Annotated in this window: 54 protein-coding genes, 1 other RNA gene and 1 pseudogene (1 of these 56 cut by a window edge); 28 read left to right on the top strand and 28 right to left on the bottom strand. The window is 57.4% G+C overall.

What is annotated here, in order from left to right; all coding sequences use genetic code 11:
* Positions 1 to 127 precede the first annotated feature (127 nt).
* The 3 genes and pseudogenes from QLG03_RS13305 to QLG03_RS13295 form a co-directional block, all read right to left on the bottom strand.
* Positions 128 to 307: pseudogene (locus QLG03_RS13305) on the bottom strand (methyltransferase); the annotation flags it as partial.
* A 53-nt stretch (positions 308 to 360) separates the two neighbouring features.
* Positions 361 to 1491 (bottom strand): 23S rRNA (guanine(1835)-N(2))-methyltransferase RlmG, encoded by a 1131-nt coding sequence (rlmG, locus tag QLG03_RS13300; RefSeq protein WP_180266145.1) that lies wholly within the window; start codon positions 1489 to 1491, stop codon positions 361 to 363.
* Positions 1492 to 1591: 100 nt separating this feature from the next.
* On the bottom strand, positions 1592 to 2284 hold the full coding sequence (locus QLG03_RS13295; protein ID WP_255988851.1) for a B3/4 domain-containing protein: 693 nt from the start codon (positions 2282 to 2284) through the stop codon (positions 1592 to 1594).
* Positions 2285 to 2327: 43 nt separating this feature from the next.
* Here QLG03_RS13295 and QLG03_RS13290 point away from each other — a divergent pair, with 43 nt between their 5' ends.
* The 5 genes from QLG03_RS13290 to sstT all read left to right on the top strand — a co-directional run bounded on the left by QLG03_RS13290 (position 2328) and on the right by sstT (position 7272).
* Entirely contained in the window at positions 2328 to 2930 is a 603-nt protein-coding gene (locus QLG03_RS13290; protein WP_180263581.1) for an XRE family transcriptional regulator, read from the top strand.
* 19 nt (positions 2931 to 2949) lie between these two features.
* Positions 2950 to 3450: a M48 family metallopeptidase gene (locus tag QLG03_RS13285; protein WP_032454156.1), complete on the top strand. Its 501-nt coding sequence runs from the start codon at positions 2950 to 2952 to the stop codon at positions 3448 to 3450.
* Between the two features lie 73 nt (positions 3451 to 3523).
* Entirely contained in the window at positions 3524 to 4513 is a 990-nt protein-coding gene (locus QLG03_RS13280; RefSeq protein WP_255988852.1) for a Gfo/Idh/MocA family oxidoreductase, read from the top strand.
* 272 nt (positions 4514 to 4785) lie between these two features.
* Positions 4786 to 5757: a TerC family protein gene (locus tag QLG03_RS13275; RefSeq protein WP_060656502.1), complete on the top strand. Its 972-nt coding sequence runs from the start codon at positions 4786 to 4788 to the stop codon at positions 5755 to 5757.
* A 267-nt stretch (positions 5758 to 6024) separates the two neighbouring features.
* Positions 6025 to 7272 (top strand): serine/threonine transporter SstT, encoded by a 1248-nt coding sequence (gene sstT, locus QLG03_RS13270; protein ID WP_023291085.1) that lies wholly within the window; start codon positions 6025 to 6027, stop codon positions 7270 to 7272.
* Between the two features lie 15 nt (positions 7273 to 7287).
* Here the strand turns inward: sstT and QLG03_RS13265 are convergent, their stop codons facing one another.
* The 3 genes from QLG03_RS13265 to uxaC all read right to left on the bottom strand — a co-directional run bounded on the left by QLG03_RS13265 (position 7288) and on the right by uxaC (position 10891).
* A complete protein-coding gene (locus QLG03_RS13265) occupies positions 7288 to 7842 on the bottom strand; it encodes a YgjV family protein (protein ID WP_044524823.1) in 555 nt (184 codons plus the stop codon).
* Positions 7843 to 7972: 130 nt separating this feature from the next.
* Positions 7973 to 9460, bottom strand: a complete 1488-nt coding sequence (locus QLG03_RS13260; RefSeq protein WP_048335389.1) for an altronate dehydratase family protein — start codon at positions 9458 to 9460, stop codon at positions 7973 to 7975.
* An 18-nt stretch (positions 9461 to 9478) separates the two neighbouring features.
* Positions 9479 to 10891: a glucuronate isomerase gene (uxaC, locus tag QLG03_RS13255; protein WP_117136393.1), complete on the bottom strand. Its 1413-nt coding sequence runs from the start codon at positions 10889 to 10891 to the stop codon at positions 9479 to 9481.
* A 480-nt stretch (positions 10892 to 11371) separates the two neighbouring features.
* Between uxaC and QLG03_RS13250 the strand changes: the two genes are divergently transcribed.
* The 11 genes from QLG03_RS13250 (at position 11372) to QLG03_RS13200 (ending at position 18847) form a co-directional block, all read left to right on the top strand.
* Positions 11372 to 12673, top strand: a complete 1302-nt coding sequence (locus tag QLG03_RS13250; RefSeq protein WP_023291089.1) for an MFS transporter — start codon at positions 11372 to 11374, stop codon at positions 12671 to 12673.
* A 130-nt stretch (positions 12674 to 12803) separates the two neighbouring features.
* Positions 12804 to 13580: a transcriptional regulator ExuR gene (gene exuR, locus QLG03_RS13245; protein ID WP_004206120.1), complete on the top strand. Its 777-nt coding sequence runs from the start codon at positions 12804 to 12806 to the stop codon at positions 13578 to 13580.
* 341 nt (positions 13581 to 13921) lie between these two features.
* Positions 13922 to 14584, top strand: coding sequence for a DedA family general envelope maintenance protein YqjA (gene yqjA, locus QLG03_RS13240; RefSeq protein ID WP_023291090.1), 663 nt, complete (start codon positions 13922 to 13924; stop codon positions 14582 to 14584).
* 8 nt (positions 14585 to 14592) lie between these two features.
* On the top strand, positions 14593 to 14970 hold the full coding sequence (mzrA, locus tag QLG03_RS13235; protein WP_072096611.1) for an EnvZ/OmpR regulon moderator MzrA: 378 nt from the start codon (positions 14593 to 14595) through the stop codon (positions 14968 to 14970).
* A 149-nt stretch (positions 14971 to 15119) separates the two neighbouring features.
* Positions 15120 to 15488 (top strand): DUF1090 domain-containing protein, encoded by a 369-nt coding sequence (locus QLG03_RS13230; RefSeq protein WP_004206124.1) that lies wholly within the window; start codon positions 15120 to 15122, stop codon positions 15486 to 15488.
* Between the two features lie 45 nt (positions 15489 to 15533).
* Positions 15534 to 15839, top strand: coding sequence for a YqjD family protein (locus QLG03_RS13225; protein WP_002917916.1), 306 nt, complete (start codon positions 15534 to 15536; stop codon positions 15837 to 15839).
* A gap of 2 nt (positions 15840 to 15841) precedes the next feature.
* A complete protein-coding gene (locus QLG03_RS13220) occupies positions 15842 to 16240 on the top strand; it encodes a phage holin family protein (protein WP_023291093.1) in 399 nt (132 codons plus the stop codon).
* Positions 16237 to 16533 carry a YqjK-like family protein gene (locus QLG03_RS13215; protein ID WP_023291094.1) on the top strand — a complete coding sequence of 99 codons (297 nt, stop codon included), beginning with the start codon at positions 16237 to 16239 and terminating at the stop codon, positions 16531 to 16533. Before QLG03_RS13220 ends, QLG03_RS13215 begins: the two co-directional genes overlap by 4 nt.
* Positions 16534 to 16893: 360 nt before the next feature.
* On the top strand, positions 16894 to 17286 hold the full coding sequence (locus QLG03_RS13210; protein WP_002917920.1) for a DoxX family protein: 393 nt from the start codon (positions 16894 to 16896) through the stop codon (positions 17284 to 17286).
* A 79-nt stretch (positions 17287 to 17365) separates the two neighbouring features.
* A complete protein-coding gene (locus QLG03_RS13205) occupies positions 17366 to 18352 on the top strand; it encodes a glutathione S-transferase family protein (protein ID WP_023291095.1) in 987 nt (328 codons plus the stop codon).
* A 126-nt stretch (positions 18353 to 18478) separates the two neighbouring features.
* Entirely contained in the window at positions 18479 to 18847 is a 369-nt protein-coding gene (locus QLG03_RS13200; protein WP_017900662.1) for a DUF805 domain-containing protein, read from the top strand.
* Positions 18848 to 18886: 39 nt separating this feature from the next.
* Here QLG03_RS13200 and QLG03_RS13195 read toward each other — a convergent pair whose 3' ends face one another.
* The gene (locus QLG03_RS13195) at positions 18887 to 19783 is read right to left on the bottom strand and encodes a LysR family transcriptional regulator (RefSeq protein WP_004144865.1); all 897 of its coding nucleotides are present in this window, start codon (positions 19781 to 19783) and stop codon (positions 18887 to 18889) included.
* A gap of 104 nt (positions 19784 to 19887) precedes the next feature.
* Between QLG03_RS13195 and QLG03_RS13190 the strand changes: the two genes are divergently transcribed.
* Positions 19888 to 20589 (top strand): pirin family protein, encoded by a 702-nt coding sequence (locus tag QLG03_RS13190; protein ID WP_023291096.1) that lies wholly within the window; start codon positions 19888 to 19890, stop codon positions 20587 to 20589.
* Between the two features lie 24 nt (positions 20590 to 20613).
* Positions 20614 to 20781, top strand: coding sequence for a hypothetical protein (locus QLG03_RS13185; protein WP_004206134.1), 168 nt, complete (start codon positions 20614 to 20616; stop codon positions 20779 to 20781).
* Between the two features lie 73 nt (positions 20782 to 20854).
* On the opposite strand, the gene QLG03_RS13180 is transcribed toward QLG03_RS13185, so the two are convergent.
* The 5 genes from QLG03_RS13180 to garL all read right to left on the bottom strand — a co-directional run bounded on the left by QLG03_RS13180 (position 20855) and on the right by garL (position 25179).
* Entirely contained in the window at positions 20855 to 21262 is a 408-nt protein-coding gene (locus QLG03_RS13180; RefSeq protein ID WP_023291097.1) for a Spy/CpxP family protein refolding chaperone, read from the bottom strand.
* A 132-nt stretch (positions 21263 to 21394) separates the two neighbouring features.
* A complete protein-coding gene (locus QLG03_RS13175; protein ID WP_117129065.1) occupies positions 21395 to 22273 on the bottom strand; it encodes a mechanosensitive ion channel domain-containing protein in 879 nt (292 codons plus the stop codon).
* A 588-nt stretch (positions 22274 to 22861) separates the two neighbouring features.
* An RNA gene (rnpB, locus tag QLG03_RS13170) (RNase P RNA component class A) lies at positions 22862 to 23244 on the bottom strand.
* A 247-nt stretch (positions 23245 to 23491) separates the two neighbouring features.
* A complete protein-coding gene (garR, locus tag QLG03_RS13165; protein WP_032454164.1) occupies positions 23492 to 24382 on the bottom strand; it encodes a 2-hydroxy-3-oxopropionate reductase in 891 nt (296 codons plus the stop codon).
* A gap of 26 nt (positions 24383 to 24408) precedes the next feature.
* Positions 24409 to 25179, bottom strand: a complete 771-nt coding sequence (gene garL, locus QLG03_RS13160) for a 2-dehydro-3-deoxyglucarate aldolase (protein ID WP_049014794.1) — start codon at positions 25177 to 25179, stop codon at positions 24409 to 24411.
* A gap of 564 nt (positions 25180 to 25743) precedes the next feature.
* Between garL and garD the strand changes: the two genes are divergently transcribed.
* Positions 25744 to 27315, top strand: a complete 1572-nt coding sequence (gene garD, locus QLG03_RS13155) for a galactarate dehydratase (RefSeq protein WP_282473644.1) — start codon at positions 25744 to 25746, stop codon at positions 27313 to 27315.
* Positions 27316 to 27502: 187 nt separating this feature from the next.
* Here garD and rsmI read toward each other — a convergent pair whose 3' ends face one another.
* Positions 27503 to 28366, bottom strand: coding sequence for a 16S rRNA (cytidine(1402)-2'-O)-methyltransferase (rsmI, locus tag QLG03_RS13150; RefSeq protein WP_064157964.1), 864 nt, complete (start codon positions 28364 to 28366; stop codon positions 27503 to 27505).
* 63 nt (positions 28367 to 28429) lie between these two features.
* Between rsmI and QLG03_RS13145 the strand changes: the two genes are divergently transcribed.
* Genes QLG03_RS13145 through dolP form a run of 4 tightly spaced genes read left to right on the top strand, consistent with a single transcriptional unit; the run spans position 28430 to position 32083 of the window.
* Positions 28430 to 30538, top strand: a complete 2109-nt coding sequence (locus QLG03_RS13145; RefSeq protein WP_255988862.1) for a penicillin-binding protein activator — start codon at positions 28430 to 28432, stop codon at positions 30536 to 30538.
* The gene (locus tag QLG03_RS13140) at positions 30496 to 30882 is read left to right on the top strand and encodes a YraN family protein (protein WP_023291104.1); all 387 of its coding nucleotides are present in this window, start codon (positions 30496 to 30498) and stop codon (positions 30880 to 30882) included. Before QLG03_RS13145 ends, QLG03_RS13140 begins: the two co-directional genes overlap by 43 nt.
* A gap of 25 nt (positions 30883 to 30907) precedes the next feature.
* Positions 30908 to 31498: a DnaA initiator-associating protein DiaA gene (gene diaA / locus QLG03_RS13135; RefSeq protein WP_002918211.1), complete on the top strand. Its 591-nt coding sequence runs from the start codon at positions 30908 to 30910 to the stop codon at positions 31496 to 31498.
* Between the two features lie 9 nt (positions 31499 to 31507).
* Positions 31508 to 32083, top strand: coding sequence for a division/outer membrane stress-associated lipid-binding lipoprotein (gene dolP, locus QLG03_RS13130; protein ID WP_023291105.1), 576 nt, complete (start codon positions 31508 to 31510; stop codon positions 32081 to 32083).
* A 120-nt stretch (positions 32084 to 32203) separates the two neighbouring features.
* On the opposite strand, the gene QLG03_RS13125 is transcribed toward dolP, so the two are convergent.
* The gene (locus tag QLG03_RS13125; protein ID WP_023291106.1) at positions 32204 to 33244 is read right to left on the bottom strand and encodes a permease; all 1041 of its coding nucleotides are present in this window, start codon (positions 33242 to 33244) and stop codon (positions 32204 to 32206) included.
* A 75-nt stretch (positions 33245 to 33319) separates the two neighbouring features.
* The gene (locus QLG03_RS13120; RefSeq protein ID WP_032454169.1) at positions 33320 to 33967 is read right to left on the bottom strand and encodes an NAD(P)H-binding protein; all 648 of its coding nucleotides are present in this window, start codon (positions 33965 to 33967) and stop codon (positions 33320 to 33322) included.
* A 128-nt stretch (positions 33968 to 34095) separates the two neighbouring features.
* Here QLG03_RS13120 and QLG03_RS13115 point away from each other — a divergent pair, with 128 nt between their 5' ends.
* Positions 34096 to 34632, top strand: coding sequence for a type 1 glutamine amidotransferase domain-containing protein (locus QLG03_RS13115; RefSeq protein WP_004206160.1), 537 nt, complete (start codon positions 34096 to 34098; stop codon positions 34630 to 34632).
* Here QLG03_RS13115 and QLG03_RS13110 read toward each other — a convergent pair.
* The gene (locus tag QLG03_RS13110) at positions 34594 to 35037 is read right to left on the bottom strand and encodes a YhbP family protein (protein ID WP_023291108.1); all 444 of its coding nucleotides are present in this window, start codon (positions 35035 to 35037) and stop codon (positions 34594 to 34596) included. The genes QLG03_RS13115 and QLG03_RS13110 overlap by 39 nt on opposite strands.
* A 49-nt stretch (positions 35038 to 35086) precedes the next feature.
* On the opposite strand from QLG03_RS13110, the gene QLG03_RS13105 reads away from it, so the two are divergent.
* The gene (locus QLG03_RS13105) at positions 35087 to 35377 is read left to right on the top strand and encodes a GIY-YIG nuclease family protein (protein ID WP_032429219.1); all 291 of its coding nucleotides are present in this window, start codon (positions 35087 to 35089) and stop codon (positions 35375 to 35377) included.
* Here the strand turns inward: QLG03_RS13105 and QLG03_RS13100 are convergent.
* Positions 35364 to 35867, bottom strand: coding sequence for an N-acetyltransferase (locus QLG03_RS13100; protein ID WP_023291110.1), 504 nt, complete (start codon positions 35865 to 35867; stop codon positions 35364 to 35366). The two genes, QLG03_RS13105 and QLG03_RS13100, sit on opposite strands and share 14 nt — an antisense overlap.
* A complete protein-coding gene (locus tag QLG03_RS13095; RefSeq protein ID WP_002918231.1) occupies positions 35861 to 36385 on the bottom strand; it encodes an SCP2 domain-containing protein in 525 nt (174 codons plus the stop codon). The genes QLG03_RS13100 and QLG03_RS13095 overlap by 7 nt, the downstream gene beginning before the upstream one ends.
* A gap of 221 nt (positions 36386 to 36606) precedes the next feature.
* Here QLG03_RS13095 and QLG03_RS13090 point away from each other — a divergent pair, with 221 nt between their 5' ends.
* The 3 genes from QLG03_RS13090 to QLG03_RS13080 all read left to right on the top strand — a co-directional run bounded on the left by QLG03_RS13090 (position 36607) and on the right by QLG03_RS13080 (position 39637).
* Entirely contained in the window at positions 36607 to 37602 is a 996-nt protein-coding gene (locus QLG03_RS13090; protein WP_064157962.1) for a peptidase U32 family protein, read from the top strand.
* 5 nt (positions 37603 to 37607) lie between these two features.
* A complete protein-coding gene (locus QLG03_RS13085) occupies positions 37608 to 38486 on the top strand; it encodes a U32 family peptidase (protein WP_023291112.1) in 879 nt (292 codons plus the stop codon).
* Between the two features lie 143 nt (positions 38487 to 38629).
* Entirely contained in the window at positions 38630 to 39637 is a 1008-nt protein-coding gene (locus QLG03_RS13080) for an LLM class flavin-dependent oxidoreductase (protein WP_017899898.1), read from the top strand.
* A 44-nt stretch (positions 39638 to 39681) separates the two neighbouring features.
* On the opposite strand, the gene mtr is transcribed toward QLG03_RS13080, so the two are convergent.
* The 10 genes from mtr to nusA form a co-directional block, all read right to left on the bottom strand.
* Positions 39682 to 40926: a tryptophan permease gene (gene mtr, locus QLG03_RS13075; protein ID WP_255988867.1), complete on the bottom strand. Its 1245-nt coding sequence runs from the start codon at positions 40924 to 40926 to the stop codon at positions 39682 to 39684.
* Positions 40927 to 41069: 143 nt separating this feature from the next.
* Positions 41070 to 43001: an ATP-dependent RNA helicase DeaD gene (deaD, locus tag QLG03_RS13070; RefSeq protein WP_023291114.1), complete on the bottom strand. Its 1932-nt coding sequence runs from the start codon at positions 42999 to 43001 to the stop codon at positions 41070 to 41072.
* Positions 42994 to 43074 (bottom strand): protein YrbN, encoded by an 81-nt coding sequence (gene yrbN, locus QLG03_RS13065; protein WP_085903200.1) that lies wholly within the window; start codon positions 43072 to 43074, stop codon positions 42994 to 42996. Before yrbN ends, deaD begins: the two co-directional genes overlap by 8 nt.
* A gap of 104 nt (positions 43075 to 43178) precedes the next feature.
* Entirely contained in the window at positions 43179 to 44063 is an 885-nt protein-coding gene (gene nlpI, locus QLG03_RS13060) for a lipoprotein NlpI (RefSeq protein ID WP_004206169.1), read from the bottom strand.
* A 108-nt stretch (positions 44064 to 44171) separates the two neighbouring features.
* Positions 44172 to 46307 (bottom strand): polyribonucleotide nucleotidyltransferase, encoded by a 2136-nt coding sequence (gene pnp / locus QLG03_RS13055; protein WP_023291115.1) that lies wholly within the window; start codon positions 46305 to 46307, stop codon positions 44172 to 44174.
* Positions 46308 to 46549: 242 nt separating this feature from the next.
* On the bottom strand, positions 46550 to 46819 hold the full coding sequence (gene rpsO / locus QLG03_RS13050; protein WP_002918244.1) for a 30S ribosomal protein S15: 270 nt from the start codon (positions 46817 to 46819) through the stop codon (positions 46550 to 46552).
* Between the two features lie 147 nt (positions 46820 to 46966).
* Positions 46967 to 47911: a tRNA pseudouridine(55) synthase TruB gene (gene truB / locus QLG03_RS13045; protein WP_023291116.1), complete on the bottom strand. Its 945-nt coding sequence runs from the start codon at positions 47909 to 47911 to the stop codon at positions 46967 to 46969.
* Positions 47911 to 48312, bottom strand: a complete 402-nt coding sequence (rbfA, locus tag QLG03_RS13040; RefSeq protein ID WP_002918248.1) for a 30S ribosome-binding factor RbfA — start codon at positions 48310 to 48312, stop codon at positions 47911 to 47913. The genes truB and rbfA overlap by 1 nt, the downstream gene beginning before the upstream one ends.
* Positions 48313 to 48414: 102 nt before the next feature.
* Positions 48415 to 51105, bottom strand: a complete 2691-nt coding sequence (gene infB / locus QLG03_RS13035) for a translation initiation factor IF-2 (RefSeq protein ID WP_023291117.1) — start codon at positions 51103 to 51105, stop codon at positions 48415 to 48417.
* Positions 51106 to 51129: 24 nt separating this feature from the next.
* Positions 51130 to 51183: the 3' end of a transcription termination factor NusA gene (gene nusA, locus QLG03_RS13030; RefSeq protein ID WP_255988870.1), read on the bottom strand. 1434 nt of this gene lie beyond the right edge of the window; 54 of the gene's 1488 nt are visible here — the last part of the coding sequence; its start codon lies off the right edge, out of view; the stop codon is at positions 51130 to 51132.

Raw genomic sequence — 51183 nt, 5'->3', positions numbered from 1 at the left:
CAGTCGGTAGCCCGGCTAAGGCGACAGTCGGTAGCCCGGCTAAGGCGACAGTCGGTAGCCCGGCTAAGGCGACAGTCGGTAGCCCGGCTAAGGCGACAGCCGCAAGCCGGGGAAATAGCCACACGGATCAGCGCTGTTTACGCACCTTCGTTGCTTTCAAAATGACAAACTTATTGTTCGTCGCAATCGTCGTGCAGTTACCAAAAGCGCGCTTCAGCTTACGGAAGTAGTCGAGATGACGGTTGCCGACGACGTACAGCTCGCCGCCGTATTTCAGGCTGCGGCGGGCGTCGTTAAACATCTGCCAGTCGGTAGCCCGGCTAAGGCGACAGCCGCAAGCCGGGGAAATAGCCACACGGATCAGCGCTGTTTACGCACCTTCGTTGCTTTCAAAATGACAAACTTATTGTTCGTCGCAATCGTCGTGCAGTTACCAAAAGCGCGCTTCAGCTTACGGAAGTAGTCGAGATGACGGTTGCCGACGACGTACAGCTCGCCGCCGTATTTCAGGCTGCGGCGAGCGTCGTTAAACATCTGCCAGGCGATATGGTCGGTAATGGCGTGCTGCTGGTGGAACGGCGGATTGCACAGGATCGCCGTAAAGCGGTCCGGCTCAATGCCGGAGAGCGAGTTGTTGACCATAAATTCACAACGGTCAATAGCGTCCGGCAGGTTGTGCTCAACGTTCAACCGGCTGGAAGCCACCGCCATGTGCGACTCATCGGTGAACATCACGCGGGCATGGGGGTTCTGCGCCAGCGCCTGCAGGCCTATCACCCCGTTGCCGCAGCCGAGATCGGCGATCTCGCCTTCTAAATCAGACGGTAAATGCTGCAGGAAGAAGCGCGCGCCGATATCCAGACCGCTGCGGGCAAAGACGTTGGCATGGTTGTGGATGGTCCACGGCGTGCCGTCCAGCTTCCAGCTGTAGGTTTGCGGCGCATCGGCAAGCTCAGGGGCGGTGAAAACGCAGTGGATCAGACGCGCTTTTTTCCACGCCAGCGAGGTGGTGGTGGTGCCGAGGATCTTTTCAAACAGCGCCAGCGTCGAGTTATGCACATCGCGCGCTTTCGCCGCGGCGATAATGCGGGTTTCCGGCGTCACCACTGCGCGCAGGGCGCGCAGCTGCTGTTCCAGCAGCGCCAGCTGCTTTGGCACCTTAATCAGCACCAGCGCCGGCGCGGCCGGCAGCGGGCTCAGGCTATCCTGAAAACGCACACTCTCTTCATCAATGCCGTTCATCCGCAGGTTGTGGCGGGTCGCCAGCTCGGAGATAAAGGAGTCGTTGATGCTCACCGGGTTGCGTTCCGCCAGCGCGCAGGCGAGCGCGCCGAAGCCGTCGTTGAAGATGAGCGTCAGGCCGTCGACGTCATTCACCTGTTGCAGCAGATATTCATCCGCCGCTTCCCACGCCTGAAGCGCTTCTTCTTCAGCGTTAGGTGGGAACCGCTCTAATGTGAATAACTCACCGTTTAACTCTGCCTGGCTCATCGCCTCTCCGCCTCCGGAATAGTAAAACCCGCGAGTTTATACGCAAATCCTGTCCAGTTGAAGAGAGATCGCTGATCATCGCCGCTCAGCGTAGATCGCTCTAGTCATCGGCTCGCAGCAGCGTTATCGAGGCGCGGGCGCCGGGCATCAGCTGCTGCAGATAGCCTACCAGCCGCTCTCCCGCCTCATGCAGGGCCGACAACGGCATCGCCGGCAGGCTTTCGAGAATAAACCACATCGTCTGCGCGCCGCTGTCCAGCCGGGTGCGTACGCCCTGCCGCCAGTTCCAGCGTCGGCAGGTTACGCCTATATCATCCCGCCAGATGACTTCGCCCGGCTCCGGATATTCCACCACCGGCTCTGCCGATTTTAGCGTATCGAATGGCTCATCGCCGCGGGCAATGGCCAGCCGCGGTTCGCCACGGTAGGCGGCCAGATTTTCCCCACCGACCGGGATGGCATAGCGAATGCTGATCGCGTTGTAGATATCCACCACCGGATCGATGGCCGGCAGGCTCCCCTCCTTCAGCACCCGCTTGCGCAGCGCCTGCGCCGAACAGGGGGTACGTTTCGCCTTCGCGCCGAAGGCGCTGAACGCTTCATCCCATGCCGCCAGGTGCGCTTGCGCCCAGGGCACATCATCCTGCTGCACCGCCAGGCAGGCCTCGGCCAGCGCCTGTTCCGCGACGGCGGGATTGGCCACCGGCGCGCTCTCCACCACAATACTTAATGCCCGAAAGCCCGGCGCCAGGCGGCTGACCGCAGATTCGATTGACGGCGTTACGCTACGCATTCGATAATCCTGTAATGACCAATTTGTTACATCATAGTGACCAATGAACGTAAAAGTCAATATAACGACCGATTCAGGATCTGATGTCGACCAGGTAAGTCGCGCCGTCGCCACGCGGCTGAAGGCCTACCGTAAAGCGAAAAAAATGTCGCTGGACGAGCTGTCGCGCCGGGCCAGCATCAGCAAAGGCATGCTGGTCGAGATGGAAAAAGAGGCCGCCAACCCCAGCATTGCGATCCTCTGCAAACTCGCCGCCGCGCTGGGCGTCTCGGTGGCGGATATTGTCAATGTGGCTAGCGAACCCGCGTTGCATATTATTCCCGCCGAACAGATCCCCACCCTCTGGCAAGGCCCGCTGGGGGGCAGCGCCAGGCTCCTCGCCGGCACCGCCGGGCCGAATATGATTGAGCTGTGGCGCTGGGAGATGCAGCCCGGCGAAGCCTTTACCTCGCCCGGCCATCCGGCGACGACCTTCGAGCTGCTGCACGTGGAAGCCGGCGCGCTGACGCTGACGCTTGGCGAGACCTGCCGCACGGTGGCGGCCGGGGAATCCGCGGTGGCCCGTACCGAAACAGAGCACGGGTACCGGAATGCGGGGCCCGCGTCGCTGGTCTTTACCATGACCGTGGCTGAACTGCCCTCCTGACAGACATAATGATAAGACGATGACAAAACTCATTTATTTACAGGGCTATCCTGAATCGCTGCTGGCGCAGGTGACCACGTTAATCGAGCAAAACCGCCTTGGAGAGGTGCTGCAAAAGCGCTATCCGCATGGGCACGACGTTAACAGCGATAAAGCGCTATATCAGTACACCCAGGATTTGAAAAACCGCTTTCTGCGCGGCGCGGCGCCGATCAACAAAGTGATGTATGACAGTAAGATCCACGTGCTGAACAATGCGCTCGGCCTGCATACCGCCATTTCCCGCGTTCAGGGCGGCAAGCTGAAAGCCAAAGCGGAGATCCGCGTGGCGACGGTATTTCGCGACGCGCCGGAGGACTTTTTGCGGATGATCGTGGTCCATGAACTGGCGCATCTGAAAGAGAAGGAGCACAACAAAGCCTTCTACCAGCTGTGCTGCCATATGGAGCCGCAGTACCATCAGCTGGAGTTCGACACCCGCCTGTGGCTGACGCACCTTTCGTTAAATCGTTCTGCGTAGTCACGCACTGGTTTTGTCATGGGGGCATGATAGAGTGACGACAGGTTCCCTTTAATGGAGTTCGTCACCGTTTATGATACGTTTCGCAGTTGTTGGCACAAACTGGATCACTAAGCAGTTTGTCGATGCCGCCCATGAAACCGGCAAATATAAACTTACCGCCATCTACTCCCGCAGCCTCGAACAGGCACAAGCCTTCGCCAATGACTATCCGGTCGAGCATCTGTTTACCTCGCTGGAGTCGCTGGCGCAAAGCGACGCCATTGACGCGGTATATATCGCCAGCCCGAACTCCCTGCACTTCCCGCAGACGCGGCTGTTCCTGAGCCACAAAAAGCACGTCATTTGCGAAAAACCGCTGGCGTCGAATCTGCAGGAGGTCGAGGCGGCCATCGCGGTGGCGAAAGCCAACAACGTGGTGCTGTTTGAAGCCTTCAAAACCGCCAGCCTGCCCAACTTTCTGCTGCTGAAGGAAACCCTCAGTAAAGTGGGTAAACTGCGTAAAGCCTTCATTAACTACTGCCAGTACTCTTCGCGCTACCAGCGCTATCTCGACGGCGAAAACCCCAACACCTTTAATCCGGCGTTCTCCAACGGTTCGATTATGGATATCGGCTTCTATTGCCTGGCGTCCGCTGTGGCGCTGTGGGGCGAACCGCGGGCCGTTCATGCCACCGCCAGCCTGCTGGACAGCGGCGTGGACGCCCAGGGCACCGTGGTGCTGAGCTACGGCGACTTCGACGTGACGCTGCATCATTCCAAGGTGAGCGACTCGGCGATCCCCAGTGAAATTCAGGGCGAAGACGGCGTATTAGTGATCGAAAAAATCTCCGAGTGCCAGAAGCTGGCGTTTGTGCCGCGCGGCGGCAAAGCCCAGGACCTGACGCAGCCGCAGCATATCAATACTATGCTGTACGAGGCGGAGACCTTCGCGCGGCTGGTGGAAACAGAGGATGTCGACCATCCGGGCCTGGCAGTGAGCCGTATCACGGCGAAACTGTCGAGCGAAATTCGTCGCCAGACCGGGGTGATGTTCCCGGCCGATACGCAGCCGCTGGCGTAAAAGAGTGTAAAGGCCCGTCTGGCCGCCATTGACGAAAACCGCCCCGTGACATATTTTGTTACGAGCAAAGGGGAGTAACTTCCTTGCCGGCCGATCGTCATTACGATGCGTGTAACACCGCATCCGGTCGCCGGGCAATTACCAAAGCCCATCGCGATGAACTTTGGTTGTTGTAAGTGAGACCTTGCCGGAAGGCGAGGTCTATGCATAAAAGCGCAGCGGCTGCCGTCTTCCGACGTCAGCCGTTTTTGTTTTTATGTAAGGAATATCAAATGAATACTGTCGGCACGCCGTTGCTATGGGGTGGATTCGCTGTCGTCGTCGCGATCATGTTGGCGATCGACCTGCTGCTTCAGGGACGACGCGGTTCGCATAGCATGACCATAAAGCAGGCCGCTGGCTGGTCTATCCTCTGGGTCACACTTTCTCTGTTGTTTAACGCCGCGTTCTGGTGGTATCTGGTGCAAACCCAGGGCCGCGCCGTCGCCGATCCGCAGGCCCTGGCCTTCCTCACCGGCTATCTGATTGAAAAAGCGCTGGCGGTCGATAACGTCTTCGTCTGGCTGATGCTGTTCAGCTACTTCGCCGTGCCGCCTGCACTGCAGCGCCGGGTGCTGGTGTATGGCGTCCTCGGGGCGATTGTTCTGCGCACCATTATGATCTTCGCCGGCAGCTGGCTTATCTCCCAGTTCGACTGGCTGCTGTACGTCTTCGGCGCCTTCCTGCTGTTTACCGGCGTGAAGATGGCGCTGGCGAAAGAGGACGATTCCGGCATCGGCGACAAACCGCTGGTGCGCTGGATCCGCAGCCATCTGCGAATGACCGATAAAATCGAGAGCGAGCGCTTCTTCACCCGTAAAAACGGGGTGCTGTTCGCCACGCCGCTGCTGCTGGTGTTGATTCTGGTCGAGCTGAGCGATGTGATATTCGCCGTCGACAGTATCCCGGCGATCTTCGCGGTCACCACCGACCCGTTTATCGTGCTGACCTCGAACCTGTTTGCCATTCTTGGCCTGCGCGCCATGTACTTCCTGCTGGCGGGGGTCGCTGAGCGCTTCTCGATGCTCAAATATGGCCTGTCGGTGATCCTGGTGTTTATTGGCGTGAAGATGCTGATCGTCGATTTCTACCATATCCCGGTCGCCATCTCGCTGGGGGTCGTGGGTGGTATCCTGACCGTCACGCTGTTGATTAACGCCTGGGTCAACAAGCAGCACGACAAGCAGCGCAAACTGCCTGAGTAACCTGCCTGGCGCGCCGTCGGCCCCCGCTGGCGGCGCGGTAATCGGCTATAGCAGATCTTCTCGTAACGATAATGCCTGCTCATGTCACAATTATGTTGCTATATAGTTAAAAAATAAGATCCAGATTAAAATCACAGTATTTTGCGCTTCCCGCCCGTCATTCTTTCCGTATACTCGACTATGCAAACATATACTTACATCCTGACATAAACGTAACAAATAATACGTGGCTGGGATGGCTTGCTACATCACTGGAAGGAATGAATTATGACCACACGCACTCCCTCATCAGGGTGGCTTTCCCGCCTGGCACAAGGCAGCCTGGTGAAACAAATTTTAGTCGGCCTGGTACTTGGCGTGCTGCTGGCGCTGGTCTCTAAGCCTGCGGCCATCGCCGTCGGCCTGCTGGGGACCCTGTTCGTCGGCGCGTTAAAGGCGGTAGCGCCGGTGCTGGTATTGATGCTCGTCATGGCCTCGATCGCCAACCATCAGCACGGACAAAAAACCAGTATCCGCCCCATTCTGTTTCTCTATCTGCTGGGCACCTTCAGCGCGGCGCTGACCGCGGTGTTGTTCAGTTTTGTCTTTCCCTCGACCCTGCACTTAACCACCGCCGCCGACAGCATCACGCCGCCGTCGGGGATTGTTGAGGTGCTGCGCGGCCTGCTAATGAGCATGGTGTCCAACCCGATCGACGCCCTGCTGAACGCCAACTATATCGGTATTCTGGTGTGGGCGGTGGGCCTTGGCTTCGCCCTGCGTCACGGTAACGACACCACTAAAAACCTGATCAACGATGTCTCCCACGCGGTGACCTTTATCGTTAAAGTGGTGATCCGCTTTGCGCCGCTGGGGATCTTCGGTCTGGTCTCTTCCACCCTGGCGACTACCGGTTTTGAAACCCTGTGGGGTTACGCCCAGCTGCTGCTGGTGCTGGTGGGCTGTATGCTGCTGGTAGCGCTGGTGATTAATCCGCTACTGGTGTTCTGGAAGCTCCGCCGCAACCCCTATCCGCTGGTGCTGACCTGCCTGCGCGAAAGCGGCGTCTACGCGTTTTTCACCCGCAGCTCCGCCGCTAATATTCCGGTGAATATGGCGCTGTGTGAGAAGCTGAACCTGGATCGCGATACCTATTCGGTCTCCATTCCGCTGGGGGCAACCATCAATATGGCGGGCGCGGCAATCACGATCACCGTGCTGACGCTGGCGGCGGTCCATACGCTGAATATTCCGGTGGATCTGCCGACGGCGCTGTTGCTGAGCGTGGTCGCTTCGCTGTGCGCCTGCGGCGCCTCCGGCGTGGCGGGCGGTTCGCTGCTGCTGATCCCGCTGGCCTGTAATATGTTTGGTATTCCGAACGATGTGGCGATGCAGGTGGTTGCCGTCGGCTTTATTATCGGCGTGCTGCAGGATTCTTGCGAAACCGCGCTGAACTCCTCCACCGACGCCCTGTTTACCGCCGCCGCCTGCATGGCGGAAGACGACCAGCTGGCGAAAAACGCCCTGCGTAGCTAATGCCTTTCCCCTCCGCTACCGCGCGGAGGGGCTCTCTTCCTGCACCGCGTTTTCAACCCTGAACGGATCGATACCCCGCTTTTGCATCCGGCGGAAGCGAATAATATTCAGGCCGTTGACGATCAGGAAGCTGCCTTCAATCAGCGTCCCGCCGATGGAACCCAGCCACAGGTTATGCGTCACCCAGCAGGCGGTGGAGCACCACATCACGCAGCGGACGGTCAGCCCTTTACAGCGAAACAGCGCCCAGGTGCTGGCGACAGTGCCAATAATCGGCAGCAGCTCCATAGCATGCTGCAGCTTGCCAAGGCCGAGGATCAGCGTCAGCAGGATAAAGAGCGTCATCACCCACAGGCTGCGGGTGCGCAGGGAAATAACCGTGCGGAGCGCATTAAGCCCGGCGCTCATCCCGGCAGGCGCGGCGCCCATCAGGAAGAAATGGACGCCGATAACGCCGCTATAGACCGCCAGCTGAAGCCTGAAGCGACGTTCGTCGCGGTTGATAAAGGTGGTAATGCCGATAAGAAAGGCGATGACGCCGACGCCCTGGGCCAGCCAATATGCGGTCATGAAAGCTCCCTGAGAGAAAAAAACAAACGGCGCTTCACAGGCTGAAACGCCGCTGTTGCTTACCCGATGACGCTGCGCTATCAGGCCAATGCGCGATCAACGCCGCCCGGGCGCCAATATGTATACGCCTTTACAGGGTAACACCGCTTTTAAAGATGGCCAGCTCGCGGAAGTCATTCCGCTCATTGCAGGTCGGTTTGCCGTTGGCGAAAGCCACAATGGTGTCCACGAACTCCTCCAGCAGCTGCGGCATCGCTTTGCCGTGGATCAGCTGTCCGGCATCGAAGTCGATCCAGTGCTTTTTCTTTGCCGCCAGCTCGCTGTTGGTGGCGATCTTCACCGTCGGCACAAAGCCGCCGTACGGCGTGCCGCGGCCGGTGCTGAACAGCACCATATGGCAGCCGGCGCCGGCCAGCGCGCTGGTGGCGACGGCATCATTGCCCGGCGCGCTCAGCAAGTTCAGACCATGTACCTTCAGACGCTCGCCGTAGCGCAGGACATCCACCACCTGGCTGGAGCCCGCTTTCTGGGTACAGCCCAGCGACTTATCTTCGAGGGTGGTGATCCCCCCGGCCTTGTTGCCCGGCGAAGGGTTTTCGTAAATAGGCTGGTCGTGAGCGATAAAGTACTGCTTAAAGTCATTGACCATGGTCACCAGCTTGTCGAAGGTCGCTTCGTCGCGGCAGTGGCTCATCAGCAGCTGTTCGGCGCCGAACATCTCCGGCACTTCGGTCAGCACGGTGGTGCCGCCGTTGGCGATCACATAGTCTGAGAAGCGCCCCAGCATCGGGTTAGCGGTGATGCCGGACAGGCCGTCCGACCCACCGCACTCGAGGCCAAACTTCAGCTCGCTCAGCTTGCCCGGCTGACGTTTATCCTGACGCATCACGTCATACAGCTGGTGGAGATGCGCCACCCCTGCCTCCACTTCATCGTCCTGATGCTGACAAACCATAAAGTGCACGCGCTGCGGATCATACTCGCCCAGCGTTTCGCGAAAAGCATCCACCTGGTTGTTTTCACAGCCAAGGCCCACCACCAGCACCGCTCCGGCGTTCGGATGGCGGACCATATTCTGCAGCATGGTGCGGGTGTTGATGTGGTCGTCCCCGAGCTGTGAGCAACCGTAGGTATGGCTGAAGAGATGCACCCCATCGATATCTTCGGCGCCGTTCGCCTCTTTCAGAAAACGGTTCTGCATCTGACGGGCCATGGCGTTGACGCAGCCGACGGTCGGCAGGATCCATAGCTCATTGCGCACCCCGACGTCGCCATTGGCGCGACGATAAATCTGCACTTCGCGATCCGCTGGCTGCGGCGGTTGGGCAACCTGCTCCGGTTGATAGCGATACGCGTCAAGGTCGCTGAGATTGGTGCGCGTATTGTGCGCATGGACATGCTCGCCCGGCGCGATATCCGCCAGCGCATGGCCAATCGGCAACCCATACTTAACGACGTTTTCCCCTTTCGCGATAGCGCGCAGTGCAAACTTGTGTCCGCGAACGATATCCTGACCGAGGGTGACCGGGTCATTGTCGATCGTCACCACGCTACCGGCCGTCATATCCGCCAGCGCGACCGCGACGTTATCCTGCGAATGGATTTTGATGTATTGCATATCAACCGACCTCTGGTCTTAGTTCAGTTCAATGGCGAAATAGTCACGCGCATTGTTAAAGCAAATGTTTTTCACCATCTCGCCCAGCAGCGCGATATCCGCAGGCGCTTCACCGGCGGCCACCCAACGGCCGATCATCTGGCACAGAATACGACGGAAGTATTCGTGGCGGGTGTAGGAGAGGAAGCTGCGGCTGTCGGTCAGCATCCCGACAAAGCGGCTCAGCAGGCCGAGCTGCGCCAGCTGGGTCATCTGCCGCTCCATGCCGTCTTTCTGATCGTTGAACCACCAGCCGGAGCCGAACTGCATCTTGCCCGGCATCCCTTCGCCCTGGAAGTTACCGATCATGGTGCCCAGCACTTCGTTATCGCGCGGGTTCAGGCAGTAGAGAATGGTTTTCGGCAGCAGGTTCTCTTCGTTCTGCTTGCTCAGCAGCTTAGACAGCTCTTCAGCCATCGGGCGATCGTTGATCGAGTCAAAGCCAACGTCCGGGCCTAACAGTTTGAACTGACGCAGGTTGTTATTGCGCAGCGCGCCGATGTGGTACTGCTGCACCCAGCCGCGACGGGCATACTCTGCGCCGAGGAACACCAGCACCGCGGTTTTGAACTGCGCCACTTCGCGTTCGCTGAGGGTTTCGCCAGCCAGGCGACGCGCCAGAATGGCGTCCAGCTCGGCGTCAGTCGCTTCCGCAAACAGCACCACGTCCAGGGCGTGGTCGGAGACTTTGCAACCGTGAGCGGCAAAGTGGTCCAGACGTTTGGTCAGCGCGCTTTGCAGGTCCGCAAAACGGCGAATATCGGTGTCGGACACTTCACCCAGCTTAGCCATATAGTCATTGAAGGTCGCCTGCTCGATGTTGAACGCTTTATCCGGGCGCCAGCTCGGCAACACCTTGATATCAAATGAATTGTCTTTGGCGACAACCGCATGGTGTTCCAGGGAATCAATCGGATCGTCGGTGGTGCCGACCATCTTCACATTCATCTGCTTCATGATCCCGCGGGCGGAGAAGGCGTCCTGCGCCAGTAACGCATTGCACTGGTCCCAGATCTCATCGGCGGTGGAAGGCGACAGCAGCTTACCTGTAATACCAAATGGGCGACGCAGCTCTAAATGGGTCCAGTGGTATAACGGGTTGCCAATCGTGTGAGGCACGGTGGCTGCCCAGGCGTCAAATTTCTCGCGATCGGAGGCATCACCGGTACACAGACGCTCCGGTACGCCGTTGGTGCGCATTGCGCGCCATTTATAGTGATCGCCTTTCAGCCAGATGTCATACAGATTTTTGAAACGGTAATTTTCGGCAACCTGCTGCGGCGGAAGGTGGCAATGGTAGTCGAAAATAGGCTGATCTTTGGCGTAATCGTGGTACAGGCGGCGGGCAAATTCGCTATCGAGTAGAAAATCTTCGGTCATAAACGGTGTCATTCGTGTGTCCTCTTCGCTCCGGAGCGGGAGCCTTTCAGATGATTGACTACAATGCTGACAAAGTTATCACACCAATTTCTACAGACCGAACTGTTTTTCGTGAGTTAGATCAATAAACGCTGATAAAAAAAACCGCCTGCGCGCGGCAAACATCTCGCCAGAGCGCGCCGTATCTGGCTTTCTTCGCCAATCATAAAGACCACACTAACTTTCCCGCTTTTGTGACAGCACTCAACTTTTAAAGTTGTATGACAAGTTATCTTTCTGCCGTCGCAACATATAAACCGACGGAATGCTTTACCGATGTTTATGGCATCGGCTTATACGGAATGGATACCGACTTTTTACATAACAACTGATGGTAAGGTTCGGGCCAGAGGGGACCGCCCTCCTGAACCCTCCGTTTCGCTTTCCCGACCGCGTATCGCCGTCAGGAGAGGCCGCACCTGGTGCGGAGAAATTACAGACGATGAGGTTTACATGCGTAAAATTAAAGGGTTACGTTGGTACATGATCGCACTGGTGACGCTGGGCACCGTGCTGGGCTACCTGACCCGTAACACCGTGGCGGCGGCCGCGCCGACGCTGATGGAAGAGTTACACATCTCGACCCAACAGTACTCCTATATCATTGCAGCCTATTCCGCTGCCTATACCGTCATGCAGCCTGTCGCAGGTTATGTCCTTGATATTCTGGGGACTAAAGTCGGCTATGCCTTCTTCGCTATCGCCTGGGCGATATTCTGCGGCTCGACCGCCCTCGCCGGCAGCTGGGGCGGACTGGCGCTGGCCCGCGGCGCGGTGGGCGCGGCGGAAGCGGCGATGATCCCCGCCGGGCTGAAAGCCAGCTCCGAATGGTTCCCGGCAAAAGAGCGCTCTATCGCGGTGGGCTACTTCAACGTAGGTTCCTCTATCGGCGCCATGATCGCGCCACCGCTGGTGGTGTGGGCGATCGTCATGCACAGCTGGCAGATGGCGTTCATTATCTCCGGGGTTCTGAGCTTCGCCTGGGCCATCGCCTGGCTGATCTTCTACAAACACCCGCGCGACCAGAAGAAATTATCTGACGAAGAACGCGACTACATCATTGGCGGCCAGGAGTCTCAACACCAGACCAATAATGCGAAGAAAATGTCGCCGTGGGAGATCCTGCGCAACCGTCAGTTCTGGGGTATCGCCCTGCCGCGCTTCCTCGCCGAGCCGGCCTGGGGGACCTTTAACGCCTGGATCCCGCTGTTCATGTTTAAGGTTTACGGCTTTAACCTGAAAGAGATCGCGATGTTCGCCTGGATGCCGATGCTGTTCGCCGACCTCGGCTGCATCGTCGGTGGATACCTGCCGCCGCTGTTCCAGCGCTGGTTCGGCGTTAACCTGATCGTGTCGCGTAAAATGGTGGTCACCATGGGCGCCCTGCTGATGATTGGCCCGGGGATGATCGGCCTGTTCACCAGCCCGTACGTGGCGATAGCCCTGCTGTGCATCGGCGGGTTTGCTCACCAGGCGCTGTCCGGGGCGCTGATTACCCTCTCTTCCGACGTCTTTGGCCGTAACGAAGTCGCTACCGCCAACGGTCTGACCGGGATGGCCGCCTGGCTGGCGAGCACCATGTTCGCCCTGGTCGTCGGCGCGCTGGCAGACACCATCGGTTTCAGCCCGCTGTTTGCGGTACTGGCGGTCTTTGACCTGCTGGGCGCGCTGGTCATCTGGACGGTGCTGAAAAACAAACCGGCTGACGATGACACGACGCCGCTTAGCAGCCGCAAACCGGCCACCCAGAGTTAGAGACGCTTATGCTAAGGTGATCGCCTGCCAAGCCGCCTTCTCAGGCGGCTTTTTCATCCCTGCCAGTGGTGGAAATCGCGTAAAAGTGGTATAACAAATCGAATATTGTCGCCATCTTGCGGGAGCGAATATGGAAATCATTGAACCACGCCGTCTTTATCAGCAACTTGCCGCTGAGCTGAAGACGCGCATCGAACAAGGTGTCTACCTTGTAGGGGATAAGCTGCCCGCCGAGCGCTTTATCGCCGATGAAAAAAACGTTAGCCGCACCGTGGTTCGTGAAGCCATTATCATGCTGGAAGTGGAAGGCTATGTCGAAGTCCGCAAAGGGTCGGGCATTCACGTCATCTCCAACCATCCGAAATACCAGCAGGTGGCCGATGAAAGCCTGGAGTTCGCCAACTATGGCCCCTTTGAGCTGCTGCAGGCGCGGCAGCTTATTGAAAGCAATATCGCCGAATTCGCGGCCACTCAGGTGACCAAGCAGGACATCATGAAGCTGATGGAGATTCAGGAGAAAGCGCGCAACGAGAAGTGTTTCCGCGACTCCGAATGGGATCTGCAGTTTCACGTCCAGGTGGCGCTGGCCACGCAGAATAGCGCCCTGGCGGCGATCGTGGAAAAAATGTGGACCCAGCGCGTGCATAACCCGTACTGGAAAAAGCTGCATGAGCATATCGATCTGCGCACCGTCGATAACTGGTGCGACGACCACGATCAGATCCTGAAGGCTCTGCTGCGTAAAGATCCGAACGCCGCCAAACTGGCGATGTGGCAGCATCTGGAAAATACCAAGCAAATGCTGTTTAACGAAACCAGCGACGACTTTGAATTTAATGCCGATCGCTACTTATTTGCCGAAAACCCGGTGGTTCATCTCGATACAGCGGCCAACGGCGCGAAATAAGCCTTTATCTCCCCGGCGCGCGGCCCCTGCGCGCCTGTTCCCCAGACAGGCTGGGGTAAGCAAAACATATATAGTGTCAGCCTGTGTAAATCCTCTCGCCTCCCATCGCCGCAATCAGCAAAATCAACGAGCAACACCTTGCAATTTCTCTGACGGAAAGTCAGGTGATTTGTTACAATTAGATGCATTTTGCCGTTCTGGGAGTAGGTATCGACTTACTTCAATTTTATACAGGGAAGCGTTCAGAGCGCCGAAGCAGCGACCATAATCTCATAAAAATCTTGTCGCCCTACATGCCGCGCGCTCAGACGTGCCGTTAACCGATGTACCAGGAATCGTGAATGGAACTATTAACCCAGTTATTGAATGCCTTGTGGGCTCAGGATTACGAAACGCTCGCGAATCCCTCCATGATTGGCATGCTGTATTTTGTCTTGTTTATGATTTTGTTCCTTGAGAACGGGTTACTGCCTGCCGCGTTTTTGCCGGGGGACAGCCTGCTTGTGCTCGTGGGCGTGCTGATCGCCAAAGGGGCGATGGGCTTTCCGGAAACGTTGCTGCTGCTCACTGCCGCCGCCAGCCTCGGCTGCTGGCTGAGCTACATCCAGGGGCGATGGCTGGGCAATACGCGGATCGTGCAAAACTGGCTGTCGCATCTGCCCTCTCACTATCATCAGCGCGCGCATCACCTGTTTCATAAACATGGACTCTCCGCGCTGCTGATCGGCCGCTTCATCGCCTTCGTGCGCACGCTGCTGCCGACCATCGCCGGGCTTTCCGGCCTCAATAACGCCCGCTTTCAGTTCTTTAACTGGATGAGCGGCCTGCTGTGGGTGCTCATCCTGACCTCGCTGGGCTATCTGCTGGGCAAAACCCCGGTATTCCTTAAGTATGAAGATCAGCTGATGTCCTGCCTGATGCTCCTGCCGGTTGCGCTGTTGGTCTTCGGACTGGTCGGCTCGCTGGTGGTGCTGTGGAAGAAAAAATACAGAAGCCGGGGCTAATGATGGTCATAAAACGCCCTTCCCTGCGCCAGCTCAGCTGGCTGCTGGGTGGCTCTCTTCTGCTCTGCGCGCTGTTCTGGCTCTGGCTGGCGGTGCAGCAGCAAGAGGCCACGCTGGCGATCCGTCCGGTTGGCCAGGGCGTCAGTATGCCGGATGGTTTCTCCGTCTGGCATCACCTCGACGCCAACGGTATCCGCTTCAAGAGCATTACGCCGCAAAAGGATGGCCTGCTGATTAAGTTTGATTCCACCGCCCAGGGCGCGGCGGCGAAAGAGGTTCTCGGCCGCGCTCTGCCTCATGGTTATATTATCGCCTTGCTGGAAGACGATAACTCGCCCACCGCCTGGTTATCCCGCCTGCGCGACGCGCCGCATCGGCTCGGGTAAACGGCCGTCAGACTGCGTTTTCAACGCAGTCTGGTGGTTTCCCGCATTTGTTACTATGCTTAAACCTGCGTGAATCAACGCATTCACGTTTACCAACGGGAACGGGTTTATCCTCCGGGTATCCCCTAAGACAATGGAAGGTACTATCCATGAAACACCGCATCGCTCTGCTTCTGGCCCTGTCTTCACTTAGCGCCAGCGCCATAGCCGCCTCTCCCTGCCAGGAAAAAGAGCAGGATATTCAACGAGAGATCAGCTATGCCGAAAAGCATCACAATCAAAGTCGCATTGATGGGCTAAATACCGCACTACGCCAGGTACGGGAGAACTGCAGCGACAGTAAACTCAAAGCCGATCATCAGCAAAAAATTGCCAAACAGCGGGAAGAGATCGCTGAACGTCAGCGCGATCTGCAGGAAGCCCGGAAGAAAGGCGATGCGGACAAAATCAACAAACGCCAGCATAAACTCAATGAAGCGCAACAGGAGTTGAAAACGCTGGAGTCTCGGGATTACTAATCACTATTAACTTTCGCAATACGGACCACGCTACAGGAGAACGACATGGCTAAAGAGAATGTGACTGACGACCTTCGTGCAGAACTGAAAACGCTGGCGGACACCCTGGAGGAAGTACTGAATTCCTCGGCGGACAAGTCGAAAGAAGAGATGGGTAAACTGCGCAGTAAAGCCGAGAGCGCGCTGAAAGAGAGCCGCGCCCGTCTGGGTGAGACCAGCGAAGCGATTCTGCGTCAAACTCGTGAGACCGCCGCGCGAGCGGATGATTATGTTCGCGAAAATCCGTGGACAGGGGTCGGGATTGGCGCCGCCGTCGGGCTGGTGCTGGGTGTCCTGCTGTCGCGTCGCTGATTATGGCGAATACTCAACACACGCAGGGGCCGGGTCAGCGCGTCTTCTCCATTGGCCAGCGTATCGTTACGCTGCTGGTCGAAATGGTGGAAACACGGCTGCGCCTGGTCGTCGTGGAGCTGGAGGAGGAGAAAGCCAACCTCTTCCAGCTGCTGATCATGACCGGACTGACGCTGCTGTTTGCCGCGTTTGGCCTCATGAGTCTGCTGGTGCTGGTTATCTGGGCCGTTGACGCTCAGTACCGCCTGCACGTCATGATCGCCACCACCGTCGTGCTGCTTCTCGCCGCCGCGATTGTCGGTATCCTTACCTTACGTAAGGCGCGACGCTCCACGCTGCTGCGCCTGACGCGAAGAGAGCTGGAGAACGACCGTGCCCTTCTGGAGGAAGATAAACCATGAATGGCCGACAGGAGCGTGAACGGCAAAAGGCGCAGCTGCTGCGCCAGATCCAGCAGCAACGGCTGGAGCTGAGCGCCTGTCGCCGCCACTGGCTGGAAGCGACTGCGCCCTTAGACCGCGGCTGGCATACGCTGCTTAGTTTACGTTCGTGGCTGATGGTGGGCAGCGGTCTGATGGCCGTGTGGTCCGTCCGACACCCGCATTTTTTAATGCGCTGGACCAAACGCGGACTGGGTTTATGGAGTACCTGGCGGCTGGTCCGCGGGATCCTGCGCCAGTCGGCAGTCCGTTAGCCGCCCGGAGCGCGGGCGCTTTTCCCGGTGCCCCGCTCTGCCACTTCCTCGCCCGATACGCAACGCCGTGCGTAAAAACTTGCCCCCTGGCCGCCATCCGCGGTCAGCCAGACTTCTGATCCCACGCCATTCCGCCCGGCCAGGCCTTTACCAGCGCCGGTCGTGACCTATCGCGTTGAGGCATTTTTCGCCCCCTCTTACCGATTACTCAGAAACTTTGAACTAGATCTACAGTTTTCCTTGCTAACAATTCCCTCTCCGCCTCGCTACTATCCTCTCCATCGACAGCAACCCCGCGTAACTACGCGGGATTGCGCTAAAAAACAAAACCGCCGCCCTTTGGGTTTTCTGGAGTAAGAAATGAAAAAATTAGAAGATGTTGGTGTACTGGTAGCGCGCATTCTGATGCCGATTCTGTTTATCACTGCAGGATGGGGCAAAATCACCGGTTATGCGGGAACCCAGCAGTATATGGAAGCCATGGGCGTACCGGGTGCGCTGCTGCCGCTGACCATTCTCCTTGAATTCGGCGGCGGACTGGCGATTCTGTTCGGTTTCCTGACCCGGACCACCGCGCTGTTCACCGCAGGCTTTACGCTGTTGACCGCGTTCCTGTTCCACAGCAACTTTGCGGAAGGCGTGAACTCCCTGATGTTCATGAAAAACCTGACCATCGCTGGCGGTTACCTGCTGCTGGCCATTACCGGACCGGGCGCCTTCAGTATCGACCGTGTACTGAATAAGAAATGGTAAGCGCACTATACTGAATGAATGAAAAAGCGAGGAGGCCACTCCTCGCTTTTGCTATCTGAAGTCTGAAGGAGGAATAAAGATGGGCCAATTAGTCGACGGCGTCTGGCAGGATACCTGGTATGACACAAAATCCACCGGTGGGCGTTTTAAGCGTTCCGTTTCCGCCTTCCGTAACTGGCTCACCGCCGATGGCGCGGCCGGACCGAGTGGTGAAGGGGGATTTGCGGCGGAAAAAGATCGCTATCATCTGTACGTTTCTCTCGCCTGCCCGTGGGCGCATCGCACGTTAATTATGCGTAAGCTGAAAGGACTGGAGCCTTTTCTCCCTGTCTCCGTGGTCAATCCGCTGATGCTGGAAAACGGCTGGACTTTTGACGACAGCTTCCCGGAAGCCACCGGTGACACCCTTTATCAGCACGATTTTCTCTATCAGCTGTATCTGCACGCCGACCCGCACTACACCGGTCGCGTCACCGTCCCGGTACTATGGGATAAAAAACAGCAGACCATCGTCAGCAATGAGTCGGCAGAAATCATCCGTATGTTTAATACCGCCTTCGATGGCCTGGGCGCCAGAGCCGGGGATTACTACCCGCCGGCGCTGCGGGAAAAAATCGATGAACTGAACGGCTGGATATATGACAACGTCAATAACGGCGTGTATAAAGCCGGCTTTGCCACCAGTCAGCAGGCTTACGACGAAGCGGTGGATGCGGTGTTTACCTCGCTGGAGCGGCTGGAGCAGATCCTCGGTCAGCATCGTTACCTGACGGGCAATCAGCTGACGGAAGCGGATATTCGCCTGTGGACGACGCTGGTACGCTTCGACCCGGTGTATGTGACCCATTTTAAATGCGACAAACGACGCATCAGCGATTATCTCAATCTCTACGGCTTCCTGCGCGACATCTACCAGATGCCGGGTATCGCGGAGACGGTGAGCTTTCCGCATATTCGTCACCACTATTACCGCAGCCATAAAACCATTAACCCTACCGGCATCATCTCCATTGGGCCGCAGCAGGATCTCAGCGAACCACACGGTCGCGACCAGCGCTTCCGTTGATCCGTCGGGCGCCAGTGATGGCGCCCAATAATTCAGAAAACAGATATTTACCCACCATTCATTCACGTCTATTCTTATTGCGATCGCTTAAAAAACAAGTGATTGACGGTTAATTGAGGCGTAGAAATGGACTGGTATCTCAAGGTATTAAAAAACTATATAGGATTTGGCGGCCGTGCGCGGCGCAAAGAGTACTGGATGTTTATTCTGGTCAACCTCATCCTGACCGGCGTATTGAGCATCATCGATAAAATGCTGGGCTGGCAGCGGGCGGGCGGCGAAGGCATTCTGACGACCATCTATGGCATACTGGTCTTTTTACCGTGGTGGGCGGTGCAGTTTCGGCGTCTGCACGACACCGACCGTTCGGCTTGGTGGCTGCTGCTGCTGTTGATCCCGGTCATCGGCTGGCTGGTGATCCTGATCTTTAACTGCCAGCGCGGAACGGAAGGCAACAACCGATTCGGGCCCGATCCAAAACCCTTTTCCTACTGATCTTCCTGCTCCTCCCGCTAGCGGGAGGAGTGTCCTCGACTATCTGCCGGCAAACAGCTTAGGGATCTCACGCAGGCACCAGGACTTCGCTTCGCCCATGCTGTCCCGTCGCCAGGCCATGATAATGTCAATTTCATTGGTATATTCCGGACTGACCACCCGCAAGCGTCCTTCAGCAATATCCTTCTCCACCAGCGGATAGGGCATGGTCGCCACGCCTAATCCGGCCAGCAGCGCCTGGCGCTTATCTTCGATGGTGCTCACCGTTAAGCGCGGCTGTTTATCCAGCAGCTGAACGGTGAGAACGGGCCGCTCGCGCGCGGTATCCGCCACCGCGACGCCACGGTATTTCACGCGGGTGACCTCAGAGAGCGGTTCAGGCTCCTGGTGGATCGGGTGGTCCGGCGCCGCGACGTACACGCTGAGCACCGAATAGAGTTTGCGCGAGTTAATCTCCGAGGAAGAACGAAAATGCATATCCGGCGCGACAACGATATCCGCCCGCCCCTGCTCCAGCCGCTCCCAGGCGCCGGCCAGCACCTCGGTGATAATCGACAGCTGGGTGTTGGACTTGGTCGCCAGTTTCTCAATCAGCGGAAACAGATCCGGCGTGGGCACCAGCGCTTCGGTGACGATCGTCAGGTGAGTTTCCCAGCCGCGAGACAGGGCTTCGGCATCGGTGGTGAGCTTGTCCGCCGCCTCGAGCAGCACGCGACCGCGCTCCAGCAGCATACGCCCGACGTTGGTGAACTTTGTGCGATGACCCGAGCGGTCAAACAGCACCACGTCCAGCTCTTCCTCCAGTTTTTGCATGGTGTAGCTCAGGGCGGAAGGCACGCGTCCCAGTTCATCAGCCGCGGCAGCGAAGCTCCCGCGACGGTCGATCGCATCCATCACGCGTAACGCTTCCAGCGTTAATGCTCTCTCTTTAGCCATCGCTTTCTCATTCAGGAAATTTGAACATACCGGGCAGAATATCTGGCTAACAATACAGCGTCCATACCTTTACCATTGATTTAGTGTAAAGAGAGGTCAAGAACATGATTACTACCCGAACAGCCAAACAATGCGGACAAGCAGACTTCGGCTGGCTGCAGGCCCGCTACACCTTCTCCTTTGGCCACTACTTCGACCCAAAATTACTGGGCTTCGCGTCTTTACGCGTTCTCAATCAGGAAGTGCTGGCCCCCGGGGCCTCGTTCCAGGCCAGAACGTATCCCAAGGTCGATATCCTGAACCTGATTCTGGAAGGCGAAGCGGAGTATCGCGACAGCGACGGCAATCACCTGCAGGCCAGGGCCGGCGACGCGTTGATTATCGCCACTCAGCCTGGCGTGAGCTATAGCGAGCACAATCTGAGCAAAGAGCAGTCGTTAACGCGAATGCAGCTATGGCTCGATGCCTGCCCGCAGCGGGAAAACCCGCTGCAGCAGAAAATCGAGGTCGCCAACGCGCCGCTACAGCTGCTGGCCTCACCGGATGGGGGGAATAATAGCCTCCAGCTTCGCCAGCAGGCCTGGGTCTATCACATCGCGCTGGAAAAAGGTGAGCAGATCAACGTGCAATTGCATGGCCCGCGCGCCTACCTGCAGTCGATCCACGGCACCGTCCATGCCGTCGCGCAGGAACAACCCAAACAGGCTCTCACCTGTGGTGATGGGGCATTTATTCGTGACGAAGCTAACATTACCCTCGTCGCCGATACGCCGCTGCGCGCTTTGCTGATAGATTTACCGGTGTAACAACGGAAGGGATGGAGTCTGTCAGTGAGTAAGAAGAAAAACAGAAAAAAGGCGTCTCCGACGCCGCTGGCCCCGACGCCGCCGGAAACCGTCGGCGTCGTCAGCTTTGGTTATGATGAGATGCTTAGCGAACTGGAAGCCATCGTCGCCGAGGCGGAGATTCGCCTGCGGGATGAAGAAAGTCTCGCCTGAAGCTGCAGCATGGATTATTCGGCTATCGTTGGTGGCCTGCCGCTAATACCGGCCCCGAAAGGGGCTGATGGCATTATTCACTCAGCGCGTCGGCAAGATCTTTTTTCACCTGGGTGCGCTGCTCCGGCGTCAGTACCTGATTCACATCAAAATAGTACTTCACGCGATAATAACGTACCTGTTGATCAATTTTACTGAATGCCGCCAGCTGATCCTTCACCGCTTTCTCATTCCATTTACCGGAATCAATCACGTTAATCAGCGCGCCATCTTTAATGTCTTGCTGTGAAATCTGCTCAACGTTTTTTTCCATTTGCTGATGCAGGCTGTTAATTTTGCTCACCTGATCGGGAGTCAGTTTTAAGTGCTGGACGATAGGGTCCTTAGCGGGTGCTGGCGCAGTCACCTCCGCGGCCTGCGCCGCCAGCGAAAAACCTGCAACGGCGGCGGTCAATAATATAGCTCGTGATACTTTTGTCATTTTATTATCCTGTATAAGTGCGTCATGATAAGACGCACTATTATTCCCTGAACAATAATGGCGATGTGTAAAAAAGCATGAACATAATTGTAAAAGGGGTTGAATGCATTCATAGGTCAAATGATCTATAAGCTAAACATCCGCATTGTTTATTTTTAGGTCCGATAACGTCGAGGAGGTTAAATTAATATCCATCCGTTGCGCGGCGAGGGTGATCTGATGTTCATCGAGCGCTTCTTTAATCGCTTCAAGAAAATCAAAATAAGTCTCCCAATATTCGCTATTTTTCACCCAGACACGAACAGTGAAGTTAAGTGTGCCCGGCATCATTTCAAGCAGACGAACCGTAGTACCACGAGATTGATCGATTCGCTTTTCACTATCAATGATAGCCTGAATGACCTGCTTAACCTGCACAATTTTAGTCTCGCTGGCCACGCCGAGGGTCAGATCGATTCGCCGAAAAGGATGGCAGGAATAATTCACAATACTGTCGGCGATGACTTTACCATTAGGAATAATAACTTCTTTATTATCAACGGTTAGTAGCGTTGTTGAAAAAACATGTACGGACTGCACCATACCAGAAATCGCGCCGACCTGTACAAAATTTCCGGCCCGAAAAGGACGTAAAGTGACCAACAGAACACCAGCGGCAAAGTTAGAAAGCGAACCTTGCAGCGCCAGACCAATTGCCAGCCCTGCCGCGCCAATAACCGCGATGATGGAAGACGTCTCAATCCCTACCCGACCTAATGCGGCGATTATCGCAAAAGCCATCGTAATATAACGAACGAGCGCAGCAAAGAAATGAACGATTGTCGCATCGACGTTGCGTCGTAAGAGAATTTTCTCGAAGGCTTTAGCAAGGACTTTTGCAAGCATTCGCCCGACAAAAAGAATAATCAGCGCTGCCACGATATTCCAGGCAAACTGCATAATTGTTTCACCATGACCGATAAGCCAGGCTATTGCCGATTTGAGCTGCGGGAATAATACTACATTTTTCACGTCTATCACTCCTGTCTGGATAACCTATAAACCTGCTATCCATTAAGCTGAATGATGACCGCTGCAAATCAGGGAATGGAGACTAACGGATAGACAATAAAACATCGTAGCGTGACAGTATTAACGAATCCGGTGTTTAAAGCAGCCCAAAAACTGTTTAAAAGTGGATATTCTGCAAACCTGATTTACAACCGACTGAAATTAAAAATAAACACCTTCGTCGAGAGGTTTTATAGAGATAGTTGAAACTGACCGATAAGCCGCTTTCTTTTGGGTATAGCGTCGTGGACAGTCATTCATCCGCGTCACAGATTCAGATAGCAAAAACCCCGCCGAAGCGGGGTTTTGACATAAAGCGGTGAAGCTGACCGATAAGCCGCTTTCTTTTGAGTATAGCGTCGTGGACAGTCATTCATCTGCGTCACGGATTCAGATAGCAAAAACCCCGCCGAAGCGGAATTTTGACATAAAGCGGTGAAGCTGACCGATAAGCCGCTTTCTTTTGAGTATAGCGTCGTGGACAGTCATTCATCCGCGTCACGGATTCAGATAGCAAAAACCCCGCCGAAGCGGGGTTTTGACATAAAGAGGTGAAACTGACCGATAAGCCGGGTTCTGTCGTGGACAGTCATTCATCTAGGCCAGCAATCGCTCACTGGCTCAAGCAGCCTACCCGGGTTCAGTACGGGCCGTACCTTATGAACCCCTATTTGGCCTTGCTCCGGGTGGAGTTTACCGTGCCACGGACTGTTACCAGCCGCGCGGTGCGCTCTTACCGCACCCTTTCACCCTTACCTGATCCCGCTTGCGCGGGCCATCGGCGGTTTGCTCTCTGTTGCACTGGTCGTGGGCTGTGACACCCCCCAGGCGTTACCTGGCACCTTGCCCTATGGAGCCCGGACTTTCCTCCCCTCCGCCCGTCTCCCCCCGAAAGAGGACGACGACGAAGCGGCGACTGTCTGGTCAGCTTCGGCGCGCAGTATAGTGGGTTTACCGCCCGTTGTCATCCCTCTGTCGTCATCCCGCCCTGCAGGGCGGCAGCGCTATTGCGCGACGCACGAGAAATATTGTCCAACGCGCGCGAAACGCCGCTTCCTGCGTCGCAACCGAGGTAAACACGCGGAAGACGACGCCGATACCGCGTCCAGGCTCGCCCCCCGTGGCAGTCTGATACTGTTGCGCCAGGCATAACCACCGGGCCGCGCAGAGCTCTTCTTGTTAGCGAGTCACTTCCACTTTCGCCAGCTTTTCGTAGTAACAAGCCAGCGCGCTATGGTCAGCGGTGCCCAGACCGTCCGCACGCAGCGCCTGCATCATCTCCATTACCGCCGCCGTCAGCGGCAGCTGAGCGCCCACGCCGTGGGAGGTATCCAGCGCATTGGCCAGATCTTTAATATGCAGATCGATCCGGAAGCCCGGCTTGAAGTTACGATCCATCACCATCGGCGCTTTGGCATCCAGCACGGTACTCCCCGCCAGACCACCGCGGATCGCCTGATAAACCAGATCCGGATTGACGCCGGCTTTGGTGGCCAGAGTCAGCGCTTCGGACATGGCTGCGATGTTCAGGGCGACAATCACCTGATTGGCCAGTTTGGTCACATTGCCCGCGCCGATGTCGCCGGTATGCACCACGGAGCCAGCCATCGCTTTCATCAGCTCGTAATATTTGTCGAAGATCGCCTTGTCGCCGCCGACCATTACCGACAGGGTGCCGTCGATCGCTTTTGGTTCGCCGCCGCTTACTGGCGCGTCCAGCATATCAATGCCTTTAGCCTTCAGCGCTTCGCTGATTTCCCGGCTGGCCAGCGGCGCAATAGAGCTCATGTCGATCACCACGGTGCCCGGTTTCGCGCCTTCAATAATGCCGTTCTCCCCCAGCGCCACCTCTTTGACATGCGGCGAGTTCGGCAGCATGGTGATGATCACGTCGCACTGCTCGGCAATCGCCTTCGGCGTGGTCGCGGTCTCTGCGCCCGCGGCAATCACGTCGGCAATCGCTTCCGGGTTACGGTCAGACACCACCAGCGAGTAACCCGCCTTCAGCAAATTTTTGCTCATCGGCTTGCCCATAATGCCAAGACCGATAAAACCCACTTTGATTGTCATATTGTTCTCTCTCTTCATCCTGGTGACTATTTTTTAAAGGCATCAGCAAGTTTCTGGGTTGCGGAACGGAAGACGCCCAGATCGCTGCCGACGGCGACAAAAGAGGCGCCCCACTCCAGGTAGCGCCGCGCATCGGCCTCCACCGGCGCCAGAATGCCGCTTGGCTTACCGTGCTTCTTCGCGCTGGCGAAGATATGCTGGATGGCGCGCTGCACCTCAGGATGGGCGGCATTGCCCAGATGACCTAGCGCGGCGGCCAGGTCGCTCGGGCCGACGAACAGGCCGTCGACACCTTCGGTCGCGGCAATCGCCTCGACGTTGTCCACCCCGATCTGGCTCTCAATCTGTACCAGAACGGAAATGTTCTTATTGGACTGGGCGAAGTAGTCCGGCACAGTGCCGAACATATTGCCGCGATGGGAAACGGAAACCCCGCGGATCCCTTCCGGCGGATAGCGGGTAGAAGCCACCGCCTGCGCCGCCTGCTCAGCCGTCTCGACAAACGGCACCAGGAAGTTATAGAAGCCGATATCCAGCATGCGCTTAATAATGATGGGCTCGTTGGTCGGCACGCGAACCACCTGAGCGCTGGAACTGCCTTTCAGCGCCATAAGCTGCGGGATAAGCGTGGTGACGTCGTTCGGCGCGTGTTCCGCGTCCAGTACCAGCCAGTCGAAACCCGCCAGACCCAACACCTCGGTGCTAATCGGATTGGCCAGCGCGCACCAGCAGCCAATCTGCACCTGATGAGCCGCCAGCGCGGCCTTAAATTTGTTCGGGAAAATTGCGTTATCCATGATTTTTACCTTGCGTTAACCGTTGCTAACTTCTGCAATTCATTCGTTATATCACCAGCCCGGCGAGAGAGCCCCATTAGGCTGGAAAAGCGTATCGCCTGACCCCAAATATTATCCGCAGAGTAAACCGGCGAATGGGTGTCCTTTTTTATTCCCTGACCTTGAGTCCGGAAAATGTAAGCCCATCGCAAATTAACCATTTTTTATTATTCATTAGGTCACGGCTAAATTATTAACCCGCGATTCAAAGGCCAACCATGCAGATATCGGACGTCACAAAAACACGACTCAGTATAGTCAGCGCCAACTCGCCAGACACTATGCATAAACACAATATAAACACATTTTTTAAAGCTTAAATTGGGCGATAGCCTTAAGCCATGGGCGCTAATCCACACTTCTTACGATTGCCCGCCCACCGCACGCATCCATGGCGATAAGGAGTGATTTAGATCACATCTTCATGCCGACACACCTGACATTCTTTATTTCATTATTCTGCTCTACCGCGCCAGAATGACCATTTAATTATATTTTTAGCACCTGTTTGGAGATAACTGGACAATGGCCGATATTTCAATTCGACAACCATCGCCGACCGCGTTTTATATAAAAGTTGACCCAACAGATAATGTGGCGATTATTGTCAACGATCGGGGATTGACCGCCGGAACGCGTTTCCCGGACGGCCTGACGCTCATCGAGCACATCCCACAGGGGCATAAAGTCGCCCTGGCGGATATCCCTGCCCGCGGTGAAATTATCCGTTACGGAGAAGTGATTGGCTTCGCGGTGCGCGACATCCCCCAGGGAAGCTGGATTGACGAGTCGTTAGTGGAGTTGCCTACCGCCCCGCCGTTGAACACCCTGCCGATGGCCACCAAAGTGCCCGCCCCGCTACCGCCGCTGGAAGGCTACACCTTCGAAGGCTACCGCAATGCCGACGGCAGCGTGGGCACCAAAAATCTGCTGGGTATCACCACCAGCGTGCACTGCGTTGCGGGCGTGGTCGATTACGTGGTGAAACTCATTGAACGCGACCTGCTGCCGAACTATCCCAACGTCGACGGCGTGGTGGGTCTGAATCACCTCTATGGCTGCGGCGTAGCGATTAATGCGCCAGCGGCGGTGGTGCCGATTCGCACCATCCACAATATCGCCCTTAACCCGAACTTCGGCGGCGAAGTGATGGTCATTGGCCTTGGCTGTGAAAAGCTGCAGCCCGAACGCCTGCTGCAGGGGACCGAAGATGTCAAAAGCATCCCGGTGGACAGCGCCAGCATCGTCAGCCTGCAGGATGAAAAACACGTGGGCTTTAAATCAATGGTCGATGACATTCTGCAGGTCGCCGAGCGCCATCTGGCGAAACTCAACCAGCGTCAGCGGGAAACCTGCCCGGCCTCTGAGCTGGTGGTGGGTATGCAGTGCGGCGGCAGCGACGCTTTCTCCGGCGTGACCGCCAACCCGGCGGTGGGTTACGCCTCCGATCTGCTGGTGCGCTGTGGCGCGACGGTGATGTTCTCAGAGGTGACCGAAGTCCGCGATGCTATCCATCTGCTGACCCCGCGGGCAATCAACGAAGAGGTGGGTCAACGCCTGCTGGAAGAGATGGCCTGGTACGATAACTATCTCGACATGGGCAAAACCGACCGCAGCGCCAACCCCTCCCCCGGCAACAAGAAAGGCGGCCTGGCCAACGTGGTGGAAAAAGCGCTGGGGTCGATTGCCAAATCAGGCAAAAGCGCCATCGTTGAGGTGCTTTCCCCTGGGCAGCGCCCGACCAAACGCGGCCTGATTTACGCTGCCACCCCCGCCAGCGATTTTGTCTGCGGCACCCAGCAGGTGGCCTCTGGCATCACGGTGCAGGTATTCACCACCGGCCGCGGCACGCCTTACGGACTGATGGCGGTACCGGTGATAAAAATGGCGACCCGTACCGAGCTGGCTAACCGCTGGTATGACTTAATGGACATTAACGCCGGCACCATCGCCACCGGCGAAGAGACGATTGAGGATGTGGGGCTGAAGCTGTTCGAATTCATTCTCGACGTCGCCAGCGGACGCAAGAAAACCTTCTCCGATCAATGGGGTCTGCATAACCAACTGGCGGTGTTTAACCCGGCGCCGGTGACCTGATCGAGAGCGTAAGGGTTTAACCACGTTAAGCCCGGATTTATCCGGGCTGGTTGGTTAGGGGTGCTGTGCGGCAAGGAAGGCGGGCTGCACTTTTCTTCCGACATTTCTTCCGACATGTCGGATGACGCTCAAGCCGCCCTTCACAATCTCAAGGGCGGCTTGCCAGGCTTTCACTGGTTTTACAGGATCACTCCCCCAGCTGCTCCAGGGCATACTTATACAGCGCATTCTTCTTCACACCGTGGATCTCCGCGGCCAGCGCAGCGGCTTTCTTCAGCGGCAGCTCCGCCTGCAGCAGCGCCAGGGTACGCAGCGCCGCCGCCGGCAGCGCCTCTTCCTGCGCCTTAAAGCCTTCGACGATCAGCACCATCTCGCCTTTGCGCCGGTTTTCGTCTTCCCTGACCCACGCCACCAGCTCGCCAATCGGCGCCCCGTGGATCGATTCCCAGGTTTTGGTTAGCTCGCGGGCCAGCACCACGTAGCGGGATTCTCCCAGTACCGCGCAGATATCTTCCAGACTCTCCACCAGCCGGTGGGTCGACTCGTAGAAGATGAGGGTGCGCGGCTCTTCTTCCAGCGCTTTCAGGGTATCGCGACGGCCTTTCGATTTCGCCGGCAGGAAGCCTTCATAGCAGAAACGATCGGAGGGCAAACCGGCGGCGCTGAGGGCGGCGATGGCCGCGCAGGGTCCCGGCAGCGGTACGACGCGAATATTCGCTTCACGACAGGTGCGCACCAGATGGTAGCCTGGGTCGTTAATCAGCGGCGTGCCGGCATCGGAGACCAGCGCGATGTTTTGCCCTTCTTTCAGTTTAGCGAGAAGTGTTTCCGCCTTTTGCTGCTCGTTATGGTCATGAAGCGCAAACAAGCGGGCGTTAATCGCAAAATGCTGCAGCAGCAAACCGGTGTGGCGGGTATCCTCCGCAGCAATTAAATCAACGGCTTGCAACACTTCCAGTGCGCGCTGCGTGATATCAGACAGATTTCCTATCGGAGTGGGCACAATATAGAGCTGCCCCTGAGAATTATCCGCTGATTCGTGTTGTTTCATTGTCTCGTCCGTATTGCCGATTTAATATTGAGCATTGAGCCAAAAAAATATCACTGGACACTTATGGTACCGTCAACATTTCTTCGTTCTAAGCCCGCGCGCTGTCTGCCCGTATTGCTGGCTACTCTTCTTTTTGCTGGCTGCGGCACCCACACGCAGGATCAAAGTACGGCGTTTATGCAGGGTACGTCGCAGGCCAACTCCAGTTTCTACTTGCAGCAGATGCAGCAAAGCACGAATGATAGCAAGACCAACTGGCAATTACTCGCCATTCGTGCACTGCTGCAGGAAGGAAAGAAGCAGCAGGCCATCGACCTGTTTAACCAGCTGCCGTCGAACCTGGACAGCGCCCAGGCCCGTGAACAGTCACTGCTGGCGATAGAAGTGAAGCTGGCGCAGAACGACTATCAGGGGGCCCGTACGCTGTTGGCTAAGCTTGACCCGGCAAGCCTGGAGCAGCCTCAGCAGGCGCGCTACTGGCAGGCGCAAATCGATGCCAGCCAGGGTAAACCATCGGTTACGCTGCTGCGCGCCTTAATCGCCCAGCAGCCGCTGCTGAGCGATGCCAAACAGCGCCAGCAAAATATTGACGCGACCTGGCAAGCGCTGACCGCGATGACCCAGGATCAGGCCAATGCGCTGGTGATCAATGCCGATGAAAATACCCTCCAGGGCTGGCTGGATCTGCAGCGGATGTGGTTTGACAACCGCAACGATCCCACGCTGCTGAAAGCCGGCGTCAAAGACTGGCAGACGCGCTACCCGCAAAACCCGGGCGCCAAAATGCTGCCGACGGCGCTGGTGAACATGCAAAACTATAAGCCCGCCTCCATCAACAAGATTGCGCTTTTCCTGCCGCTGAACGGCCAGGCGTCGATCTTCGGCCGCACCATCCAGCAGGGCTTCGAAGCCGCCAAAAACGGCGCGCCGTCGGTGACGGGCAGCGCGGTTCCCGCTCAGGTCGCCCAGGCGGCGAACGCGTCCGGTAATGATGAGGTGGTAAGCCCGTCGCAGGCGGAAATTAGCGATCTTACGGCTACCGGAAGTCGCGCTGAACCGGTGCAGGCCCCGGCGCAAACCCAGGCAACGCCAGCCGCGGAGCCGGCCGCTCAGGCCCCGGCAGCGGTCGCCGCGCCGCAGACCACCGCCTCTCCGGCCACCCAGCCGGTCACTGCCCCGGCCGCACAGCCGCAGCCAGTGGTCGCCACCGCCGCCAACCCCTCTGCAGAACTGAAAATTTACGATACCACCAGCCAGCCGATCGGCCAGCTGCTTGCTCAGGCTCAGCAGGACGGCGCCACCCTCGTCGTCGGACCGCTGCTGAAAGAGAACGTCGAAGATGTTATCAAGAGCAATACGCCGCTCAACGTGCTGGCGCTCAACCAGCCGGAGAAGGTCGAAGGCCGCGCTAATATCTGCTATTTCGCGCTGTCGCCGGAAGACGAAGCGCGTGACGCCGCCCGACATATCCATCAACAGGGCAAACAGACGCCGTTGCTGCTGGTTCCGCGCGGCGCGCTGGGCGATCGTGTGGTCAGCGCGTTTGCCGACGAGTGGCTGAAGCTGGGCGGCGCCAGCGTTCTGCAGCAGCGTTTTGGCTCCACGGCGGAGCTGCGCGCCGGCGTTAACGGCGGAGGGGGCATTGCGCTGAGCGGCACCCCGGTCTCCACCCTGCCATCAGCGCAGAACAGCGTCCTCGGCAGTGCGGATGAGATGCCGGTTAGCAGCGGCGGCAGCGTCGACGCGGCCTACATCCTCGCCACCCCGGAACAGATTGGCTATATCAAACCCATGATCGCGATGCGCAACGGCAGCCAGAGCAATGTCACCCTGTACGCCAGCTCGCGCAGCGCGCAGGGCACCGCCGGTCCGGATTTCCGTCTGGAGATGGAAGGCCTGCAGTATAGCGAAATCCCGATGCTGGCTGGCAGCAACCCGGCGCTGATGCAGCAGGCGCTGTCTGCGGTGCGCAATGACTACTCGCTGGCGCGTCTGTATGCGATGGGCGCTGACGCCTGGTCGCTGGCAAACCACTTCACGCAAATGCGCCAGACGCCGGGCTTCGAACTGAACGGGAATACCGGCGATCTGACGGCGACTCAGGACTGCGTGATTAACAGGAAACTGTCATGGCTCAAGTACCAGCAGGGACAAATCGTCCCGGCCAGCTAAGCAAACAGACCGGCGATGCATGGGAACACCGTGCTCGCCGCTGGCTGGAAGGCCAGGGCCTGCGTTTTATCGCCGCCAACGCCCGCGAGCGTGGCGGCGAAATTGACCTCATCATGCGCGACGGCGCCGTCACCGTCTTTGTCGAGGTGCGCTACCGCCGCAGCGCCCTGTACGGTGACGCGGCGGCCAGCGTCACCCCGCAAAAACAGCAACGCCTCCTTAAAGCCGCCCGTTTGTGGCTCTGCCGACAGAATGGGAGCTTTGAGACTGTGGATTGCCGTTTCGATGTGGTAGCCTTCACCGGCAACGACATCCAATGGCTAAAAAACGCCTTTGGCGAATAGCGTAATACCAGAAGTAAGGGATCCCGTGCTCGACAGAATCAAAGCCTGCTTTACCGAAAGCATTCAAACCCAAATTGCCGCAGCAGAAGCACTCCCGGACGCCATCTCCCGGGCGGCGATGACGCTCGTGCAGTCCCTGCTCAACGGCAACAAAATCCTCTGTTGTGGTAATGGCACTTCCGCCGCCAACGCACAGCATTTTGCTGCCAGCATGATTAATCGTTTTGAAACGGAACGCCCTGGTTTACCCGCCATTGCACTAAACACCGATAATGTGGTCTTAACTGCCATCGCTAACGATCGCCTGCATGACGAGATTTACGCCAAGCAGGTGCGCGCCCTGGGACACGCCGGCGATGTGCTGCTGGCAATCTCCACGCGCGGTAACAGCCGGGACATCGTCAAGGCAGTGGAAGCCGCCGTGACCCGCGACATGACCATCGTCGCGTTGACCGGCTATGACGGCGGTGAGCTGGCGGGCCTGTTAGGTCAGCAGGATGTCGAAATTCGCATCCCCTCGCACCGCAGCGCGCGTATCCAGGAGATGCATATGCTGACCGTCAACTGTCTGTGCGATTTGATAGATAACACTCTTTTTCCACACCAGGACGATTAAGGAGAACACATGAAGGCTCTCTCGCCCCTCGCCATCCTGCTTTCTGCACTACTGCTGCAGGGCTGCGTTGCCGCCGCGGTAGTCGGAACGGCAGCAGTCGGCACTAAAGCCGCAACGGACCCGCGTACGGTGGGAACCCAGGTCGATGACAGCACCCTGGAACTGCGCGTCAATAGCGCCTTGTCGAAAGATGAACAGATTAAGAAACAGGCCCGCATCAACGTTACCGCTTATCAGGGCAAAGTCCTGCTGACCGGTCAGTCGCCGACGCCGGACCTCTCAGCCCGCGCCAAGCAAATCGCCATGGGCGTGGAAGGAACCACGGAAGTGTTTAACGAAGTGCGCCAGGGCCAGCCGATTGGTTTAGGCACCGCCTCTTCTGATACCTGGATTACCACCAAGGTGCGTTCGCAGCTGCTGGGCACCGATCAGGTCAAATCCTCGAACGTGAAGGTGACCACGGAAAACAGCGAAGTCTTCCTGATGGGGCTGGTGACCGACCGTGAAGGCCGCGCGGCGGCGGATATCGCCAGCCGGGTGAGCGGCGTGTCCCGGGTGACCACCGCCTTTACCTACATCAAATAAAGCTGCAGTTTCCCGGCTGGCGCTACGCTTAGCCGGGCTGCAGTCCCCTGTTCGTTATGTGCCGGGTTAGGCGTAGCGCCGCCCGGCACACCATCCGGCTATCCGTACGTTTACAGCACACTACACCAGCGCCAGCGCACCGACAATCGCGCCGCACAGCGCCACCAGCCCGCCGGTCAGCCACAGCGCTTTGGCCGGGAAGGCTTTGCGCAGCATAATCAGCGACGGCACGCTCACCGCCGGCAACGTAATCAGCAGCGCCAGCGCCGGCGCGACGCCCATCCCTGCCAGCATCATCGTCTGGACAATCGGAATTTCCGCCGCGGTAGGGATCACAAACAGGCAGCCGGCGATCGCCATCGCGATGACCCAGAACAAGGTATTATCCACCACGCCATCAGCGTGCGGGAACAGCCAGACGCGCGCCGCCCCCAGCACCAGTACCGCAAGGATATAAACCGGGATGGTGTTCCAGAACAACGTCCACAGCGCCCGCAGCCAGCGGCTAAAGAAACCGCCCTGGGCCGCTTCCGGTTGCGCTTCAGGCACCACGGCAGGCTGCGTCGCCGCCTCTTTTACCCATTTCTGCACCAGCGTTGCGACAATCAGCACCGTCGCCAGGCCCGCCACCAGGCGAACCAGCGCAAACTGCCAGCCCAGAACAAAGCCCATAAACACCAATGTCGCCGGGTTGAGCAGCGGATTGCCCATCCAGAACGCCAGCGCCCCGCCCATCGACACCTGCTGTTTGCGCATCCCGGCCGCGACCGGCGCGGCGCAGCAGGTGCACATCATGCCTGGCAGCGAGAAAATCGCCCCCAGCAGCGTCCCCTGAAAACGCGATTGCCCCAGGGTGCGCAGCAGCCAGTCGCGCGGGATCAGCACCTGAATCAGCGACCCGAGCAGCACGCCGAGCACCGCCGCTTTCCAGACGGCAAGGAAGTAAACCATCGCGTAGTCCCACGCCGCCTTTAACGGATTAGCGTCGGCCTGGGCGAGAATGGATTTACCGATACTGTGGGTTTCCGCCGCAGTGAAGGCTTTCCCGTAGTACGGCTGCCATTTGACGAACCACAGGCCGACAATCACGACGAGAAAGAAAAGCGCGGGTTTCCACCATTGAAATGGTGACGCCGCCTGAGATGAAGACTGACCAGCCATAGCATTCCCCAGCAAGAAATGTGGATATGAATTGAAGCCGTGAATACTACGCCGGAAGCCTGCGTTTGCAAACCGCTATTCCGCCTGCCGCGCGGCGCGCTCCCGCAGCTCGGACGATGACAGAATTTGCACCCCTTCGTGAGTGGGCGACAGCGCCTCCTCCAGCAGGGCAATCGCCACGTCGCGGGCCGCAATGGATTTCCAGTTCCCCGGTAAGAGTCGGAACAGCGGTTCGAGGAAGGTCTCATTGGTCCGTTTTTTTTCCCGCTCGCCTGACAGCATCGACGGCCGGGCAATGGTCAGCCGCGGCCATCCTTGCTCGATCAGCGCCGCCTCCATTTCCCCCTTCACCCGATTGTAGAAAAATGGCGAGTGGGCGTTAGCGCCCATCGCGCTGACCACCAGCATATGCTGAGCGCCTAGCCGTTTGCCGGTCAGCGCCGTATCAACAACCAGCGTAAAGTCGGCATGGACAAAGGCCTCTTTACTTCCCGCTTCCCGGCGCGTCGTTCCCAGACAGCAGAAGACAATGTCGACCGGGTCGACCACCTGCGCCAGGGCATCGGTCAGCTGCGGATCGTACGGATTAAACACGCCTTCCGCCGGCGCCAGTGGGCGACGCGTCGGGGCGGCGATGGTGCTGATGCGGGGTTCATTCTGCAGCAGCCGGAGTAAGTGACCGCCAACTAACCCGGTCGCGCCGGTCAATAATACCTGACTCATTGATTCTCCTTTACGGAATTCTCTGCCTTGCACTTTCGCGCTCATGTTCCAGGCTTAATACCTTACAAGGTAAGTATCCACCATCATCATGGAATTACCTCATTGACCATCCAGACAGCGGAGGAAGCATGAGTAAAAAGATAGCCGTGCTCATTACCGACGACTTTGAAGATTCTGAATTTACCTCTCCCGCCGAGGCGTTTAAGCTCGCCGGGCATCAGGTCGTGACGATCGAAAAGCAGGCTGGCAAGACGGTGAAGGGTAAACAGGGAGAAGCAGAGGTCGCCATCGATCGGGCCATTGATGACGTCACACCGGGTGAATTTGATGCCTTGTTGCTGCCAGGGGGCTATTCCCCGGACCAGCTGCGCGGGGATGAACGCTTTGTCACCTTTACGCGCGATTTTGTCAACGGCGGGAAGCCGGTCTTCGCCATCTGCCACGGCCCGCAGCTGCTGATCAGCGCCGATGTGATCCGCGGGCGCAAGCTCACGGCGGTAAAACCGATCGTGGTGGATGTGAAAAACGCCGGGGGCGAGTTTTACGACCAGGAGGTGGTGGTCGATAACGAACAGCTGGTCACCAGCAGAACGCCGGACGATCTGCCGGCCTTCAATCGCGAAGCGCTACGCCTGCTCGGCGCCGGCATCGCGCCGCCAGTGTAGCTTTTTCCCGAACCCCAGCGTGTTGTCGGTAAACTTGATTTCGTCCGGACGAATCTCCCAGACCGGCGCTGACAGCATGCGGGCCACCGGGAAGCGCTTGACGTAGCGCTGGCGCATTCGCGCCTCTTCGTCGCCGCGCAGACGACGGATCTCGCCCTGGAATTGCACGCCGCGGATCAGGGCCACGGTCTTGGGCTGACCGTTGACCGTCCCGGCCACCTTCGCCCGCTCGCCGGTCATCTGGCCGTGGCGGGTGTGCTCCTCGCTGAGCAGATAAAAGGCCACGGTATCCGGGTCATAGACGTAAAAGGCATTCGCACACCACAGCTCGTCGTCACGGGAGACGCACCAGGTGACGACGTGCTGTTTACTCAGCCAGCGGCCAATGGCGGCAAGCGTATCCATCTTTATTCTCCGTTATGCTATGGTGCATACACCTTACCATAGTGACTTTGTGACCGTGTGCTGGTTTCTGTATCTCATTCGAACCGCGGATAATCGCCTCTATACCGGCATCACCACCGATGTGCCGCGCCGCTTTCGCCAGCATCAGGCGGGGAAAGGCGCGAAGGCGTTGCGCGGCAAAGGCGACCTGCGACTGGCCTTTAGTCATGAAGTTGGTGAACACTCACTTGCTTTGCGGCTGGAATACCGCATTAAGCAGCTAACGAAGCGCGAAAAAGAGCGCCTCGTTGCCGGAGAGGATACCGTTGAAACCTTGCTGGCAAGGCTTAAAAACGATTAAAGTGGTCGCTGTATTCGACCTGACCGTGGACGCCTTCGAGGGCGTCATCCGCCAGGCGATGCACCTGGAACGCCTCCGCGCTGTCCGGCCAGCGGCAGCGGAGATCGAAGCGCGCGGCCGGTTCAAAACCAAAGCGACGGTATAACGCCGGGTCGCCCAGCGTCACCACCGCGGCATAGCCAAACTCATTCAGCGAATCCAGCCCTTCATAGACCAGCTGCCGGCCAATACCCTGTCCACGATAGCGTTCATCCACCGCCAGCGGCGCCAGGCCGACCCACTGCAGCTCTTCACCTTCCACCGCAACCGGGCTGAAGGCAACGTAGCCGATCACCTGGCCTTCATCATCCGTCGCCACTACCCCCAGCGTGATCAGTCCATCTTCACGCAGATCGTGCACCAGCTGCGCTTCGGCATCGCGGCCGAAGGTACGACGCAGCAGCGCGTCGATTCCCGGTGCATCAATCCCAATTTCCACTCGAATCAGCATGCCTCACCTACCGATGTCTGTTCAGGTTTCTGCGGGCTCTTCAGTCCAGCTTCGACAAAATCCGCCAGTTGCAGCAACATCACGCGCAGCGCTTTGGGCATCTGCTCGAGCTCAATGGCGTCCATCAAATTTTTTACATACAGCCCCAGCTCCGTATCGCCTTCAATAACCAGACGACGCTGGAAGAATAGCGTATCCGGATCCTGCTTGCGCGCGGCGATCATTAACAGATCGCTGGCGTCGGCGCTGAAGCTGACGTCGGCGTCGGCCTGCTGGCTGACCACCAGGCGACCATCGACTACCGAGGTATACCACAGCAGACCGATGTCACGCACATGAATACTTAACCAGCGCCCCTCGAGAAACTCCAGCTCACCCTCCGCCAGCGCCTGGCGAAACTGCCAGCTAAGCACCTGCTCCAGCACCTGGCGCTTGAGGGCAAAAGGCGCCAGCTTAACCGGCACGCTCATTAAAGACGGGCCAAAGTGGACCAGCCGGGAACGCAGTTTATCCAACACAAGCTTTACTCCATGAATGCAATTGTGCCGCTATTGTGCCATATCACATAAACAACATAGCGGCGTAAATCAACAAAAACGCGATGACGGCAGCCAGTTATTGGCGCCGCCAATACACTTTTAACTGCCTCAAATCAAAAATTGTCACCAGAAGGTTAACTAAAATCCCTGCTCGTTAACCATTCAGCGTCCCTGACGGGCCGCATTTTTCAGGAAAAATTATGGAGCTGCTCTGCCCAGCCGGTAACCTTCCGGCGCTTAAGGCGGCCATCGAAAACGGCGCCGATGCCGTCTATATCGGGCTGAAAGATGACACCAACGCCCGCCACTTTGCCGGCCTTAATTTCACCGAAAAGAAACTGCAGGAAGCCGTCAGCTTTGTGCATCAGCACCGTCGTAAGCTGCATATCGCCATCAACACCTTCGCTCACCCCGATGGCTACGCCCGCTGGCAGCGCGCGGTGGATATGGCGGCTCAGCTGGGCGCCGATGCGCTCATTCTGGCCGATATCGCCATGCTGGAGTATGCCGCGGAGCGCTATCCGCATATAGAACGCCATGTGTCGGTACAGGCTTCCGCCACCAATGAAGAGGCCATTCGCTTCTATCATCGCAACTTCGACGTGGCGCGCGTCGTACTGCCGCGGGTGTTATCTATTCACCAGGTGAAACAGCTGGCCCGCGCCACGCCGGTGCCGCTGGAAGTCTTTGCCTTCGGCAGCCTGTGCATCATGGCGGAAGGCCGCTGCTATCTCTCTTCCTACCTGACCGGCGAATCGCCCAACACCGTCGGCGCCTGTTCGCCTGCGCGCTTCGTTCGCTGGCAGCAAACCCAGCAGGGGCTGGAATCGCGTCTCAATGAGGTGCTGATTGACCGCTATCAGGATGGGGAAAACGCGGGCTACCCAACATTGTGTAAAGGCCGCTACCTGGTCGATGGCGAGCGCTATCACGCGCTGGAGGAGCCCACCAGCCTCAACACTCTGGAACTGTTGCCGGAGCTGATGGCCGCCAATATCGCCTCAGTGAAAATCGAAGGCCGTCAGCGCAGCCCAGCCTACGTCACCCAAGTGGCGAAAGTCTGGCGCCAGGCGATCGATCGCTGCAAAGCCGATCCGCAGAATTTCGTGCCGCAATCCGCATGGATGGAAACCCTTGGCTCCATGTCCGAAGGGACACAAACCACCCTTGGCGCCTATCACCGTAAATGGCAGTGAGAAACATGAAATATTCATTAGGGCCGGTGCTTTACTACTGGCCAAAAGAGACGCTGGAAGATTTTTACCAGCAGGCGGCAAACTGCAGCGCCGACACCATTTATCTCGGCGAAGCGGTGTGCAGCAAACGCCGCGCCACCAAAGTCGGCGACTGGATCGAGATGGCGAAAGCGCTGGCCGGCAGCGGCAAGCAGGTGGTGCTGTCTACCCTCGCGCTGGTGCAGGCCTCCTCTGAACTGGGCGAGCTGAAGCGCTATGTCGATAACGGTGAGTTCCTGATTGAGGCCAGCGATTTGGGCGTGGTGAACCTCTGCGCCGAACGCAAGCTGCCGTTCGTCGCCGGGCATGCGCTGAACTGCTACAACGCCGTCACTCTGCGTCTGCTGCTTAAGCAAGGTATGGTGCGCTGGTGCATGCCGGTGGAGCTTTCCCGCGACTGGCTGGCTAATTTACTGACCCAGTGCGAAGAGCTGGGTATTCGCAATCAGTTTGAAGTCGAAGTGCTGAGCTACGGCCATCTGCCGCTGGCTTATTCCGCCCGCTGCTTTACCGCCCGCTCGGAAGATCGGCCAAAGGATGAGTGCGAGACCTGCTGCATCAAGTACCCAACCGGGCGCAGCATGCTGTCCCAGGAGAACCAGCAGGTGTTCGTGCTCAACGGTATCCAGACCATGAGCGGCTATGTCTACAACCTGGGCAATGAGCTGACGTCCATGCACGGCCTGGTGGATATGGTGCGCCTGTCGCCGATGGGCAACGAGACCTTCGCCATGCTCGACGCCTTCCGCGCCAATGAAAACGGCGCTGCGCCGCTGGCGCTCACCGGCAACAGCGATTGCAACGGCTACTGGAAACGGCTGCCTGGGCTGGCGCTGCAGGCCTGATAAACCGCTCACTTTGTTAACAGCAGTGCTCAGATTTTAATGCATTATTAAAGATGCAGCTTTTCTGGCTGGCGCGTCCTGGATGCGCCAGGCTGGAAGAAGACCTTCAATCTGATGACGATGCTGTAGCAAAGTGAGCCTTTATGACTGACAAATCTGTTCCGTTCTCGGTGCTCGATCTGGCGCCGATCCCGCAAGGATCTTCTGCTAAAGAAGCCTTTACCCACTCTCTGGATCTCGCCCGGCTGGCCGAATCGCGCGGCTATCACCGCTACTGGCTGGCGGAGCACCACAATATGGTCGGCATTGCCAGCGCAGCGACCTCGGTGCTCATTGGCTATCTCGCGGCCAATACCACCACCCTGCATCTGGGGTCCGGCGGGGTGATGCTGCCCAACCACTCTCCGCTGGTGATTGCCGAGCAGTTCGGTACGCTCAATACGCTCTACCCGGGACGCATCGATCTCGGCCTTGGCCGCGCGCCGGGCAGCGATCAGCCCACCATGCGCGCCCTGCGTCGCCATATGAGCGGCGATGTCGATAACTTCCCGCGCGATGTGGCGGAACTGGTGGACTGGTTTGACGCCCGCGATCCGAACCCGCACGTGCGCCCGGTTCCCGGCTATGGCGAACGAATTCCGGTGTGGCTGCTGGGCTCAAGCCTCTACAGCGCCCAGCTGGCGGCGCAGCTCGGCCTGCCGTTCGCATTCGCTTCGCACTTCGCGCCGGATATGCTGTTCCAGGCCCTGCACCTGTATCGCAGCAACTTTACGCCCTCAGCGCGGCTGGAAAAACCGTATGCCATGGTGTGCATTAATATCATCGCCGCCGACAGCAACCGCGATGCGGAGTTTCTCTTCACTTCCATGCAGCAGGCGTTTGTGAAGCTACGTCGCGGCGAAACCGGACAGCTGCCGCCGCCGGTGGAAAATATGCATCAGCTGTGGTCAGCGTCCGAGCAGTATGGCGTGCAGCAGGCGCTGCGCATGTCGCTGGTGGGTGATAAAACCAAAGTCCGCCACGGCCTGGAGTCGATTTTGCGGGAAACCGAGGCGGACGAAATCATGGTCAATGGCCAGATCTTCGACCACCAGGCGCGCCTGCATTCTTTCGATTTAGCGATGCAGGTGAAAGAGGAATTGTTGGGTTAATCAAAATCCAGGCCCGGTGGACGTCGCGCCACCGGGTAAGCCTCTTACTGGTAAACCGGCAGCAGATTAACGCTCGACAGAACGTGCACGACCGCATTGCCCAGGCCAAACAGCAGGATCAGCACAATCATCGGTGTTCCGCCCCATACGCGGAACTGTGGGCTGCCGAAGCGTTTACGCGAGGCGCGAGCCAGCAGCGCCGGTACAATCGCCGCCCAGATCGTCGCCGCCAGGCCAGCATAGCCGATGGCGTAGAGGAAGCCATCGGGTTTCACCAACCCGCCAATCATCGGCGGAATAAAGGTCAGCAGCGCAGTTTTAAAGCGCCCCAGCGCGCTGTCGTCAAAGCCAAACAGATCCGCCAGGTAGTCGAACAGCCCCAGCGTGACGCCAAGGAACGAGCTGGCGACGGCAAAGTTAGAGAACACCACCAGCAGCAGATCCAGGCTCCGGCTGTTCAGCACCCCGCTCAGGGCCTGCACCAGCACATCAATGTTGCCGCCCTTCTGCGCGATGTCGATAAACTGCGGGCGCGGGATATTGCCCATCGTCACCAGCAGCCAGACCACGTACAGACCCAGCGCCAGCAACGTACCGTAGGTTAAGCAGCGGATGATGGTACGTGGATCTTTTCCGTAGTATTTCATCAGGCTCGGCACGTTGCCGTGGTAGCCAAACGAGGCCAGGCAGAACGGCAGCGTCATCAGCAAGTATGGCGCATAGGAGGCGTTCTTTTCCGCGACGTTAAACAGCGTCGTCGGCTCGACGTGCCCCAGCAGACTGCCGAAGGTCAGGAAGAAAGTAATCACCTTGGCGCCAAGCACGATAGCCGTCATGCGGCTCACCGCTTTGGTGCTCATCCAGACGATAAATGCCACCAGCAGCGCAAAGCCAAAACCCGCCGCCCGCGCCGGTACGTTCAGCGACATCTCGCTAAACGTATGATGCAGTATCGAGCCGCTGGCTGAAATATAGGCGTAGGTCAGAATATACAGCACAAAGGCGATCGACACGCCGTTGACCAGGTTCCAGCCCTTACCGAGCAGATCTTTGGTAATGGTGTCGAAGCTGGAGCCGATCCGGTAGTTAAGGTTGGCCTCGAGGATCATCAGACCGGAGTGCAACATGCAGAACCAGGTGAAGACCAGCGCCGCCAGCGACCAGAAAAACCACGCGCCGGACATCACCACCGGCAGCGAGAACATGCCCGCGCCGATAATCGTGCCGCCGATGATCACCACGCCGCCAAACAGGGACGGACGGGTTGCCGTAGTGGTTAGTGTCGCCATTTACCGAAATCTCCAGTCAAAAATACTTTCCCACGATGGGTGTGACGCACTGTACCAGTACACGAGTACAAAAGAAATAAAAAAAGCCCCAATCATGACGATCGGGGCTGTATTATTTAGTTTACGCTAGCGGGCTGCGTTAATTACGCATCGCCACCGAAGCGACGGCGACCGGCAGAGTCATCGCGGCGCGGCGCGGATGCATCGTCACGACGCGGCGCACGGCCTTCACGACGTTCGCCGCTGAAACGACGACCATCACCACGACCACCTTCACGACGCTCGCCACCGAAGCCACGACCGCCTTCACGACGCTCACCGCCGAAGCTACGACCGCCTTCACGACGTTCACCGCCGCCACGACGTTCGGTGCGCGGCTGCGCATCGCCCAGCAGCTGCATGTTCATCGGCTTGTTCAGGATGCGGGTACGAGTAAAGTGCTGCAGCACTTCGCCCGGCATCCCTTTCGGCAGTTCGATGGTAGAGTGAGAAGCGAACAGCTTAATGTTACCGATGTAACGGCTGCTGATATCGCCTTCGTTAGCGATCGCGCCAACGATATGACGTACTTCAACACCGTCATCGCGACCCACTTCAATGCGATACAGTTCCATATCGCCTACGTCACGACGCTCACGCTTCGGACGATCTTCGCGATCGCCACGCGGAGCGCGGTCGTTGCGGTCGCCACGACGCTCGAAGCGATCGTCACGGTCACGGAACTCACGACGCGGACGCATCGGCGCATCCGGCGGCACGATCAGCGAGCGTTCGCCCTGGGCCATTTTCAGCAGCGCAGCAGCCAGCGTTTCCACGTCCAGCTCTTCGCCTTCCGCCGTCGGCTGGATTTTCGCCAGCAGCGCACGGTACTGGTCCAGATCGCTGCTTTCCAGCTGTTGCTGGACTTTCGCGGCGAATTTTTCCAGACGACGTTTGCTCAGCAGCTCTGCGTTCGGCAGTTCAACTTCCGGAATGGTCAGCTTCATCGTACGTTCGATGTTGCGCAGCAGACGACGCTCGCGGTTCTCAACGAACAGCAGCGCGCGGCCCGCGCGGCCCGCACGGCCGGTACGGCCGATACGGTGAACGTAAGACTCGGAATCCATCGGGATGTCGTAGTTCACCACCAGGCTGATACGCTCAACGTCCAGACCACGGGCTGCAACGTCAGTCGCAATCAGGATATCCAGACGACCGTCTTTCAGACGCTCCAGGGTCTGCTCACGCAGCGCCTGGTTCATGTCGCCGTTCAGCGCCGCGCTGTTGTAGCCGTTACGCTCCAGCGCTTCAGCCACTTCCAGGGTCGCGTTTTTGGTACGGACGAAGATAATCGCCGCATCAAAATCTTCCGCTTCCAGGAAACGCACCAGCGCTTCGTTTTTACGCATGCCGTAGGCAGTCCAGTAGCTCTGGCTGATGTCCGGACGAGTCGTCACGCTGGACTGAATACGCACTTCCTGCGGCTCTTTCATAAAGCGGCGGGTAATGCGACGGATCGCTTCCGGCATGGTGGCGGAGAACAGCGCGGTCTGATGCCCTTCCGGGATCTGCGCCATAATGGTTTCTACGTCTTCGATAAAGCCCATGCGCAGCATTTCATCTGCTTCATCCAGTACCAGGCCGCTCAGTTTAGAGAGGTCAAGGGTGCCGCGCTTCAGGTGGTCCAGCAGACGACCCGGGGTACCGACAACGATCTGCGGACCCTGACGCAGGGCGCGCAGCTGCACGTCATAACGCTGGCCGCCGTACAGGGCAACCACGTTTACGCCGCGCATATGTTTAGAGAATTCCGTCATTGCTTCAGCAACCTGTACCGCCAGCTCGCGGGTCGGCGCCAGCACCAGGATCTGTGGTGCTCTCAGCTCAGGATCGATGTTGTTCAGCAGCGGTAAAGAGAACGCTGCGGTTTTACCGCTACCGGTCTGGGCCATACCCAGAACGTCGCGGCCGTCCAGCAGATGCGGAATGCACTCAGCCTGGATCGGAGATGGTTTTTCGTAACCCAGATCGGTAAGCGCTTCAAGGATAGGAGCCTTCAGGCCCAGATCTGCAAAAGTGGTTTCGAATTCAGCCATGTAGTACGTGTGCCTCAAAATTAATGGCGGCCAGTCTACATAACTCATCGTGAAAATTTACGGTAATTTTCATTGAAAAGTGTGAACCGGCTCAAAGTAGGTGTATTAACGAACAACAACGCCCTCACCCGCGAAGGTGATGGCAAGCAAAAAACTATGGGCTGATGTGTTCGTCAGCTATTGCTGGTCCGATTCTGCCAGGTCATCTTGCTCCTGGCCCAAGAGCGATAATTCCAACAATGCGTATCGGTGCTCAACGTAGTTATGTACGTTGTTGGCGACCGCCAGTTTGAACAGTGCCGTAGCGCTGTCCTTGTCCCCCAGACTTAGGTAGTACTTACCTAAATAGAAGTTGGTTTCACTGAGATGCTCAGCGAGCGAGGTGTTATCCGTTGCGTCTGCCTTCAGACGAGTCATCAGCTCTTTTTCGCTAATGTCGCCAAGGTAGAACTCGACAATGTTCCATCCCCATTGCTCTTTGTCCGACTTGTCTAAGCGCTCTCTGAGTGCTTCAAGCGCCCGCTTCTCGTCGAGTTTACGCTCGGCGATATAAAGCCACAGGCTACGGAAAGGATCATTGGGATCGTCTTGATAAAACGCCAGCAGATCATCTTGCGCTAACTTAGCCCGGCCGCCGTAATACAGGGCGATACCGCGGTTCAAGTGCGCGTAGTTGTAAGTTGGATCAAGCTCAAGTACAGAATCAAACGCTTCATAGGCAGCATCAAAATTGCCTGCCTGCGTTAAGTAAATGCCTAAGTAATTGAATACTTCAGGCATATCGGGTCGGATTGCCAGCGCTTGTGAAAAATCATTTCGCGCTAATGCCCTCAGACCGAGACTATCATACAACACTCCGCGCTCATATAAAAGCTGTGCGCGTTCGTCATCGGATAAAGCCCGACTGGCAAGAATTTGTTCCATACGTGCCAGAATCACTTCTTGCTGTAAAGTCGGTTGCAATGGTACTGCGAGGACGGCGTCCTTACGCCAGGCGGTGCTACTGCATCCTGCCAGCGTGAGAGCTGTCGCCACGAAACACCAGCGCAAAAAAGGCTTCATTTCCCACTCCCGAAGACAACGATTGGATGAACGTCCTGTTCCCCGGCTGCAAACGAGGCGTCCTGCCCGTAAAACGCCCTCCGCAAAAGCGGAGGGCTAACGGCAACCTTACTCGCCCTGCTCGGCAGCCGGAACTTCCGGCGCTGCGGCAGACGGAGTCTGTTCAGTTGCTTCTTTGATGCTCAGACGGACACGGCCCTGGCGGTCAACTTCCAGAACCTTAACCGGTACTTCCTGACCCATCTGCAGGTAGTCAGTCACTTTCTCAACGCGCTTGTCGGCGATCTGCGAGATGTGAACCAGACCTTCTTTACCGCCGCCGATGGCAACGAACGCGCCAAAGTCAACGATACGGGTCACTTTACCATTGTAGATACGGCCAACTTCGATCTCAGCGGTGATCTCTTCGATACGACGGATTGCATGTTGTGCTTTGTCGCCGTCGGTCGCTGCGATCTTCACGGTACCGTCATCTTCGATTTCGATGGTGGTGCCGGTCTCTTCGGTCAGGGCACGGATAACAGAACCGCCTTTACCGATAACGTCTTTGATCTTGTCCGGGTTGATCTTGATGGTGTGGATACGCGGTGCGAATTCAGAGATGTCGCCGCGCGGCGCGTTAATCGCCTGCTCCATCACGCCCAGGATGTGCAGACGCGCACCTTTAGCCTGGTTCAATGCAACCTGCATGATTTCTTTGGTGATACCTTCAATTTTGATATCCATCTGCAGCGCAGAGATACCGTCGCGGGAACCCGCTACTTTGAAGTCCATATCGCCAAGGTGGTCTTCGTCACCGAGGATGTCAGACAGCACGACGAAGTTGTCGCCTTCTTTCACCAGGCCCATGGCGATACCCGCCACGGCGGCTTTCACCGGCACACCAGCGTCCATCAGCGCCAGAGAGGCACCACAGACGGAAGCCATGGAAGAAGAGCCGTTGGATTCGGTGATTTCAGACACCACGCGAACGGTGTACGGGAATTCGTCGATAGTCGGCATCACGGCCAGAACGCCGCGCTTAGCCAGACGACCGTGACCGATTTCACGACGCTTCGGAGATCCCACCATGCCAGTTTCGCCTACGGAGTACGGAGGGAAGTTGTAGTGGAACAGGAAGGAGTCGGTACGCTCGCCCATCAGTTCGTCGATGTTCTGCGCATCGCGTGCGGTACCCAGAGTCGCGGTAACCAGCGCCTGCGTTTCGCCACGGGTGAACAGTGCGGAACCGTGAGTACGCGGCAGAACGCCGGTACGAACGTCCAGACCACGGATCATATCTTTTTCGCGGCCATCGATACGCGGCTCACCGGCCAGCACGCGGCTACGAACCACGTTTTTCTCGATAGCGTGCAGGATTTCACCCAGTTCGTTAGCGTCCAGGGTTTCATCTTCTGCAACCAGCGTAGCGATGGTTTCAGATTTGATCACATCAACCTGAGCGTAACGCTCTTGTTTGTCGGTGATACGGTAAGCATCGCTCAGGCGGGATTCAGCCAGCGCAGCCACGCGCGCGTTCAGCGCTTCGTTGACGGCTTCCGGCTGCCAGTCCCAACGCGGTTTACCGGCTTCTTTCACCAGGTCGTTGATGTTCTGAATAACAATCTGCTGCTGCTCGTGGCCAAAGACCACCGCGCCCAGCATCTGGTCTTCGCTCAGCAGTTCCGCTTCGGATTCCACCATCAGCACGGCCGCTTCGGTACCGGCAACCACCAGATCCAGTTTGCTGGACTTCAGCTCTTCCTGGGTTGGGTTCAGTACGTACTGGTCGTTGATGTAACCCACGCGCGCGGCGCCGATTGGGCCATTGAACGGAATACCAGACAGGGACAGCGCTGCGGAAGCGCCGATCATCGCGACGATATCCGGGTTAACCTGCGGGTTAACGGAAACCACGGTGGCGATAACCTGAACTTCGTTAACGAAGCCTTCCGGGAACAGCGGGCGAACCGGGCGGTCAATCAGACGCGCGATCAGGGTTTCGCCTTCGCTTGGGCGGCCTTCACGACGGAAGAAACCACCCGGGATTTTACCGGCAGCGTAGGTACGCTCCTGGTAGTTAACCGTCAGCGGGAAAAAGTCCTGGCCTGGCTTCGCTTTTTTCTGGCCCACAACGGTCACGAATACCGCAGTGTCATCCATGCTAACCATCACAGCGGCCGTTGCCTGGCGCGCCATCATGCCGGTTTCCAGGGTCACGGTATGCTGGCCGTACTGGAATTTACGAACGATCGGATTAAGCAAAATTCTATCCTTTTTATCTATAAATCACGCCATATCTACGACATAGCGTCTATTGACCCGATCCTCTGCATCCTCGCGACTAATGACAACCTTTACCCGCCCCTGCGGATGAAGCCTCTCATTAGCCGCGCGAACCTCTGCATGAAGATCATTACTAGCAACAATACATGAGTTTTGAATGAATTGCTGCCGCCCGGTCGAAAAAAGGGGCCGTCAGGCCCCTTTTTCTGAAACTCGCAGAATTAGCGACGCAGACCCAGACGCTCGATCAGCGCAGAGTAACGTGCAACATCTTTACGTTTCAGGTAGTCGAGCAGTTTACGACGCTGAGAAACCATGCGCAGCAGACCACGACGGCTGTGGTGATCTTTTTTGTGCTCTGCAAAGTGGCCCTGCAGGTGGTTGATCTGTGCAGTCAGCAGTGCAACCTGAACTTCGGTAGAACCGCTGTCGTTTTCGCCACGACCAAACTCAGAAACGATTTTTGCTTTAGCTTCAACGCTTAGAGACATTTTAGAACTCCAAAATTAAAAGAAAGAAAGGGTGCCGATCTCTAATTCAGCGACCCCTGATGCAACGCCCGAAAATGTTAAAACACTTTAGCGGACGTTAAGCGGCGATATTCTACTCGTAGCAGGCTTTTATCGCAAGAAAAGCGCTTACGCCGGGTATTCCACCACCAGACGACGCGGCGCCACGCGGCCTTCATCGTCAATTTCGCCCATGCCGAGAAACTTGCCGGATTCGCTTTCCATCACCCGCACCAGCCCGTTAAGCGGCGCGCCTGACTGACGTACCGGGTTGCCGTTTTTAAAGTAGACCGCGGAGGTCTCCGGGATCGTCACCAGCGGATAGTCCGACGCCGGGCTGTCCATGGGCATCAGCAGCGGATCGAGCAGCTGCGCGGCAGGAATATCCTGCGCCGCCGCCTGATCGACCAGCGCCTGCAGCTGCTCGAGGGTCACCATCCGCTCAACCGGGTATTTGCTCACCGCCAGGCGACGCAGGAAAATCACGTGCGCGCCGCAGCCGAGCTTCTCACCTAAATCATCGATAATCGTCCGGATGTAGGTGCCCTTCGAACAATGGATCTCCAGCTCCAGTTCATCGCCTTCATGGCGAATAAACAGCAGCTCATAAACGGTAATCGGCCGAGCTTCACGCGGGACCTCAATCCCCTGACGGGCATATTCGTACAGCTTCTTGCCCTGATATTTCAGCGCCGAATACATCGACGGCACCTGCTGCGTCTCGCCGCGGAAGCTGTCCAGCGCCGCCGCCAGCTGTTCGTCGCTAAAGGTCAGCGGGCGCTCTTCCACCACCTGGCCATCGGCATCGGAGGTATCGGTGCGCTGGCCAAGTTTAGCTATCACGCGGTAGCGCTTATCGGAGTCCAGCAGGTATTGGGAAAACTTGGTCGCTTCGCCAAGGCAGATCGGCAGCATACCGGTCGCCAGCGGATCCAGCGCGCCGGTGTGTCCGGCGCGGTTGGCGTTATATATACGCTTTACTTTCTGCAGCACATCGTTACTGGAGGCGCCCTGAGGCTTATCCAGCAGCAATACGCCGTGCACGTCGCGGCCGCGACGACGAGGACGACTCATCAGTCCTCCTTGCTGTCGTCCGGGTTCACACGACGCTCATCGTCGTGTTTCACCACGCTGGTGACCAGGTTGGACATACGCATCCCTTCCACCAGTGAGTTGTCGTAGAAGAAGGTCAGCTCCGGCACGATGCGCAGGCGCATCGCTTTCCCCAGCAGAGAGCGGATAAAGCCAGAGGCTTCCTGCAGCGCTTTGATGCCCGCTTTCACCGCGGCTTCATCTTTGTCGTTGAGGAAGGTGACATACACCTTGGCATAGGCCAGGTCACGGGACATTTCCACACCGGAAACGGTGGTCATCATGCCCAGACGCGGGTCTTTGATTTCACGCTGCAGGATGATAGCAATCTCTTTTTGCATCTCCTGGGCCACGCGCTGCGGGCGACCAAATTCTTTCGCCATAATAAATTCTCCAGAATAAAGACAAAAAAGGGGCCTAAAGCCCCTTTTTAAAATGATTGCCGGGTGGCGCTTCGCTTCCCCGGCGGCTTAGCCATCCGATGATTAATCGATGCTACGCTGGATTTCGATGATTTCGAACACTTCGATCATATCGCCAACGCGAACGTCGTTGTAGTTCTTCACACCGATACCACATTCCATGCCGTTACGGACTTCGTTAACGTCATCTTTGAAGCGGCGCAGGGATTCCAGCTCGCCTTCATAGATAACCACGTTGTCACGCAGCACGCGGATTGGGTTGTGACGTTTGATCGTCCCTTCGGTAACCATACAGCCCGCGATGGCGCCGAATTTCGGCGATTTAAAGACATCACGCACTTCAGCCAGACCGATGATCTGCTGTTTCAGTTCCGGAGACAGCATACCGCTCATCGCCGCTTTCACTTCGTCGATCAGGTTATAGATGACGGAGTAGTAACGCAGATCCAGGCTTTCCGCTTCGATAACTTTACGCGCAGAGGCATCGGCACGAACGTTGAAGCCAACCAGAATCGCGTTGGATGCTGCAGCCAGGGTGGCGTCGGTTTCGGTGATACCACCTACGCCGGAACCGATGATCTTCACTTTCACTTCGTCGGTAGACAGTTTCAGTAAGGAATCGGAAATCGCTTCGACAGAACCCTGTACGTCCGCTTTCAGCACGATGTTCACTTCGTGAACTTCGCCTTCGGTCATGTTAGCGAACATGTTTTCCAGTTTAGATTTCTGCTGACGCGCCAGCTTAACTTCACGGAATTTGCCCTGACGATACAGCGCCACTTCACGCGCTTTTTTCTCGTCACGAACCACGGTCACTTCATCACCGGCAGCCGGCACACCGGACAGGCCGAGGATTTCCACCGGAATGGACGGACCCGCTTCCAGCACTTCGCGACCCAGTTCGTCACGCATCGCACGCACACGACCGTATTCGAAGCCGCACAGAACGATATCGCCCTTGTGCAGCGTACCTTCGCGAACCAGAACGGTAGCGACCGGACCACGACCTTTATCAAGGAAGGATTCGATCACCGCGCCGCTCGCCATCCCGTTACGGACCGCTTTCAGCTCGAGTACTTCAGCCTGCAGCAGGATCGCGTCCAGCAGGTCGTCGATACCGGTACCGGCTTTCGCGGAGACGTGGACGAACTGGCTCTCGCCGCCCCACTCTTCCGGCAGGATGCCGTACTGGGACAGTTCGTTCTTCACACGGTCCGGATCGGCTTCAGGCTTATCGATCTTGTTCACCGCAACCACCACCGGCACCTGCGCCGCTTTGGCGTGCTGGATAGCTTCGATAGTCTGCGGCATCACGCCGTCGTCTGCCGCCACCACCAGAACCACGATATCCGTCGCCTGCGCACCACGAGCACGCATGGAGGTAAACGCGGCGTGGCCCGGGGTATCCAGGAAGGTGATCATGCCGTTGTCGGTTTCTACATGGTAAGCACCGATGTGCTGGGTAATACCACCCGCTTCGCCGGAGGCAACCTTAGTGGAACGAATGTAGTCCAGCAGCGAGGTTTTACCGTGGTCAACGTGACCCATGATGGTCACAACCGGTGCGCGCGGTTCAGCCGCCGCGCCGGTGTCACGGTCGCTCATTACCGCTTCTTCCAGCTCGTTTTCACGACGCAGGATAACTTTGTGGCCCATCTCTTCGGCAACCAGCTGTGCGGTTTCCTGGTCGATGACCTGGTTGATGGTCGCCATGGCGCCCAGCTTCATCATCGCTTTGATGACCTGCGAACCTTTCACCGCCATCTTGTTAGCCAGTTCGCCAACGGTGATGGTTTCGCCGATCACGACGTCACGGTTAACGGCCTGCGCCGGCTTCTGGAAGCCCTGCTGCAGAGCGGAACCTTTACGGTGCTTACCACCTTTACCGCCGCGAACGGCCGCACGGGCTTCTTCACGATCGGCTTTAGATTCAGCGTGTTTGTTGCCTTTCTTCGCCGGACGCGCCGCTTTGCTGCTACGGCTGCGGCTGCGGCCGCCTTCGACTTCACGATCGTTATCATCTTCAGCCTGACGTGCATGCTGTGACGTGGTGACGTGATAGTCGCTGGTGTCTTCCGGGCTGTCTGAAGTTTCAGACCAATTTTTTTCGTTTTCTTCTGCCATACGGCGTGCTTCTTCCGCTACACGGCGCGCTTCTTCTTCAAGTTTGCGGCGTGCTTCTTCTTCCGATTTGCGCTTCAGTTCCGCGGCTTCGTTCTCGCGACGGATCTTTTCAGCCTGGGCGGTTTTGGTCATTTCGTCGGTATGTTGATTGCTCACTTTGTCTTTTTCCGCAGCTTCACGTTTCGCTTTATCAGCGACTTCACGTTTAGCTTGTTCTGCGGCCTCACGTTCAGCTTTTAATTGCGCCTCGCGTTTCGCTGCTTCTTCAGCTTCACGACGGGCCTGCTCTTCCGCTTCACGCTGCGCCTGCTCTTCCGCGGCCAGGCGTTCAGCCTCTTGCGGATCGCGTTTCACAAAGGTGCGTTTCTTGCGGACTTCGATTTGTACCGATTTACTCTTTCCACCGGTACCTGGAATATTCAACGTACTGCGCGTCTTACGCTGTAACGTCAGCTTGTCTGGCGCCGAACCGTGCTCACGGTTCAGGTGCGTCAACAAAGTTTGTTTCTCTTGCGAGGTCACAGAATCATCAGCCGTTTTGCGGATGCCTGCGTCAGCAAATTGCTGTATCAGGCGATCCACAGAGGTCTGAATCTCTGAGGCCAGCGCTTTAATAGTCACATCTGTCATGCTGTTCCTTCCTGCTACAGTTTATTACGCTTCGTCGCCGAACCAACAAATGTTGCGAGCGGCCATGATGAGCTCGCC

The organism is Klebsiella sp. V115_8 (assembly GCF_029967715.1).
GTDB classification, from domain to species: domain Bacteria; phylum Pseudomonadota; class Gammaproteobacteria; order Enterobacterales; family Enterobacteriaceae; genus Klebsiella; species Klebsiella quasipneumoniae.
The sequence above is the reverse complement of the archived record's forward strand: the minus strand, read 5'-3'. Positions and strand labels throughout refer to the sequence as shown.

Bases quoted from the DNA above. Each gene is read 5' to 3' on its own strand.
- rlmG (WP_180266145.1), bottom strand. From the start codon at position 1,491: ATGAGCCAGGCAGAGTTAAACGGTGAGTTATTCACATTAGAGCGGTTC.
- QLG03_RS13295 (WP_255988851.1), bottom strand. From the start codon at position 2,284: ATGCGTAGCGTAACGCCGTCAATCGAATCTGCGGTCAGCCGCCTGGCG.
- QLG03_RS13290 (WP_180263581.1), top strand. From the start codon at position 2,328: ATGAACGTAAAAGTCAATATAACGACCGATTCAGGATCTGATGTCGAC.
- QLG03_RS13285 (WP_032454156.1), top strand. From the start codon at position 2,950: ATGACAAAACTCATTTATTTACAGGGCTATCCTGAATCGCTGCTGGCG.
- QLG03_RS13280 (WP_255988852.1), top strand. From the start codon at position 3,524: ATGATACGTTTCGCAGTTGTTGGCACAAACTGGATCACTAAGCAGTTT.
- QLG03_RS13275 (WP_060656502.1), top strand. From the start codon at position 4,786: ATGAATACTGTCGGCACGCCGTTGCTATGGGGTGGATTCGCTGTCGTC.
- sstT (WP_023291085.1), top strand. From the start codon at position 6,025: ATGACCACACGCACTCCCTCATCAGGGTGGCTTTCCCGCCTGGCACAA.
- QLG03_RS13265 (WP_044524823.1), bottom strand. From the start codon at position 7,842: ATGACCGCATATTGGCTGGCCCAGGGCGTCGGCGTCATCGCCTTTCTT.
- QLG03_RS13260 (WP_048335389.1), bottom strand. From the start codon at position 9,460: ATGCAATACATCAAAATCCATTCGCAGGATAACGTCGCGGTCGCGCTG.
- uxaC (WP_117136393.1), bottom strand. From the start codon at position 10,891: ATGACACCGTTTATGACCGAAGATTTTCTACTCGATAGCGAATTTGCC.
- QLG03_RS13250 (WP_023291089.1), top strand. From the start codon at position 11,372: ATGCGTAAAATTAAAGGGTTACGTTGGTACATGATCGCACTGGTGACG.
- exuR (WP_004206120.1), top strand. From the start codon at position 12,804: ATGGAAATCATTGAACCACGCCGTCTTTATCAGCAACTTGCCGCTGAG.
- yqjA (WP_023291090.1), top strand. From the start codon at position 13,922: ATGGAACTATTAACCCAGTTATTGAATGCCTTGTGGGCTCAGGATTAC.
- QLG03_RS13230 (WP_004206124.1), top strand. From the start codon at position 15,120: ATGAAACACCGCATCGCTCTGCTTCTGGCCCTGTCTTCACTTAGCGCC.
- QLG03_RS13225 (WP_002917916.1), top strand. From the start codon at position 15,534: ATGGCTAAAGAGAATGTGACTGACGACCTTCGTGCAGAACTGAAAACG.
- QLG03_RS13220 (WP_023291093.1), top strand. From the start codon at position 15,842: ATGGCGAATACTCAACACACGCAGGGGCCGGGTCAGCGCGTCTTCTCC.
- QLG03_RS13215 (WP_023291094.1), top strand. From the start codon at position 16,237: ATGAATGGCCGACAGGAGCGTGAACGGCAAAAGGCGCAGCTGCTGCGC.
- QLG03_RS13210 (WP_002917920.1), top strand. From the start codon at position 16,894: ATGAAAAAATTAGAAGATGTTGGTGTACTGGTAGCGCGCATTCTGATG.
- QLG03_RS13205 (WP_023291095.1), top strand. From the start codon at position 17,366: ATGGGCCAATTAGTCGACGGCGTCTGGCAGGATACCTGGTATGACACA.
- QLG03_RS13200 (WP_017900662.1), top strand. From the start codon at position 18,479: ATGGACTGGTATCTCAAGGTATTAAAAAACTATATAGGATTTGGCGGC.
- QLG03_RS13195 (WP_004144865.1), bottom strand. From the start codon at position 19,783: ATGGCTAAAGAGAGAGCATTAACGCTGGAAGCGTTACGCGTGATGGAT.
- QLG03_RS13190 (WP_023291096.1), top strand. From the start codon at position 19,888: ATGATTACTACCCGAACAGCCAAACAATGCGGACAAGCAGACTTCGGC.
- QLG03_RS13180 (WP_023291097.1), bottom strand. From the start codon at position 21,262: ATGACAAAAGTATCACGAGCTATATTATTGACCGCCGCCGTTGCAGGT.
- garR (WP_032454164.1), bottom strand. From the start codon at position 24,382: ATGACAATCAAAGTGGGTTTTATCGGTCTTGGCATTATGGGCAAGCCG.
- garL (WP_049014794.1), bottom strand. From the start codon at position 25,179: ATGGATAACGCAATTTTCCCGAACAAATTTAAGGCCGCGCTGGCGGCT.
- garD (WP_282473644.1), top strand. From the start codon at position 25,744: ATGGCCGATATTTCAATTCGACAACCATCGCCGACCGCGTTTTATATA.
- rsmI (WP_064157964.1), bottom strand. From the start codon at position 28,366: ATGAAACAACACGAATCAGCGGATAATTCTCAGGGGCAGCTCTATATT.
- QLG03_RS13145 (WP_255988862.1), top strand. From the start codon at position 28,430: ATGGTACCGTCAACATTTCTTCGTTCTAAGCCCGCGCGCTGTCTGCCC.
- QLG03_RS13140 (WP_023291104.1), top strand. From the start codon at position 30,496: ATGGCTCAAGTACCAGCAGGGACAAATCGTCCCGGCCAGCTAAGCAAA.
- dolP (WP_023291105.1), top strand. From the start codon at position 31,508: ATGAAGGCTCTCTCGCCCCTCGCCATCCTGCTTTCTGCACTACTGCTG.
- QLG03_RS13125 (WP_023291106.1), bottom strand. From the start codon at position 33,244: ATGGCTGGTCAGTCTTCATCTCAGGCGGCGTCACCATTTCAATGGTGG.
- QLG03_RS13120 (WP_032454169.1), bottom strand. From the start codon at position 33,967: ATGAGTCAGGTATTATTGACCGGCGCGACCGGGTTAGTTGGCGGTCAC.
- QLG03_RS13115 (WP_004206160.1), top strand. From the start codon at position 34,096: ATGAGTAAAAAGATAGCCGTGCTCATTACCGACGACTTTGAAGATTCT.
- QLG03_RS13110 (WP_023291108.1), bottom strand. From the start codon at position 35,037: ATGGATACGCTTGCCGCCATTGGCCGCTGGCTGAGTAAACAGCACGTC.
- QLG03_RS13100 (WP_023291110.1), bottom strand. From the start codon at position 35,867: ATGCTGATTCGAGTGGAAATTGGGATTGATGCACCGGGAATCGACGCG.
- QLG03_RS13090 (WP_064157962.1), top strand. From the start codon at position 36,607: ATGGAGCTGCTCTGCCCAGCCGGTAACCTTCCGGCGCTTAAGGCGGCC.
- QLG03_RS13085 (WP_023291112.1), top strand. From the start codon at position 37,608: ATGAAATATTCATTAGGGCCGGTGCTTTACTACTGGCCAAAAGAGACG.
- QLG03_RS13080 (WP_017899898.1), top strand. From the start codon at position 38,630: ATGACTGACAAATCTGTTCCGTTCTCGGTGCTCGATCTGGCGCCGATC.
- mtr (WP_255988867.1), bottom strand. From the start codon at position 40,926: ATGGCGACACTAACCACTACGGCAACCCGTCCGTCCCTGTTTGGCGGC.
- deaD (WP_023291114.1), bottom strand. From the start codon at position 43,001: ATGGCTGAATTCGAAACCACTTTTGCAGATCTGGGCCTGAAGGCTCCT.
- yrbN (WP_085903200.1), bottom strand. From the start codon at position 43,074: ATGAAAATTACCGTAAATTTTCACGATGAGTTATGTAGACTGGCCGCC.
- nlpI (WP_004206169.1), bottom strand. From the start codon at position 44,063: ATGAAGCCTTTTTTGCGCTGGTGTTTCGTGGCGACAGCTCTCACGCTG.
- rpsO (WP_002918244.1), bottom strand. From the start codon at position 46,819: ATGTCTCTAAGCGTTGAAGCTAAAGCAAAAATCGTTTCTGAGTTTGGT.
- truB (WP_023291116.1), bottom strand. From the start codon at position 47,911: ATGAGTCGTCCTCGTCGTCGCGGCCGCGACGTGCACGGCGTATTGCTG.
- rbfA (WP_002918248.1), bottom strand. From the start codon at position 48,312: ATGGCGAAAGAATTTGGTCGCCCGCAGCGCGTGGCCCAGGAGATGCAA.
- infB (WP_023291117.1), bottom strand. From the start codon at position 51,105: ATGACAGATGTGACTATTAAAGCGCTGGCCTCAGAGATTCAGACCTCT.